The sequence below is a fragment of the Cupriavidus sp. L7L genome, assembly GCF_004353535.1.
GTDB classification, from domain to species: Bacteria; Pseudomonadota; Gammaproteobacteria; order Burkholderiales; family Burkholderiaceae; genus Cupriavidus; species Cupriavidus oxalaticus_A.
This window is the reverse complement of record NZ_SMNY01000009.1, coordinates 507,350-563,417: the sequence shown is the minus strand read 5'-3', so window position 1 is coordinate 563,417 and position 56,068 is coordinate 507,350. Positions and strand designations below refer to the sequence as shown.

The following is a 56,068-nucleotide window of genomic DNA, read 5'->3' as shown; positions in this document are numbered from 1 at the left end:
GCGGCCGCGCGCCGAGAAGCCGAACCACTCGCCGTTCGGGTCGCGGTAGTTGGCGGGAATGCGCGACTCCAGCACCTTGGACTTGACCGGCGCAAACACGCCGGCCTGCTGGGCCCGCCACAGGCGGCCGATATCGACGGTGATGAAGACGTCCGCCGGGCTGTTGGCGCCCTCATTGCGGATGCGCTCAAGCAGCGGATCTTCCTGGCCTTCGATGCGGTTGATCTTGATGCCGGTCTGCTTGGTGAAGTTGGCGTACAGCGCCTCGTCGGTCTGGTAGTGCCGTGCGGTATAGAGGTTCAGCACCTTTTCCTGCGCGGCGGCCGCCAGCGGCAGCGTCAGCAGGGCCAGCGCCGCGACACGCGGCAGCAAGGTTCGAATAGTGGTCTTCACGCGAATGGCTCCCCAGCATGGTTGGGCAGTCGCCAGCATCCGGGACACCCGGGACTGCCCGGTTATTGGATTCCGGACAGCCAAAAACAATATTGATTCTTGTTCAGCCGGTCAAATTACATTTTTGTCATGTTGGCGCCTGTTGAGAAATCAAAAATTGCGTGCCCGACGCACCATGTGGATGTGCTTGCACATCGCTTCAGCCGCGCCGCACCCACGCAACCTTGCCAGCCTTGATGCCGAGGGTGCGGCGCTGGGGGTTGTAGTCCATCGTGCCGGGAAATTGCTGCCCGTCGCGTTCGCCCAGCCGCCATGCACAGCCTTGCAGCAGGCCAACGGCCTCGGCCTCGCTCTTGCCCACCAGCGTGTCGTCGGCAACCTTGTCGGCGGCACAGCCGGCCGGGGTGCCCCGCGCACCTTGCGGGCCGGGCATAGGTGCCGGCTCGTTGGGCTGCGTCGCGCAACCGGCCAGCAAGGCCGCGCCCGCGGCCAGCCAGAGCAGTCGACGGGTATGTACTGTGGTTCGGATTGCAAGCATGTCGCTTCCTTTTTTGTTTCCGCTTGGATGTGGACGGTTCGACACATGCCCGCTGGCGGCGTTCCAATCGCAACCCATCAGCGCTGAAGCCGGCGCAATCAGCCTTTGGCGCGGTTGGCCAGCCTCTTCATCGCGTCGGCCGGCAACGGACCGTGGCACGTCCGTTCGCCGCCTGACTCGCTGACGACTAACCAGACCTGTTCGGGCTTGCCCTTGGGATGCAGCAGCCAGGCGGGGCCGCGCGCGTTGCTGCTTGGCGGCAGGTCTTCCAGCACGCCGGTGCTGGCGGACTGCAGCATGGCCGCGCATTCCGATGCGGGCACGCGCGTCGACTTCAGGAACTCCGCGTTGCCGAGCACTTCGGGCAACGCCGTGTCCGGCGCGCGCAGGAAGGAATCGACATCGAACTTGCTGGCGCCGCCGCCGACGCTGGCGCAAGCCGCCAGCGCCAGCGCGCCGGCACCCGCCAGGATCACTGCGCCGTAACGTCCGCGGGCAGCGACGATGCGAACGGCCATGGCTGAGTTGGCGATCATGGCGGGCCTCATTGCTTCATCACGTCGGCGCCCTTGGGCACCGTGAACCGGAATGCATCGGCCGCCAGCGGCGGGTTCTTCTGCATGTTCGTGAAGGTCAGCAAGGTGGTGTTGCCGAAGGCGTCGCGCAGTTCCATCGCTTCGAGGTTGCCGCCCTTGAAGCCAATGCCGATGCGCTCAAACTGCGTGTCCCTGGCCTTGGGCGTCAGTTCCAGCCATTCCACGCCATCGCGGGTCGGGCCGTTCTTGATGGCGAAGTTCTTTTCCAGGTCGTTGCTGCCGAACAGGATCGCGGCCGGACTGGAACCCAGCGCGGCATCGAGCTTGCGCTCGGTGACCTGGTTCAGGTCCTTGTCGTAGATGTACAGGGTCTGGCCATCGGCCTGCAGCAGTTGCTCGTAGGGCTTGGTATAGCGCCAGGTGAACTTGCCCGGGCGCGCAAACACGAAGGTGCCGCTGGAGTTGCCGGTCACCTTGACGTTGGCGCCCTGCCCTTTGACCTGGCGCTGCGTGAATTCGCCGCGCGCGCTCTTCACACCGGTGACGAAGCTCTGCAGCTGGTCGGTAGCTGCGGCATGGGCCGGCGCCTGGATGGCAAACATCGCCAGCGCGGCGCAGGCCGACACGAGGATGCGGTTGCGCATGATTTGGATCCTGGTTGTTATCGAATGCGTTGACCCTGTGCGGCGTCTGACAGGCAGTCCACTCCACGGTCAACGTGTCTTGTTAGAGCCAGCTGCTGGTGCAGGATTCCGCGCCGCCCCTGCTTCGCGGGTAACCGGATATTACGGCAGATGGTGCGCGAACTGCGCCGGCTCAGGCACGAAAACTCTCAATTTGCGGTAAAGGACCCAGTAAAGCGAATCTCGTATCAGGACGAAACGCTTCTTTACTTGGCGTGGAAGACAATGCAGTGCATGTACGTAGAGCACTCGCCACGCCGCCTCTTGCTCGCTGCTTCGCCGGGAGGCGGCCAAATCCACTGGGCCAGCAATATGACCAACGCCAAACCTGCTGCCGGGCGTCAGCCATTCCGGCACGACGCCAGGCGTCTCGACCGCGACGAGATGAAGAGGATCGCGACACGCCAGGTCAGGATTGAACTCGACGCCTGGCAGGAAAAGACCGCTGCCAAGCCCTTTAATCCCGCCATGGTAGTCACGGGCATTCTGGCCGGTGTAGCGTTCGTCTTTTCCGTGATGTCGTGGCTGAATGAGAGCACCCAGGACAAGATCGAAAAGGCCACCGGTCCGCTCGCCTCTCGGATCACCGAAATGGACCGCCGCCTCACGGGTCGCCTGGACGCAGTTGATTCGCGCATCGAGCGCCTGGAGGTGCGGGTCGAAAAGGGCTTTGAAGAATTCAACGAGAAGTTAGAGAACGTCAACGCCAAGGTCGACAACGTCAACGCCAAGGTCGACAACGTCAACGCCAAGGTCGATAACGTCAACGCCAAGGTCGATAACGTCAACGCCAAGGTCGACAACGTCAACGCGAAGCTCGACCTACTGCTTAAGCGCCGCTAGCACACTCAGGCTGGGCTATCCACGGCCAGCCTGAATGCCCGCCTCCGCTAGTCACTCATCATCCCGCGCAGCCGCGCCACCGCCCTGCACCAGGATGTCGCGATTGCCATTGCCCGACATGGCCGAAACCAGCCCCGCCTTCTCCATATCCTCCAGCAGCCGCGCGGCGCGGTTGTAGCCGATGCGCAGGTGGCGCTGCACTAGCGAGATCGACGCGCGGCGGTTCTTCAGCACCACTTCCACGGCCTGGTCATACAGCGGATCCGCCTCGCCACCGCCACCGCCGATACCAGCGCCGCCGCCAAAGCCATCGCCGCCACCATCGTCCGTCAGGCCGCCTTCGAGGATGCCTTCGATGTAGTTGGCTTCCCCGCCTTCCTTCAGCTTCTCCACCACGCGGTGGACTTCATCGTCCGAGACAAAGGCGCCATGCACGCGCACCGGCAAGCCGGTGCCCGGCGCCAGGTACAGCATGTCGCCCATGCCCAGCAGCGTCTCGGCGCCCTGCTGGTCGAGGATGGTGCGCGAATCGATCTTGCTGCTGACCTGGAAGGCAATGCGGGTCGGCACGTTGGCCTTGATCAGGCCGGTGATCACATCCACCGACGGGCGCTGCGTGGCCAGCACCAGGTGCAGGCCGGCGGCGCGCGCCTTCTGCGCGATGCGGGCGATCAGCTCTTCCACCTTCTTGCCGACCACCATCATCAGGTCGGCCAGCTCGTCGATGACGATGACGATGGTGGGCAGCTTGTCCAGCGGCTCCGGCGCGTCCGGGGTCAGGCTGAATGGATTCGGGATCTTCTCTTCCCTGGCCGCGGCCTCGTCGATCTTCTTGTTGTAGCCCGCCAGGTTGCGCACGCCCAGCTTGCTCATCAGCTTGTAGCGCCGCTCCATCTCGCCGACGGCCCAGTTCAGCGCGTTGCCGGCCTGGCGCATATCCGTCACCACCGGGCACAGCAGGTGCGGAATGCCTTCGTAGACGCTCATTTCGAGCATCTTGGGGTCGATCAGGATCAGCCGCACGCTCTCAGGCTTGGCCTTGTACAGCAGCGACAGGATCATCGCGTTGATGCCCACCGACTTGCCCGAGCCCGTGGTGCCCGCGACCATGCAGTGCGGCATCTTGGCCAGGTCGGCCACCATCGGCTTGCCGGCGATGTCCTTGCCCAGCGCCATGGTCAGGCTGGAAGCGCTCTCGTTGTAGACCTGCGAGCCCAGGATCTCCGACAGGCGCACGGTCTGGCGCTTCGGATTCGGCAGCTCCAGGCCCATGTAGTTCTTGCCGGGGATGGTCTCGACCACGCGGATCGACACCAGCGACAGCGAACGCGCCAGGTCGCGCGCCAGGTTGACCACCTGGCTGCCCTTGACGCCGGTGGCCGGCTCGATCTCGTAGCGCGTGATGACTGGCCCCGGGTAGGCCGCCACCACCTTGACCTCCACGCCAAAGTCCTTGAGCTTCTTCTCGATCAGCCGCGAGGTGAATTCCAGCGTCTCGGCGCTGACCGTTTCCTGGTGCGGCGGGATCGGGTCGAGCAGCGACAGCGGCGGCAGGTCCGAGTCCTGGATATCGGCAAACAGCGGCTGCTGCTTCTCGCGTTCCACGCGCTCATGCTTGGGCACGGCCTGCGGACGCACGATCTGCACCGGCGGCGCCTCTTCGATGCGCACGCGCTGCACCTCGACGGTTTCCTTGCGCTCGACCTTGGCGGCCTCGCCGATGATGCGGTCCTGCTTGCTCTCGCGGCGTGCCTTGAAGCCCAGGAACACGGTCTCGACGAAACCGCCGATACGCTCGGCCACCGACAGCCACGAGAAGTGGAAGAACAGCGACAGCCCGATCGCGAACAGCAGCAGCAGCAGCAGCGTCGCCCCGGTGAAGCCCAGCGCCACCTGCATCCAGCCGCCCAGCGTGTCGCCCAGCACCCCGCCCGGCGCGCGCGGCAGCGCGGCGCGCAGCGGGTACATGCGGATCGCCTCCAGCCCCATGCTGGACAGCAGCGTCAGCACGAAGCCGATCCAGCTCACCGTCACGCCCTGGCGATGCTGGCGGTCGTCCGCGCGCTCGGGCAGCTCGGCCGTCAGCGTGCGCCAGCCGCGCCAGCAGCGCCGCACCAGCAGCACCGCCCACCAGTAAGCCGAGAAGCCGAAGATAAAGAACAGCACGTCGGCCACCCAGGCCCCGACACGGCCGCCCAGGTTATGGATATCGGCGACCTGGTTCGCATGCGACCAGCCGGGGTCGGTCTTGCTGTAGCTGGCCAGCACGCACAGGAAACCCAGCGTGACGGCCAGCAGCAGGAACCAGCGTACCTCGCCCAGCAGTTTGCCGATGCGGGATGGCAAGGCCGATGGATCGGTGCGGGTGGTCGTGGTAGCTCGGGCCATGCCTGGATAGGACTCTTTTAGGGTGATTCCGGATGCGTTTGGCGCCGCCGTCGGCCTGAGTCAGCGGACTGACGAGGTAACTGACGAGGTGACTGACGGGCATCGTGGCGGCCATTTTAACGTGGGCGGCGGCTATCGCACCCATTGGAATTTGCAACAGTGGGCAATTGCGGCTCCTCTTATAATGTCGGTTTCGAGCAATGCCGGTGGGCATCATGCCGCACCGGCCACAGGAACGCATCATGGCAAAACACGCAAAAGTGCTGATTCTCGGTTCTGGTCCCGCCGGCTATACCGCCGCGGTCTACGCGGCCCGCGCCAACCTCCAGCCGGTGCTGATCACCGGACTGGCCCAGGGCGGACAGCTGATGACCACCACGGACGTCGAGAACTGGCCGGGCGATGCCAAGGGCGTCCAGGGTCCCGAGCTGATGCAGCGCCTGCTGGCGCATGCCGAAGAGTTCAAGACCGAAATCATCTTCGATCACATCCACACCGCGAAGCTGGTGGATGAAAACGGCAAGCCGGCCCGCCCCTTCACGCTGATCGGCGACGCCGGCGAATACACCTGCGACGCCCTCGTCATCGCCACCGGCGCCTCGGCCCAATACCTGGGCCTGCCGTCGGAAGAGTCCTTCATGGGCCGCGGCGTGTCGGCCTGCGCCACCTGCGACGGCTTCTTCTACAAGAACCAGGAAGTCGCCGTGGTCGGCGGCGGCAACACCGCCGTGGAAGAAGCGCTGTACCTGTCGCACATCGCCAGCAAGGTCACCGTGATCCACCGCCGCGACAGCTTCCGCGCCGAGCCGATCCTGGTCGACCGCCTGCTCCAGCGCGAAAAGGAAGGCCGCATCGAGATCCGCTACGACAACGTGCTGGACGAAGTGCTGGGCGACGATTCGGGCGTGACCGGCATCCGCATCCGCAACGCCAAGACCGGCCAGACCGAAGACCTGAAGCTGGCGGGCGTGTTCATCGCCATTGGCCACAAGCCCAATACCGACCTGTTCGCCGGCCAGCTGGAAATGAAGAACGGCTACCTGGTGACCAAGTCGGGACTGCAGGGCGACGCCACCGCCACCAGCGTGCCGGGCGTGTTCGCCGCCGGCGACGTGCAGGACCACGTCTACCGCCAGGCAATCACCAGCGCCGGCACCGGCTGCATGGCCGCGCTGGATGCGCAGCGTTTTGTCGAAGCCCTGAAGTAATCCCGCCTCTCCGAACCGGCCACCGCGGCCGGTTCACCCCTTCCCCGCAGCCTCCGTGGCTGCCCTGCCCCAGTCGATATAATCCCGGCGAGTACCCGGAGATTTTTCATGACGCAAGGCGCCCGCAAACCCGACCGACCGACCCAGCGCTTCGGCCTGAACGACCTGTCCAGCCTGCGCGACAACCTCAAGGCCGATGCCGAGCGGCGCGAAGCCGAGCGCCTGGCCGCCGAGCAGGCGGCGCAGCGCGCCCGCGAGGAAGCCGACGTGTTTCGCGCCAGCGTGGGCCAGGTCAGCCAATTGCGCGACCGCAACCGCGCCCACCACCCCGTCAGCAAACCCGCGCCGGTACCGGTGCAATCGCAGCGCAACGACCAGGCGGTGCTGCAGGCCTCGCTGTCCGACGAGTTCGATGTCGAAAGCCTGCTGGAGACCGACGAGACGCTGTCGTTCCGCCGGCCTGGCATCGGCATGGACGTGATTCGCAAGCTGCGCCGCGGCGAATGGGTGCCGCAGGACAAGGTCGACCTGCACGGCCTGCGCAGCGACGAGGCGCGCGAAGCGCTGGCCGAATTCCTGCGCCGCTCGGTGCGCAACGGCGTGCGCTGCGTGCGCGTGATCCACGGCAAGGGCCTGGGCTCGCCCGACAAGCTGCCGGTGCTCAAGGGCAAGGTGCGCAGCTGGCTGGTGCAGAAGGAGGAAGTGCTCGCCTTCGTGCAGGCGCGCGAGGCCGAAGGTGGCGCCGGCGCGCTGATGGTGCTGCTGCGCCAGCCGAAGCCCTGATGCGCCGGGCCTGACCAGCGCCACGGATGCATCTCCCGCTCGAATTGCTGATGGGGCGGCTGCCCCTGATCCTCCATATCATGGAGGTCATCGGCGTGCTCGCCTTCGCGGTATCGGGCGTGGTCGACGCGCGCAAGCAGCGGCTCGACGTGGTCGGCACCTTCGTGGTGGCGTTCGCAACGGCCTTTGGCGGCGGCACGCTGCGCGACGTGCTGCTGGACCGGCGCCCGTTCTACTGGGTCGAGCATGAAGGCTATGTGCTGCTGATCTTCGCGATGTCGTTTGGCGCGTCATTCGTGCTGCGCGTGGTCAGCCGCGTGGCGTCGGACCGGGCCTTGATCGTCGCCGACGCGATCGGGCTGGGGCTGTTCTCGGTCACCGGCACCTCGCTGGCGCTGGTGGGGCAGATGACGCCGACCGTGGCGGTAATGATGGGCATCATCTCGTCGGTGTTCGGCGGCGTGGTGCGCGACGTGCTGTGCAATGAAGTGCCGATGATCCTGCGCGACCGCTCGCCCTATGCGACCTGCTCCTTCGTCGGCTGCTGGATCTACATCGGCCTGACCTGGATGGAAGTGCAGCAGGAGGCGGCGCTGATGACCGGCGCGCTGGCGATCATCGCGATGCGGCTGGTGTCGGTGCGCTACGGCTGGAAGCTGCCGAGCTGAACAAGCCCCAAAAGAAGAAAGCCGCCCGGTTGGGCGGCTTTCTCGCATTTGCAGCCGGCGCTATCAGACCGCGGCTTCGTCCTGCTCGCCGGTACGAATGCGGATCACGCGTTCGATCTCGGTCACGAAGATCTTGCCGTCGCCGATCTTGCCGGTATGCGCGGCCTTGACGATGGCGTCAAGTACGGTGTCCAGCTGGTTCTCGGCCACCACCACCTCGATCTTGATCTTGGGGAGGAAGTCGACGACGTATTCGGCGCCTCGGTAGAGCTCGGTGTGCCCTTTCTGGCGGCCAAATCCCTTCACCTCGGTCACCGTCAGCCCGGTCACGCCGACGTCAGCCAGTGCCTCACGCACCTCGTCGAGCTTGAACGGTTTGATGATGGCGGTAATCTGCTTCATGACTGGCCCCTGGTTATGTTTGTTCACGCGCCTGGCGGCGCACCGCCGCGGACGCGGCGCTCTCCGGCTGGCATTTTAACAGCCATTGGCGCCATGCATTCCCCGCAATCCCGCGCCCGGCGCGGCCGGAACGTTCGACAGCGCGCATCGCAGGGCCGCGCGATGCCGCTTGTGCCTGTGGACAACCCTGTGGATAGCCCCCGGGAAATCCTGTGCAGAGCCTGTGCAAACCCTGTGCAAATCACCCGGTCACGCCGTGCTGAGGAAGCGGCGCCGATAGTCCGAAGGCGCCACTCCGACACGACGCAAAAAGGCGCGCCGCAGGTTGTTGGGATCGCCAAGCCGGCCAGGGCAGCCACGCGCTTGAGGGGATGGCGCGAACCTTCATCCGGCGCCTGCTTCCATAGCGTGGGGCCGCCCGCCACCAGCAGCGTGTCGATGTCGTCACTGGCGGTCTCCAGCGTCGCGTCCGGTTCGATGCGCATGCCGCTGGAGGCAGTGAGCATCCCAGGCGCCGGCGCGATGATCTCGAACTGGTACGCATCCGGTTGCCCGGCCTGGCGTGCAAATCCGCCAGCTCGGTATGCCTGCCCGCGCGCTGCAACGCCACCAGCCGGCTGCGCTGGTCACCTATCAGCGCAGCGTCGCCGCCGGCTTCGCGCACCCGGGAGGCAACCCGCTTCAGCAGGAAGCGCTCGCCGATCCACCCCTCCGCGGTTTCCACGGTGGTGTAGGCCAGCACCTCGTATGGTCGCGGCGGCTCGCCCCGCATCCAGATGTCGACGCCGCCGACGTGTTCCCGTGCGCCGCCCTGGCGGTGCCGCAGCAGCGGCTCGCCTTCGTGGCGCCGGATCGGCGCCTGGATGCAGGCCGCGAGACCCACGCAGCACAACAGCAGCAGGGCGGGAACCCTGGCCCGCTTCGTCAAGGTTGGCTTCATCTGATTTCCGCTGCTTCGAATGCAAACGGCGCGCAGTCTAGGCAGGAAATCCGGCGCTGCGTGGCCAGTGGCGGCGAGCGCTTGCCGCCTGACGGCGCTCCCGCAGGAAAATGGCCCGCACAGTGCGGGCCATTTCACTGCTCAGCGACACAGGGGCATCAGTCCGGCACCTTCTCCAGGTCCGCCAGCCACACCGCCGACTCCGAATCGCTCGGCGCGCGCCAGTCGCCGCGCGGCGACAGCGAACCGCCCGACCCCACCTTGGGCGCGTTCGGGATGCAGGAACGCTTGAACTGGCTGGTGCGGAAGAAGCGGTCGAGAAAGATCGCGAGGTTGCGCTTGATCTCCGCTAGCCCGTACTGGTTGCGCGCCACCTCGGGCCCGTACGGCCACACGCCGCGCTCGCGGTCGCCCCAGGCGTGCTGGGCCAGGAAGGCGATCTTGGACGGCGTGAAGCCGAAGCGCAGCGTGTAGTAGAGGTTGAAGTCCTGCAGCTCGTACGGCCCGATGGTGCTTTCGGTCTTCTGCTCCGGGCCATGGTTGCTGTCGCCGGGCACCAGCTCGGGGCTGATGTCGGTATCGAGCACTGCCAGCAGCACGTCCGCCCCACCCTCGCCGATCTGGCCGGTTTCGGCGACCCAGCGCACCAGGTGCGAGATCAGCGTCTTGGGCACGCTGGCGTTGACGTTGTAGTGCGACATGTGGTCGCCCACGCCATAGGTGCACCAGCCCAGCGCCAGCTCGCTCAGGTCGCCGGTGCCGATCACGATCGCGCCCTGGAAATTGGCCAGCCGGAACAGGTGGTTGGTGCGCTCGCCGGCCTGCACGTTCTCGAAGGTCACGTCATAGACCTTCTCGCCGGCGGCGTACGGATGGCCCAGGTCCTTCAGCATGGCCAGGCAGCTGGGACGGATATCGATCTCGGTGGCGCTGCAGCCCACCACCTGCATCAGCTTGCGCGCCTGGTCCAGCGTGCGGTCGCTGGTGGCGAAGCCGGGCATGGTGTAGGCGAGGATATTGGCGCGCGGCAGTCCCAGCCGGTCCATTGCCTTGGCGCAGACCAGCAGCGCGTGCGTCGAATCCAGCCCGCCCGAGACGCCGATCACCACCTTGCTGATCCTGCTGGCCGACAGCCGCTGCACCAGCGCCTGCACCTGGATGTTGTAGACCTCCATGCAGCGCTCGTCGCGCTGGCGCGGATCGGCCGGCACGTACGGGAAGCGCGCCACGTTGCGTGCCAGCGGCAGCGACTTCTCGCGCGGCAGGTCGAGCGCGAAGGTGACCACGCGGAACGCTTCCACCTCGGCCTTGTGCCGGCGCACCGAATGGCCGAAGGTGACCTGGTGCATGCGCTCGCGCGACAGGCGCTCGACATCGACGTCGGCGAACAGCAGGTGCGAGTCGTCGGAGAAACGCTCGGATTCGGCCAGCATTTCGCCGTTCTCGTAGATCAATGCCTGCCCGTCCCAGGCCAGGTCGGTGGACGACTCGCCCTTGCCGGCCGAGGTGTACAGGTACGCCGCCAGGCAGCGCGCCGACTGCTGCGACACCAGCTGGTGCCGGTAACCCGATTTGCCGATCACGATATTCGATGCCGACAGGTTCACCAGCACGGTTGCGCCCGCCATCGCGGCGAACGACGACGGCGGCACCGGCACCCACACGTCTTCGCAGATCTCGGCGTGGAAGCGGAAGAACGGCAGCCCTTCGATATCGAACAGCAGCCCGGCGCCGAACGGCACGTCCTGGCCCAGCAGCCGCACGCTGTCGACCGTGGCGCAGTCGGCCGCGCTGAACTGGCGCCCTTCATAGAATTCCCAGTAGTTGGGCAGGAACGACTTTGGCACCACGCCCTGCACACGGCCCGCGGCCACCACCACGGCGCAGTTGAACAGCTGGTGCTGCACGCGCAGCGGCATGCCCACCACCATCGCCAGCGGCAGCTTGCGCGAAGCTTCGACGATGGTGCCAAGCGCCGCCTCGCACGCATCGAGCAGCGTGCGCTGGTGGAACAGGTCGTCGCAGGTGTAGGCCGACAGGCCCAGCTCGGGGAACGCGGCCAGCACCGCGCCGCGCTGCGCAGCCTGCGTGGCCAGCGCCAGCGTCTCGCGCGCATTGAAAGCCGGATCGGCCACGCGGCAGACCGGCACGCCGACCGCCACGCGGGCAAAGCCGTGGGAATAGAGGTTGAAAAACGGAGTCTTCATTTCGGGCCCTGGGGTATGGCAGGCATGGGGCGGGTCATCCGCGCCTGAACCTGGGGGTGACGCATATCCGCCATTCTACGTCGCTACCCGGGGGCGCGCCGCCCGTGCCTTGCCGCAGCGCCTGCACGCCGTTTCCGGTAGACTCGAGCCGCGCCATGCGCCGTCGCGCGCGGCAATCCCGTCTCCACCCCTTCAGCTACAGCCCATGCAGTCGGATTCCGGCGACACGGCGGCAACAGGCAGCCGCGCAGACGACCAGAAGGTCCACCAAGCGGACACTTCGGACTACCAGACGCGCATCGTCTCCGACCTGGCCGAGATCGACCCGGCCGCCTGGGACGCGCTGCTGGCGCGCCAGCCCGAACCCACGCCGTTCCTGCGCCACGCTTTCCTGCATGCGTTGCATGCCAGCGGCAGCGCATGCGCCGAGACCGGCTGGCATCCGCGCTTCCTGACGTTGTGGGCGGGCGACCGGCTGGCCGCGGCAATGCCGCTCTATGCCAAGGCGCATTCGTACGGCGAGTACGTGTTCGACTGGGCCTGGGCCGATGCGTATGCCCGCCACAACATCGAGTACTACCCCAAGTGGCTGTCGGCGATCCCGTTCACGCCGGTGCGCGGCGCGCGGCTGCTCGCTGAAGATGCGCAGGCCCGCCGGCTGCTGCTGGAGGTGGCGCTCGCGCTGGCGGCGGAAAGCGGCATGTCGTCGCTGCATGTTCTTTTTCCCGACGAGGCCGAAGCCGGGCTGATGCAGCAGGCCGGCATGCTGATGCGGCACGGCGTGCAGTTCCACTGGACCAATGGCGGCGAAGGTGGCAGCAAGCCCTACGCCAGTTTCGACGACTTCCTCGCCACGCTGTCACAGAAGAAGCGCAAGAACATCCGCGCCGAACGGCGCCAGGTGGCGCAGGCCGGCATCACCTTCCGCCACCTGCGCGGCCACGAGATCGATGAAGAGGCCTGGCGCTTCTTCAACCGCTGCTACCGCCAGACCTATCGCGAGCACCATTCCACGCCCTACCTGAACCTGGACTTCTTCCGGCGCATCGGCGCGGCGATGCCGCAGCACCTGCTGCTGGTGGTGGCCGAGCGCGCGGGCCAGCCGATCGCCTCGTCGCTGCTGGTGTACGACGATGCGCCGCAGGTCAGCACGCTGTACGGCCGCTACTGGGGCGCGCTCGAATACCACCCCTGCCTGCACTTCGAGACCGCGTACTACCAGCCGCTGGAGTTCTGCATCGCCCACGGCATCCGCACCTTCGAAGGCGGCGCGCAGGGCGAGCACAAGATGGCGCGCGGCTTCCTGCCGGTGGCGACGCGCTCGGCGCACTGGCTGGCGCATCCCGACTTTGCCGATGCCGTGGAGCGCTTCCTCGCGCGCGAGCGCCACGGCATCGACGCTTACCTGGACGAACTGGGCGAACGCAATCCCTTCGCCCGTTCCTGAACCGCCGCGGCGCTCAGCGCCACATGCGCCGCAGCGTGTTGTCGCCCAGCATGTAGTGGTGGAACAGCGAAGCCATCGCATGCAGCCCGATGACGAGGTAGAACGCGGTCCCCAGCGTTTCGTGGATGGCCTTGACCGTGTCCTTCAGCGCGGGGTCCGCCGCCACCAGCGCGGGTACTTCGATCCCCAGCGAAGGCAGCGCCAGCAGGTGCCCGCCGGCATTCATCGCCAGCAGTCCCAGCAGCGGCTGCGCCAGGATGAACAGGTACAGCACCCAGTGCATGGCTTCTCCCGCCAGATGCATCCAGCGCGGGCCGGGTTCCGGCGCCGGTGCGCCGCGCACCAGCCGCCACAGCAGCCGCGGCACCGCCAGAACCAGCACCAGCGCCCCGGCCCATTCATGGATGTCCATGGCCAGCACGCGCTCCGGCGTGCCCTTGTCGAAGTTGCCCTTCAGTTCGATGGCCGCATACGCCAGCGCCACCAGCACGAACACCGCCCAATGGAAGCACACCGCGAGCCGGTCATAGCGGCGCGATGGCGACAACACTTCCGGCAGGCCCTGCATCGGCTTGATGCCCTGAGTAGCGCGGTTCATGGTGGGTTCTCCTTCCTGGTTGACACGGACCCAGCGTAGCGCAAGCGGCACGGACGGGTCCTAACCGCCATCAAGCAACGGGCAACAAAAAACCCCGCCGCGGCGGGGTTTCTTCAGCGACGGTTCAGCTTACTTCTTGTAGTTGGCCACGCCGTCGGTGATTTCCTTGTGGGCTTCCTCGATGCCGGCCCAGCCTTCGACCTTGACCCACTTGCCGGCTTCCAGTGCCTTGTAGTGCTCAAAGAAGTGCTTGATCTGGTCCAGCAGGTTTTGCGGCACGTCCGACAGGCCCTTCATGTAGGCGGTGGCGGGCGACAGCTTGTCCACCGGCACGGCGACCAGCTTGGCGTCCACGCCCGACTCGTCGGTCATCTTCAGCATGCCGAGTGCACGGCAGCGCACCACGGCGCCGGCCAGGATCGGGAACGGGGACAGCACCAGCACGTCCACCGGGTCGCCGTCGCCCGACAGGGTCTGCGGAATGTAGCCGTAGTTGGCCGGATAGCGCATGCCGGTGCCGATGAAGCGGTCCACGAACAGCAGGCCGGTTTCCTTGTCTGCCTCGTACTTCACCGGATCGCTCTGGGCCGAGATCTCGATGATGACGTTGAAATCGTTGGGGATGTCCTTGCCCGGGGTGACGAGGTTGAAGCTCATGCGGTTCTCCAGATGCCTGCGCTGTGTTGTCGGATGGCGGGCATTATAACGGCTCGCGCCTGACCGGTTGCTGACAAGCCAGGCCCGTTCTGACTTCCCTGCCCGCTGCAACGCGTTGCAGCGACGCCCGCGTGCGCGATAATGGCGCATTCTTCAGCCGACACTGAATAGCCGCAGCCTTCGTGCTGCCCCGGAGCCACCCATGCATGCCCAGCACTTTGTTGCCAACCGCCTGATCGCGCCGGACAACGGCCTGCGCATCAAGGTGTTCGACCCGTCCAACGGCGAGCCCTTCGCCGAGATCGCCCGCGGCAACGCCACCGACGTCAACGTTGCGGTCCACGCCGCGCGCCAGGCCGCCGAGGGCGCCTGGGGCCAGATGGCCCCGGCCGAGCGCGTGCGCCTGCTCAACCGCGTCGCCGTGGCGCTGATCGCGCATGAAGAGGAACTGGCCGCGCTGGAAGCGCGCGACACCGGCAAGCCGCTGCGCCAGGCCCGCGCGGACGCCCGCGCGGTGGCGCGCTACTTCGAGTTCTACGCCGGCGCGGTCGACAAGCTGCACGGCCAGACCATCCCCTACAACCCCGGCTACACCGTGCTGACGGTGCGCGAGCCGCACGGCGTGACCGGCCACATCATCCCGTGGAACTACCCGCTGCAGATCTTCGGCCGCAGCGTGGGCGCGGCGCTGGCTGCCGGCAATGCCTGCGTGGTCAAGCCGGCCGAGGACGCCTGCCTGTCGCTGCTGCGCGTGGCCGAGATCGCCGCCGAGGCCGGCCTGCCCGAAGGCGCACTCAATATCATCACCGGCTACGGCCACGAAGCCGGCGCCGCGCTGGCGCGCCATCCCGGCATCCACCACATCTCGTTCACCGGCTCGCCGCAGACCGGCAAGCTGGTGTCGCAGCTGGCCGCCGAGAACCACGTGCCGGTCACGCTGGAACTGGGCGGCAAGTCGCCGCAGATCGTGTTTGCCGATGCCGACATCGATACGCTGGTGCCGGTGGTGGTCAACGGCATCGTGCAGAACGCCGGCCAGACCTGCTCGGCCGGCAGCCGCCTGCTGGTGGAGCGCCCGGTCTATAACGCGCTGCTCGACCGCATTGCCTCGGTGTTCGAGTCGCTGCGCGTGGGCCCGGCCGAACTCGACCTCGAATGCGGCCCGCTGATCAGCCGCAAGCAGCAGCAGCGCGTGTGGGACTTCGTCTCCGACGCGCAGCACGCCGGCGTGGCGGTGATGGCGCAGGGCCAGATCGTGGCCGAGGCGCCCGAGGCCGGCTACTACCAGGTGCCGATGCTGTTCCGCGATGTGCCGCCCGCGCATCGGCTGGCACAGGAAGAAGTGTTCGGCCCGCTGCTGGCGGCCATGCCCTTCGACACCGAGGCCGAAGCCATCGCGCTGGCCAACGGCACGCCCTACGGCCTGGTCGCCGGCGTCTGGACCCGCGACGGCGGACGCCAGCTGCGCCTGGCGCACAAGCTGCGCGCGGGCCAGGTCTTTATCAACAACTACGGTGCCGGCGGCGGCGTTGAGCTGCCCTTCGGCGGCAGCGGCCAGTCCGGCTACGGCCGCGAAAAGGGCTTCGAGGCGCTGTACGGATTCACCACACTGAAAACCATTGCCATCCAACATGGGTAACATCAATTTCCTTTCCGTCGCGTTTGCCATCTTCTTTTTCTGGATGGCGTGGCACGTGCGGAACAAGCGCGCCACCAATCCCTCCGGCATGCCGCGGCTGCAGGTGTTCAAGCGCAAGTGGGGCGATGTGGTGGGCGACCGCGTGCACTGGTGCCTGTATGTGGCGCTGCCGTTTTTGCTGGCGGTGATGATGGTCGCGAATGCGTTGCGCGGGCGGGGGCCGTTTTCGCATTGATATCGCCGCACTGAACGATTCCCCGCACCGATCACCGAAAATCACAACACAAGGAGACAAGCGATGAGACTGGCCAACAAGGTAGCGATCGTCACCGGCGGCGGTTCCGGCTTCGGCGAAGGCATCGCCCATACCTTCGCGCGCGAGGGCGCCAGCGTGCTGGTGGCCGACCTGCGCGAAGACGGCGCCGAGCGCGTGGCCGCGGCGATCCGCGAGGCCGGCGGCCAGGCGCGCGCGGTGCGCGCCGACGTCTCGCGCGGCGACGATACCGAGGCCATGCGCGAGGCCGCGCTGGCCGCCTTCGGCGACGTGCATATCGTCGTCAACAACGCCGGCACCACCCATCGCAACAAGCCCATCCTCGACGTCACCGAGGATGAGTTCGACCGCGTCTATGCGGTCAACGTCAAAAGCATCTACTGGTCGGCGCGCGCCTTCATCCCGCACTTCCGCCAGCGCGGCGGCGGCGTGTTCGTCAATATCGCCTCCACCGCCGGCATCCGCCCGCGGCCTGGGCTGGTCTGGTACAACGGCAGCAAGGGCGCGGTCATCACCGCCAGCAAGGCCATGGCGGCCGAGCTGGGCAAGGACAATATCCGCGTCAACTGCGTCAACCCGGTGATCGGCGCCACCGCGCTGCTTGAAGAATTCATGGGCATGCCCGACACGCCCGAGAACCGCGCGAAGTTCCTCGCCACCATCCCGATGGGGCGCATGTCGACGCCGCAGGACGTGGCCAATGCCTGCCTCTACCTGGCTTCCGACGAAGCCGCCTTCATCACCGGCACCTGCATCGAAGTCGACGGCGGGCGCTGCGTCTGAGCCCTGCTTCACCGGCATTTCCTTGTCGTAACACCGCTGTACCGCGTCGCAAGAACGCAAACATCCTCAGGAGACGGCATGACAACGACCGCAGTAACCCCCGGCGTCGGCGACGCCGCCTTTGAAGATGCCACCTACCGCAAGGTGAGCTGGCGCCTGGTGCCTTTCCTGCTGCTGTGCTACGTGGTGGCCTACCTGGACCGGGTCAACGTCGGCTTCGCCAAGCTGCAGATGCTCAACGACCTGAAGTTCAGCGAGACGATCTACGGGCTGGGCGCAGGCATCTTCTTCATCGGCTACTTCCTGTTCGAAGTGCCCAGCAACGTGATCCTGCACAAGGTGGGTGCGCGCATCTGGATCGCGCGCATCATGATCACCTGGGGCGCGATCTCGGCGGCGATGATGTTCGTCACCACGCCGACCATGTTCTACGTGCTGCGCTTCCTGCTTGGCATTGCCGAGGCCGGCTTCTTCCCCGGCATCATCCTGTACCTGACCTACTGGTACCCGGCCAACCGGCGCGGGCGCACCACCACCTTCTTCATGACCGCGATCGCGCTGTCGGGCGTGATCGGCGGCCCGCTGTCGGGGTGGATCATGCAGTCGTTCGACGGCCACAACGGCTGGTCGGGCTGGCAGTGGATGTTCCTGCTGGAAGGCGTGCCGTCGATCCTGGTGGGGCTGTGGGTGCTGGCCTACCTGGATGACCGCATCGCGCACGCCAAGTGGCTGACAGGCGAGGAAAAGGCGCTGCTCGAGCGCAACATCGCCGCTGAAGACGCGCACAAGGAAGACCCGCCGATCCGCACCGTGATGTTCAGCCCGCGCGTCTGGCTGATGAGCGCGATCTACTTCTGCTTCGTCATGGGCCTGTACGGCGTCAGCTTCTGGCTGCCGACCATCATTAAGCAGACTGGCGTGAAGAGCGCGCTCGACATCGGCCTGCTGACCGCGATCCCGTATGGCTGCGCGGTGATCGGCATGGTGCTGGTGGCGCACAGCGCCGACCGCAGCGGCGAACGGCGCTGGCATATCGCAATCCCGGCGCTGCTCGGCGCATTCGGCCTGCTGCTGTCGGTGCATTGGGCCACCGATACCACGCTGGCCATGTTCGCGCTGACGCTGGCCACCATCGGCATCCTGACCACGTTGCCGCTGTTCTGGAGCCTGCCCACGTCGTTCCTGGCCGGCACCGGCGCGGCCGCGGGCATTGCGCTGATCAACTCGCTGGGCAACCTCGCCGGCTTTCTCAGCCCGTATGCGGTGGGCTGGCTCAAGGACCTGACCAGGAGCACGGACTCCGGCATGTACCTGCTGGCCGCGTGCCTGGTGGTAGGCGCGGCGCTGACGCTGTCGGTCCCGGCCCGGCTGGTGAGCCGCAGGTAAGCAAGCGCGTCGCGGGTAGCCTGCAACGGCGCTTTCCGGCAAGGAAAGCGCCGTTTTTTCATGGGATCTGCGCAAGTGCCTGGCGCGGCGCTCGTGCGGCGACAATGCGCCATCCGCTGACGCCGATGTAGGACCACACCCGGCAGTGTGGTCCCGGCTTTCGCCCTAGCATGGAAAGGAAGACACCCGGAGTGATCCACACGGGGTCCTCCGGGCATGTGAATCCTGAAGATTGCCAAGGAGGCCACGATGCCGCACCTGCCCCCGTTTGCCCCTACCCAGTCACTGAAGCGCGTCGAAGCGCGGCTCGCACGCCGCACTCGCGTCAAGCGCCTTGTGATCGCGCTAAGCGCCGGCGTGGTCGCGCTGCTGGCCCTTGTCCCGGCGGCCAGCCATGCCCAGGCACCCGTGGTCGAAGCCACGCCCGCATCCGCCACGCCCGCGCCAGCTCCGGCAGCTACTGCTCCGGCAGCGACCGCCCCTGCCCCGGCTGGTGCCATCGCGCCAACGCCGGGCGTGAGCCCGCCCGCAACGCAGCCGCCCACCAGCATGCCGCCGCCAGTGGCCCAGCCTGCGCCGCCGGCACCGGCACCGGGTACTGCAGCCCCGCCGCCAACGGCCTCGCCGGCACCGGCACCGGGCGGCGCCGCACCTGCCGTGCCCGCTCCGCCGCCGACCGCGGCCCAGCCACGCCCACCGCTGACCACGCCGCCGCCTCCGCCGCCACGGGACGCCATGGTGCAGCGTACCGCGGGACCGGTGACCTATATCTGCGGCGGCGTCGCCGAGGACGAGCAGGTCGCGCTGCAACGGCTGGCACGCAACTTCAACATGAGCCTGCTGTTTACCCAGGGCGATCGCGGCGAGTACCTGTCCGATGTCGACGTGAAGCTGATGCGCGGCAACAAGGAAGTGGCGAGCTTTGTCGCCGACGGGCCGCGCTGCCTGCTGAAGGCGCCGAGCGGCACGTACAGCGTGCGGGCGACTTACCAGGGCCGGACCAAGACGGCCACAGTGAGCACCGGCGGGCGCAACAACCAGATGCGCTGGTAGGTTTCAGGGTGGCAGCGCCGCGACGCGGCGTTGTTGGAGGAGAGAAAAAGCGCGGCGTCTTGCGATGCCGCGCTTTTTGTTTTGGCGGGTTGCTTTTTGCCGAATGCCTTACGCAAACTGACGGTGGTCTCCCTCTCCCGCAAGCGGGAGAGGGGACCAAACACTCAGGCGGGCGGCCCCTCGCCCAGCATCTGCGCCACTGATGCCGCCGTCCCCGCCGCGCGCGCGCCCAGCAGGCGCTGCAGCGTGGCCAGCAGGTGGTCTTCGTTATACGGCTTGCCGAGGTAGACGTTGACGCCGATCTCCTCCGCATAGCGGCGATGCTTGTCCGCCGTGCGCGAGGTGATCATCACCAGCGGCATGTGCGCGGTGCGCGCGTCGGAGCGCACGTTGCGGGTCAGGTCGAAGCCGTCCATGTTCGGCATCTCGATGTCCACCAGCATCGCATCCGGCATCACGTCCTGCAGCTGCTTGAGCGCATCCACGCCGTCGCGCGCCAGCACCACCTGGTAGCCGGCGCGGCCGAGCAGACGCTGGGTCGCCTTGCGCACGGTCAGCGAATCGTCAACCACCATCACCGTGGGCTGCAGCGCCAGGCCCCGCACCGGCGCGGCGCTGCCGTCGCCGGCCAGTTCGGCGACCGCGCCCAGCGGCCCGGCCACCGGTTGCGCCAACTGCGGCGCCAACTGCGGCGCCAACTCCGGCGCGGACTCCGCGGGAACCACCTGCTGCGGCGCGGGCTGGCCGCGCTCGCGCAGCAGCCGCTGCGCCAGCACCACCGGGTTGTAGATCAGCACGATCTCGCCGTCGCCGAGCGTGGTCGCGCCGGCAATGCCTTCCAGCCGCGCCAGCTGCGGCCCGATGTGCTTGACCACCACTTCGCGGTTGCCGACCACCTCGTCCACGTGCACGGCGACACGTTCGGCGCCGCTGCGCACCAGCACCACCGGCGAGTACTTGCGGCCGGCTGCCACGCCGTTGCCCTCTTCCAGCAGCGCGCCGAAATAGAAGAACGGCACCTCGGCGCCGGCCACGGCGAAGCGTCCCTGGTTGTAGGCCTCCACCAGCGCCGGCGCGCGCAGCTGCTGCACCTGGTCGATCATGCCGCTGGGTACGGCATAGCGCCGCGCGCCCAGCGAGAACACCAGCACCTGCGTGATGGCCGTGGTCAGCGGCAGGTGCACGGTAAAGGTGGTGCCCTGCCCGGCCTTCGAGGCCAGCGTGATGCGGCCGCCCAGCGCCACGGTCTCGGCGCGCACCACGTCCATGCCGACGCCGCGCCCGGCGAGCTCGGAAACCGTGTCCGCCGTGGAAAAGCCGGGGGTGAAGATCATCTCGGTCAGGCGTGCCTCGCCGGCGTCGTCGTCCGGCGCGAGCAGGCGGCGCTCGACCGCGCGCGCGCGGATGCGCGCCAGGTCCAGCCCGTTGCCGTCGTCGACGAAGTGCAGCACCACTTCGTTGCCTTCCTGCTGCACCTCGAGCGTCAGCGCGCCCGTGGCGGGCTTGCCGGCGGCGCGGCGTTGCGGCGCGGGCTCGATCCCGTGCACCACCGCGTTGCGGATCAGGTGTTCGATCGGGCCGGCCATGCGGTCCAGCACGGAGCGGTCGATCTCCACCGTGCCGCCCTTGATCAGCAGCCGCACTTCCTTGCCGGTCTCCGCGGCGGCCTGGCGCGCCACGCGGTACAGGCGCTCGGCCAGCGCGTCGAACTGCACCATGCGCGCCTGCATCAGGCTGCGCTGCAGCCCGCGCGTCAGCCGCGCCTGTGCGGCCAGGTCGCCGGCGGCGCGGTCGAAGCCGCGCTGCAGGTTCTGCTCGACGGTGGCCACGTCGTTGACCGATTCGGCCATCATCCGCGTCAGTTCCTGGAAGCGGGTGAAGCGGTCGAACTCGAGCGGGTCGAACTCCTGCTTGTGCTGCGCGTCGGCGATGCGCGACGCCATCTGCGATTCGGCCTGGATCTCGATCTCGCGCAACTGGCCGCGCAGGCGCGCCACGTTGTCGTTGAGTTCGCCCAGGTAGGTGCGCATCGCGTCGAGTTCGCTGTCGAGCCGCGCGCGCGTCGCGCCGACTTCACCGGCCTCGTTGATCAGCGTATCGAGCGCGCGCGCCTGCACGCGCACCAGCGCACGCTGCGGCTCGGCGGCCGGCGTGAGTCCGGTGGGCGGCATCGGCACCATCACGTCCGCGGGCCCGGGCATGACCGGCAGCATGGAGCCCGCACCGGCAACGTCGGCGGCAGGATCCAGGGCCGCTTCAGGGTGCGCTTCGGCAGCGGGTTCTGCCTCATCCTGCGGCGACACGCTGAGGCCGTTGATCACATCGGGGTCGTCGGCGGGCAGCAGGCGTCCGGCCTGCAGCGCTTCGGCGTGCGCGAGGATGCGGTCGTACCAGGCGTAGAGGCGCGCGAACAGCTGCGGCCCGGCGCCCTGCCCGGCCTGCGCGCGCAGGCTGGCATCGAGCAGCGTCTCCATCTCGTGCGCGGCCTGGCCCAGCGCCATCGCGCCCGCCATGCGCGCACTGCCCTTGAGCGTATGCAACGCGCGCAGCACCAGTCCGCCGTGGCGCGTGTCCGCCGGCGCCGCTTCCCAGGTGCGCACCAGCTTGCCGAGTTCGGGGAGCGTGCCCTGGGCTTCCTCGAGGAATATCTGGACCAGCGCCTGGTCAGGCGCGGCGTCAGACGCGCGGGCCGCAGCGTCGCCGGCCGCCACCGCGACCGGCGGCCGGTGCGAAGTCGGCAGCGCGATCACCACGGCATCATGCTGCGCAGGCGGCGCGGGCTGGGCCGGCGCAGGCGCGGGCTCAGCCACCAGCGGCACTTCGTCGTCCCCGTGCGGCGGCTGGCCATAAAGCTGCGCCATGTCATCCACCGGCGCGGACGCTGCGGGCACGGCCACGCGCGGGCGCAGCAAGGCGCGTTCGCCGAATTCCACCAGGCTGCGGCGCAGGCCGGCGTCGGCTTGCGGCCACACGCCGGCGGCAAACTGGTGCAGCATGCCGCGCAGCCGTTCAACCGCCTGCTCCAGCAGGCGGAAGTCGCCCGGATGCATCGCCACCGGGTGCGAGCCCAGCTGCAGCAGCAGTCCTTCCAGCGCTTCGGCGATCTCGCGCACCGGCTCCAGCCCCACGGTCGAGGCACTGCCCTGCAGCGTGTGCGCCACGCGCAGCGCCAGTTCGCTCGGGCACGGATGGTCCTCGTGGCGCCATTCGGAAACATCGGTGGCGAACTGGCGCAGCAGGTCGTCGGCCTCTTGCAGGTAGACGTTGTAGAGCGCCAGGCCGATGCGCACCGGGCCGATGACCTTGTAGTTGTCCTCGTCGCTAGACAAGCCGCCGGCCAGGCGGAACGGAATGACGTTGTCGTCGTCGGCGGGCGTGTCCTGCGGTGCCGCCGCGCCCGGCTGGCTGTCGTCCGCGGACGCTGCGCGCGGAGCTTCTTCGGGGATGGAGGGCTCGGCTGGCACCGCCTCGTCGGCCGTCGCCAGGCCGCCGTCGCGCACCGCCTCGGCGGTCGCCACCAGCGGCGCGATGTCGTGCGCCGCAGCTGCATCGCGGTGCAGCTGTGCCACCCACACCGAGAGCTCGGCGTGCGCGCGGCGCAGCAGCGACAGCAGCGCCGGCGCCGGCGCGCGCGCCTCGGCGATCCACAGGTTCATCACCTGCTCCACCGCCCAGGCGGCTTCGCCGTAGCGATGCAGCCCGACCATGCGGCTCGAGCCCTTGAGCGTATGGAAGGCGCGCCGCACGCGGCTGAGCGTGTCGGCATCGCCCAAGGCATCGACACCTGCGTTGAGGTCGCCGGCAATACCGCCCAGTACCTCGTCGGCTTCGTTCAGGAAGATGTCGAGCAGCTCGGCATCGACCGCCGCGCTGTCGCCGGCGGCGGGCAGGGCCGGCTCTGCGGCAGCGGCAGGCAGGGGCGCGGGTTCGGGTTCGCCCGCGGCATCTGCCAGCGCCAGCATCAGGCGGCCGGCGGCATCGTCGCTGCCAGCCAGCCAGGCATTGCATTGGGTGGTGGCATCGGCGGCGCGGCGCCGCAGCGGCGCATTGTCGTCGATCGCGGCCTGGTCTGCCAGTGCCTGCAGCGCGGCACGCAGCCGCTGCACCTGCGGTGCGTCGGGCATGGGGCCGGCGTGCAGCGCTTCGGCCGCGGCGTCGCGCGCGGCAGCGAGCGGATGCTGGAAAGCGCGCCCGTCATCGGCGGCTGCGACTTCGGCGGGGATGTCTTGACGGCGGGCGCGGCCGAATTCAAGCGCATCGGCAAAGGCATGGACGGTGCCCAGCTCTGCCGCCACGGCGGCGAGCAGTTCGGTGCGCAAGGCGGCATCGGAAGCGTGGGGGGCATCGCCAACCGCGGCCAGCCGCTCATTGACAGCCTGCACCGCAGCCATGGCCCTGCCCGCGTCGCCGGCCAGCGCGGCCGCTAGCGCCGGCGACGCCTGCAGCCGCTCCAGCGTGTTGCCCAGCGTCGCGAACGCCTGGCGCGCATCGCGCAGGTGGCCGGCGCCGTCGGCACGCGCGGCGTTGCGGTCATAGCTGTCCAGCCACGATTCGCCGCTGTCGAGGTTCGCGCGCAGCTGCGCCACGGCCTCGCCGCGCAGCGCCTGCGCGCGCGCATCGTCGACCATGCTGGCCAGCCAAGCCGGCGCGCCCACGGCGGGATCCGACAGCGACTGGTGCAGGCAGTCGGCCAGTGCCTCGCACTGCGCGGCAAAGCGCGCCGCGGCGGGATGGGCGGATTGTCCGTGCACGCGCCACGGCAAGGCGAGCGCACGCGCCAGGAACAACGCGATGCCGGTGGCGCCCAGCGCTGCGGCACGGCTACGCTCCCAGTTCGGCCCCGCGGCCGACACCGCCGCCTGCGACAGGCAGCGCTGCAGCGGCGGCTGTCCCAGCGGCTGCGCGGCTTCGGCGAGCGCCGCCAGCGCGGTTTCCCAGCCGGCCTGGTCGCCGGCAGCGGCCTGCTCCAGCCCCGCGGCGGCCTGCTGCAGGTTGCGCGTATCGATCGGGTCGAGCCAGCCGTAGTAGCGCAGCCGGAAGTCGGCATCGGCCACCGCGTGCGCGGCGTCGAGCCGGAAGGCCGCCAGCGTACGGGCGATGACGCTGCGCGCGGCAGCCGCGCCATCGGCCTGGACCGCGTCTGCGGCAGCCGTTTTCGCCAGCCCCGTGCACACCAGCAGGAACACGGCATCGTTCAGCAGCGCCTGCGGCACGCGCACATGCCCTTGCTGGTACTGGCGCAGCAGCAGGTTGGCACGCCCGGCAAAGCGCTTGGCCAGCAGGTCGGACGGCAGCAGTCCATATGCAAGCGCGCGGAACACCAGCCCCAGCACATGCCACACGTCGCGGTCCGGGTGGTCGGCGGCGCGGCGCGGCTCCTGCTCGTTGGCGCGCACTTCATCCAGCGCCGCATGCAGTGGCAGCCAGGCCTCGCGCAGCAGGGCCGGGTCCTGGCACGCGGCGGGCAGGCGCATGGCCTTCAGCAGCGTGGCCTCGAACTGCTGGCGCGCGCGCGTGATGGCGGCGGGGCTGCGCGCCGGCAGCAGCATGCCGGGCAGCATCTGCAGCTCGTCGAGCCACAGGTCGGCCGGATGCACGCGCTCCTCGCGCAGTTGCGCCAGCACGCCGGCGTAGGGCTGGAACAGCCGCAGCGGGGCCTCGTCGTCGCCGGCCATCAGGTCGTCGACATATTCGGCCAGTGCCTGCACGCCGGCGCGGAACACCGCCAGCGCCTGCGCATCGGCGGCAAGCTGGCCGGCATCGATGGCCTCGAGCAGGCGCCGCAGCGCCTGGCAGTACGGATCGGTGCCGCGCAGTCCGACGATATGCACCGCGCCGGCGGCCTGGTGCAGGTGCTGGCCGGCGAGCCGCAGCGAGGTGGTATCGCGCGCGCCCAGCGCCTCGGGCGCCTGGCGGATTTCATCGACGTAGTGGCCCAGCTCCGCGGCCGCGTCTTCGAGCGCGCCGCGCAGGCTCGGCGCGAGCCACGCCAACCCGGACAGGTCGCGCGCCGCGCCGCCGGCGTCGGCCGGCGCGGCAGTGGTGGCCGATGCGGGCAGCGGCGCCGCTTCCGGTTCGGGCATGGCGGGCGCCGGCAGCGATGCGTTGGCATCGGCCGCTTCGCTCGGGAGGGGAAAATTCATGGACATGACGGCTTCCAGTGCGGCGCCGCCAGGGCGGCCGCGGGCGGCCCGCCGCGGCGGCAGGCAGGCGCTGGGTTGGCTTGTTGGCAGGCGTGGCGGCAGTTGCCGCGCTGCGCGGAAGCAGTCGCAGGCGTCATCCGGCCACTCAGGCGATCTTGAAGCGCGACACCGAGTTGCGCAGTTCCTCGGACAGCAGCGTCAGCTGGCGCACGGATTGCGCGGTCTGGCGCGTGCCGCTGGTGGTCTGCTCGGTAACCTGCAGGATGCGTTCGATATGGCGCGCCACCGTGGTGGCAAGGTCGGCCTCGTGCGAGGTGGACTGCGAGATCTGCTCGATCAGCTCCGCCAGCTGGCGCGACACGCGGCCGATCTCGACCAGCGCCGCGCCGGCGTTGTCCGACAGGCGCGCGCCTTCGACCACGCCCTGCGTGCTGCGCTCCATGGCGTGCACGGCGTCCTGGGTATCGGTCTGGATGGTGCGGATCAGCGCCCCGATCTGCTTGGTGGCCTCGCCGGAGCGTTCGGCCAGCCGCTGCACTTCCTCGGCCACCACCGAGAAGCCGCGCCCGGCTTCGCCGGCCGAGGCGGCCTGGATGGCGGCGTTCAGTGCCAGCACGTTGGTCTGCTCGGTAATGTCGGAAATCAGCTCGACGATTTCACCGATCTCCTGCGACGATTCGCCCAGGCGCTTGATCCGCTTGGAGGTTTCCTGAATCTGCTCGCGGATGTCGTTCATGCCGGTGATGGCGTTCTGCACCGCCTGCTGGCCCTGCTCGGCCGCGGTCAGCGAGGCGCGCGCCACATTGGCCGACTCGGCCGCGCCGCGCGACACCTGCGTGATGCGGTCGGCCATCTCCACCACCGATTCGCCGGTCTGGCGGATCTGGCGCGACTGCTCCTCGGTGGTCGACAGCAGCTGGGTCGAGGTGGCCTGCACCTGCCCCGACGCCTGCGTCACCTCGCCCGCGGTCTGCTGCACCCGGCCGACCAGCTCGCGCAGCTCTTCCACGGTGTAGTTGACCGAGTCGGCGATGGCACCGGTGATGTCCTCGGTCACCGTGGCCTGCCGCGTCAGGTCGCCGTCGGCGATATCCTGCAGCTCGTTCATCAGCTGCAGAATGGCCTTCTGGGTGTTGTCGTTGTTGCGCTTTTCATCGAGGCGGCGCGCTTCGGCCTCGCGTTCGCGCGCCTCGGCTTCGAGGGCGCGCATGCGCGAATCGCGCAGGTACAGCGCGGCCAGGCCGACCAGGCACAGCAGCGTCAGCAGCGCCGACACCACGGTCGCGCCCAGCGTCACCGGGCGCATGCGCGCCGACTCGGCATAGGCGCGCTGCAAGGCCGACAGCTCGCCGCGCAGCGCCTCGTTGTCGTTGAAGATCTGCTGCTGCGCGCGCTTGGCGGCGATCAGGCCGGGCAGGTTCTGCAGGATGGTCTGGGTGGTCTTCTGCACCGCGTCGAAACGCTGCGACAGCTGCTTCAGGTAGCCGCGCGTCTCTTCGTCGGTGGCCGCGTTGAGACGCAGCGCTTCGCTGCCGTTCATCAGCCCGTCGAGCGTCTCGCGGAAGGTGTTGGTGTCCTTGCCGAGCAGGAACGCGGTCTCGGGGTTGACGCCTTCGCCGGCCAGGAACTCGTTCAGGTTCTTGCCCAGGCGCTGCGTCAGCATCACCAGCTGCGCGGACGCCGCCACCTCGCGCGCATTGGCGCCGGACTGCAGCTTGATCGCGGCCACCTGCTCGGCGGCTTCCAGCAGTTCAGGGTTCGACGCGTTGAAGACCTGCAGGGTCTGGCCGATCGTCGTCAGAACAGGCCGCTGGGCCAGCACGTCGGCCGCGCTCTTCTCCGAGCGCTTCCACGACGTCATCGCGGTTTCCAGCAGCGGCGCGGCATCGCCCGTGGTGGCGCGCACGTGTTTCTCGTCGCTGCCGTCCTGCAGCGCCTTCAGGTCCTTCGCCAGCGTCTCCTTGGACTCGCGCAGCTGCGTAAAGGCCTGCGCATTGCCCAGCAGCGCCACCGGCACCGCCTTGCCCAGGCGCTGCGAGTGCATCAGCATGTCGCCGGCGATCTCGATCTGCGCCGCGGCATTGTTGGCGATGCGGTTATCCAGGTACACCGAGCCCAGCAGCGCCACCAGCGACACCACCACGCCCACGGTCAGCACCCGCTGCTGCGACGAGAACGGCATGCGGCCCATCCACGCCGACACGTGCTCCAGCGGCGTGGCGCCAAGCCCGGCGGGTGCGGCCGACGCGGCAGGTGTGGCAGGCGCGGCAGGTTCCGCGGGCGCGGCTTCCCGGCCGCCGGCATAGGCCATGTCCGGCCCGCCGCCAAGGGCGGCGGCGGCGTCGGCTGCCGGCGTACGCCGGCCCAGGCTGAATTTCTTGAAACCCATGGCACCCTCTTCCGTTCTATTCGTTGTTGTGCCCGGCGGCTCGTGCCGGGTGCGCCAGGCCGGGGCCAGCGCTTGTTTCTTGCTTGCTCGCCGCGCTGCGCGCCTCAGGCCGCGCTGCGGCCCACCTGCAGGAACGCCGGCGCGTCCAGCAGCGCGCGCACGTTGAGCACCTGCCAGTCGCGCCCGTCGCGGTCGGCAAAGCGCTGGCCCTCCCAGGCCGGCGCTTCATCCGATCCCTGCGCCAGTCCCTGCGCCGCCTCCTCGTGCGGCAGCCCCAGTTCCGTGGCATGGCGCAAGCCGGCCACGCGCGTGGCCAGGATCGCGCAGGCGCGCTCCACCTGGCGCGACAGCACCACCAGCTTGCTGCCGGGCTGCACCGGCGTGGGCGAGCCGCCGCAGAACAGGCTGAAATCGATCACGCCAAGCAGGCTGCCGCGCGCATTGACCAGGCCGCTGTACCACGGCTGCGTCAGCGGCACGCGGCTGGGCGGGCGCATGTCGAGCACCTCGCCGGTCTCCGCCAGCGGCAGCAGCCAGTGGCGCGCGCCGATCTGCAGCGCCAGGTAGCTGTCTGCGGCGGGCAGGGTGCGCGCCTCGCGCAGGCGCCGGGCCAGCATGGCCTGGTAGTCCTGCAGGCGGGTGTGGCGGGCGCGTAGGTCTTGGCGTGGCGCGTTCATGTGGCGGTCCCCGGTACTGGTGGTGGCATCCCGTACGGCCGGCGCTGGCGGCTCAGTGCGCCAGCGCGGCGATCTTGCCCAGCAGTTCCTCGCCGTCGACCGGCTTGACGATGTAGTCCGACGCGCCCTGGCGCATGCCCCAGATGCGGTCGGTGTCCAGGCCCTTGCTGGTGCACATGATCACGGGGATGTCCTTGAAGCGGTCGTCGCGCTTGATCGCGCGGGTCGCCTGGTAGCCGTTCTGGCCGGGCATCACCACGTCCATGAGGATCAGGTCGAAGCTTTCCGATTCCAGGCGCGCGAAGGCCTGGTCGCTGTTGCCGGCGACCGAGACCTTGAAGCCGCGCTTGCCGAGCAGGTCGGACATGAACAGCGCTTCGGTCGGGGAATCGTCGACGATCAGGATCTTGTTGATGGCAGTCATGAGGTTTCCTTCGGTTCGTTCACGCCGTCAGCATGCCGGCAAGGCCTTTTCCGCCACGTCGGCGCGGACCGGCAGGCAGGCCTGCACGGCCTGCAGCAGCGCTTCGCGGGTGAACGGCTTGGCTAGATGGTCATGCGCCCCCACCAGCCGGCCGCGCGAGCGGTCGAACACGCCGTCGCGCGACGACAGCATGATCACGGGGATGGCGTGGAAGCGCGGGCTTTTCTTGATCAGGGAGCAGGTCTGGTACCCGTCCAGCCGGGGCATCAGGATGTCGCAGAAGACCAGGTCCGGATGCAGCTCGCCGACCTTGGCCAGCGCCTCGAAGCCATCCTCGGCCAGCATGACCTGGTATCCCGCCTGCGACAGGAAGATTTCCGCCGTGCGGCGGATGGTGCTGGAATCGTCGATGACCAGCACCTTGCGGCGCGCGTGCGCCTGGGTGTCCGGCATTGGTACGCCAGGCGCCGCAATGCTGGCGCCGGCGGCATTGACCCGCTGGTTTTCTTCTGTATGAGCGACCCGCATGTTGTTCCCGCGACCGGCCACGCCCTGCGGCGCGCCGGCAAGCACTAGAGAACACCCGTGCGGAGCAGCGCGACCCATGCGCGCCCCGACGGACCCCCGAAAAAATAATTCTGCTTCCCTTCAAGGCCGGGCCAGACCCGGCAGTGGCGGTGCGTGGAACCCGCACCTGCCTGCCGTCTTCCCCACCAATGGCGGATGGACGGCCACATAATTTGCAACAGAGTGTGACAAGACGCCGGTGGGCCGTCAATCCGGGGCGGCGGGCCCTTGACGGCGTTCTGTCGTATCGGCGCGACGCGCGCTGCCAGTGTGGCGGCTTTCTATGAAGCTTCGATGGCGCGCAAGCTGGCGTCGTGCCCGATGGCGGCCAGCGTCAGATGGCCACCATCTCGAAATCTTCCTTGCGCGCGCCGCATTCCGGGCAGGTCCAGTTGATGGGCACGTCTTCCCACCGGGTTCCCGGGGCGATGCCGTCTTCCGGCGCGCCTGCGGCTTCGTCGTAGATCCAGCCGCAGATCAGGCACATCCAAGTCTTGTATTCCATAACAGGCTCTGGCCACTCTCCATTAAAATCCAGCGCAGATGGTACCGAAACCGTGCCGCCCGCGCCAGCCGGCGACCGCCAGAATCGTGCCAGTTCCGCCGTGTTCGCGCATGTTAGCGCCGGATTGGCAGTCAATTGCCGTGACATTCCACGGTATTGCCTGCATGTCGACGAGACGCCGGCCGCGCCGCCACGTTCCCAGCAGTCCTTGATCCCACTCAACGCCATGTCCCGTAACCAGCAGCTCTTCGACCGCGCCCAGCAGACCATTCCTGGCGGCGTCAACTCCCCCGTGCGTGCCTTCCGCTCGGTGGGCGGCACGCCGCGCTTCATCACGCGCGCCGAAGGAGCCTATATGTGGGATGCCGATGGCCAGCGCTATATCGACTACATCGGCTCCTGGGGTCCGATGATCGTCGGCCACGCCCACCCCGAGGTGGTGCGCGCGGTGCAGGAGACCGCGGCCCACAGCTTCTCGTTCGGCGCCCCGACCGAGGCCGAGATCGCCATGGCCGAGGAAATCTGCAAGCTGGTGCCGTCGATCGAGCAGGTGCGGCTGGTGTCTTCCGGCACCGAGGCGACCATGAGCGCGCTGCGGCTGGCGCGCGGGTTTACCGGCCGCGACCTGATCATCAAGTTCGAGGGCTGCTACCACGGCCATGCCGACAGCCTGCTGGTCAAGGCCGGCTCGGGCCTGCTGACCTTTGCCGACACCACGCAGAACGCCCCCTCCTCGGCTGGCGTGCCGGCCGACGTCACGCGCCACACCATGGTGCTGGAGTACAACAACGTCGAGCAACTGGAGCAGGCCTTCGCCAAGCACGCCGGCGAGATCGCCGCGGTGATCGTCGAGCCGGTGGCCGGCAACATGAACCTGGTGCGCGCCAGCGACGCCTTCCTGAAGGCTATGCGCGAACTGTGCAGCCGCGACGGCGCGGTGCTGATCTTCGACGAAGTGATGACCGGCTTCCGCGTGGCGCTGGGCGGCGCCCAGGCCCACTACGGCATCCGCCCGGACATGACCTGCCTGGGCAAGGTGATCGGCGGCGGCATGCCGGCGGCAGCCTTTGGCGGGCGGCGCGACATCATGGCCAAGCTAGCGCCGCTCGGCGGCGTCTACCAGGCCGGCACGCTGTCGGGCAACCCGCTGGCGGTGGCCGCCGGCCTGACCACGCTGAAGCTGATCCAGGCGCCCGGCTTCTATGACAAGCTGGCCGCGCAGACCCGCAAGCTGGCCGACGGCCTGGCCGAAGCCGCGCAGGCAGCCGGCGTGCCGTTCGCAGCGGACGCCATCGGCGGCATGTTCGGCCTGTATTTCCGCGAAGGCGTGCCCGGCAGCTTCGCCGAGGTGACCAAGAGCGACACCGCGCGCTTCAATCGCTTCTTCCATGCCATGCTGGACAACGGCGTCTACCTGGCGCCGTCGGCGTTCGAGGCCGGCTTTGTCTCGGCGCAGCACGACGACGCCATCCTGGGCGCCACCTTCGATGCCGCGCGCAAGGCGTTCGCGGCGGCCTGAGGCCATGCCGGCGGGCGACGTGCCGGGGCGTCGCCTGGGCCGTCGCCTGGGCCGTCGCCTGGCAGATGGGCGGTGCGCTACACTTGGGACTCGCCAGGCCATGCCTGCCATGCCTAACCTGCGGAGTCCCACGATGCGCGCCTCTTTCTCCCTGTCCTCGCAACTGCGCTCGCCGCTGTCCGTGCTGCGCTGGCTGCTGCTGGCGGCCACGGCCAGCCTGCTGACCGCCTGCGGCTACAACGACTTCCAGGCCAAGGACGAGGCGGTCAAGGCGGCCTGGGGCGAGGTCATCAACCAGTACCAGCGCCGTGCCGACCTGATCCCCAACCTGGTCAACACCGTCAAGGGCTACGCCACGCACGAGCGCGAGACGCTCGAAGCGGTGACCAAGGCGCGCGCCGCCGCGACCAGCATCCAGGTCTCGCCCGAGACCCTGAACGACCCGGAAGCGTTCAAGCGCTTCCAGCAGGCGCAGGGCGAACTGTCCAGCGCGCTGTCGCGCCTGCTAGCGGTGTCCGAGAACTACCCGCAACTGAAGGCCGACGCCTCCTTCCGCGACCTGCAGTCGCAGCTGGAAGGCACCGAGAACCGCATCACCGTGGCGCGCCAGCGCTACATCGCCGCGGTGCAGGACTTCAATATCCTGGCGCGCAGCTTCCCCACCAACCTGACCGCGATGATCTTCAAGTACCCGGTCAAGCCGTCGTTCACGGTGGACAACGAGAAGGCCATCTCGACGCCGCCGGCAGTCAAGTTCTGAGGCGGCGGCCATGGGCCTGACCACCGGCCGCTCGCAGCAGCCGTCCTCCTGGCGCACCGGCCTGGCCGCGCTGCTGCTGTGGCTGGCGGCATGGCCGTGCGCGCCGGCGCTGGCGGCCGACGGCTTCGTGCCGGTGCCGCCGCTGACCCAGCGCGTCACCGACCTGACCGGCACGCTCAGCTCGCAGCAGCGCACCGCGCTGGAAAACGTACTCGCCGAATACGAGCAGCAGCGCGGCAGCCAGATCTTCGTGCTGATGGTACCGACCACCGAGCCCGAGCCCATCGACGCCTACAGCATCCGCGTGGCCGACGCCTGGCGCGCCGGGCGCAAGGGCATCGACGACGGCGTGATCGTGCTGATCGCCAAGGACAACCCGCCCGGGCTGCGCAAGATGCGGCTCGAGGTCGGCCGCGGCGTGCAGGGGTCGCTGACCGATGCCATGTCCAAGCGCATCCTGCAGGACGTGATGGCGCCGCATTTCCGCCAGAACGATTTCTATGGCGGGCTGGCGGCCGGCATCTCCGCCATCCAGGCCACCATCGACAAGGAAGGCCTGGCCGGGCCGCAGCCGCGCAAGGCGCAGCAATCCTCGGCGCTGGCCGACTGGCTGCCGGTGCTGTTCCCGCTGGCGATCATCCTGTTTTTCTTTATCGGCGCCATGCGGCGCTCGCGCGGGCCGCAGATCGTCACCACCCGGCGTGGCCGTGACGTGATCGCCGGCGGCCTGGGCGGGCTGGGCGGCTACGGCATGGGGCAGGACTGGGGACGACGCGGCGGTGGCTTCGGAGGAGGTTTCGGCGGCGGCGGGGGCGGTGGTGATGGTGGCGGCTTCAGCGGCGGAGGCGGCGGCGGCTTCGATGGCGGCGGCGCGTCCGGCAACTGGTGAACAAGGAGCGACGAGCATGCCCCATCTCCGACGTGCCCTGCACCATTTCGCCACCACCGCCGGCACCGCGCGCAAGCACTTCCCGGCCGAGGCCCAGCAGCAGCTCCATGCGGCCGTGCATGCCGGCGAGTCACGCCATCGCGGCGAAATCCGCGTGGTCATCGAGGCCAGCCTGCCGCTGGGCCACGCCTGGGCCGGCGTGACCCCGCGCGAGCGCGCCCGCTTCCTGTTTGGCGCGCTTGAAGTCTGGAATACCGCCGACCATACCGGCGTGCTGCTCTATATCAACCTGGCCGACCACGCCGTCGAGCTGCTGGCCGACCGCGGCATCGACGCCAGCGTCGGGCCGGCAATCTGGCGCGAACTGTGCGATGAACTGGCGCACGGGCTGAAGCAGGACCTGTCGGTGGCGCCGGTGCTGGTGACGGTGGCGCGCATCCATGAGCTGCTGGCCAGCCATTTCCCGTCGGATGGGGGGCACAACCCCAATGAGCTGGACGACCGGCCGATCGTGATTTAGCGGATTCCCCTGCGCAAGCGTTCACGGGTGAAACATCCTTTTGCCCGATATGGCGACCCGGGCCATGCCATTACGCTTGGTGGACAAGCAAGCATCACGGCGGGGCGAAGATTCCGCTGGATAGACGGGGGAAACCATGTCAGAAATCCTGGCGGCAAACGATCGGCCCAACGCGGCAGCCAAGTTGAACCTTCGGGAAGTACTGCTGGAGGTGATACTCAGATGTTCCACCGCCCTCATGCTGTGCCTATTCGCCTATTCGGCGATACGGCAGTGGCTGGCCGATCCATCACGCGTCACTCTGCTGTTGCTGGTGATTGCAAGCTGCCTGACGATCGGCCTGTCCCTCTTCGTCCGGGTGCCAAAAAAGCGAGACTGGAATCCGATCGCCGTCCTGTGCTCGTTGGGGGCTTCTTACTATTTCCTTGGCATCAAGCTGGCACCTGGGCAACACCTGGCGCCGGAAATAGTGGGCGCGTGCCTGCAGCTTGTCGGGATTTCATGGCAGATCTACGCCAAGCTGACGCTGCGCTTCTCGTTCGGGATACTGCCTGCCAACCGCGGGATCGTATCGCACGGGGCTTACCGGTTCGTGCGGCATCCGATCTACCTTGGCTACCTCATCGCTGATGTGGGCTTCCTGCTCACAAACTTCGGCCTGCAGAATTTGTTAGTCTACACCGGCCTGTATGCGCTTCAGGCTGTGCGGATCAACCGGGAAGAGGCGCTACTGTCCAACGATCCCGAATATCGGCAGTATCGCGAGAAAGTCCGGTTTCGCGCCGTTCCAGGCATTTACTGATCAGTGTGTTCACCCGCGAAGGTTTCAGCGAACACCCGCAGCCACCGGCGCGCGCCGCGCGCCCATCAGGTACCACACCGCCGCCAGCACCTGCAGCGCCACCAGCCCGCCCCACGCCGTCATGTGCGCCGCCTTCGGATAGTGGCCGCCGCTGGACGGCCACAGGTCCAGCACGAACCCTACCCCGACCTGGCACGCAAAGGTCGACAAAAACACCGTCAGCGTCAGTGCCGTGGTGGCCCTACCGATCAGCGCGTCGGGGAAGCTGCGCGCCAGCACCGCATAGGTCAGGATGCCGCTTGAGCCGAACACGCCGTAGGCCGCCCACAGCAGCACCGGCGGCAGCGGCACCTGCGCCATCAGCAGCGCCTGCACCACGATAAAACCGGTCATGCCGATGCCGGCAAAGGCATAGAGGCTGACGCCGATGCGCTCCAGGTGGCGCGCCGCCCAGCCCGAGCCGACGCAGCCCGCCATCATCGCAAAGCCGATCACCGAAACCAGCCGCGCACTGGTGCCCGGATCGAAACCCGGCACATCGCGCAGGAAGGCACCGACCCACAGCGTCTGCACCGCCAGGAACACGCCCTGGTTCAGCAGCGTCAGCGGCACCACGCGCCAGAAGCGCTCGCTGGCCAGGATCTGGCGCGTGCCGCGCAGCTGCTCGCGCAGGCTTTCCTTGCCGGCGCGTGGCTTGTCGGGCACGCCGAACCACAGCAGCGCCGCCATCGCCAGCGACACGACCGCCAGCCCGGCGCTGACCATGCGCCAGTCCGTCAGCGACAGCAGCCACGACAGCGGAGTGCCGACCAGCACCGCGCCGAACCCGCCGATCGCCATCACCACGCCGTTGAGCAACGGCATGCGCGACAGCGGGAACCACATCGACAGCGCCTGGATGGCGGCGCCAAGGCACACCGATACGCCCACGCCAATCAGCAGCCGGCCGGTGGCCAGCCCCGCCATGCCCGGCGCCAGCGCGAACACCAGCGAGCCGGCAACGGCCACCAGCAGCATCGTCGCCTCGGTGCGGCGCGGGCCGAAACGGTCCAGCAGGATGCCGGCGGGCAGCTGGGCACAGGCAAAGCCAAGGAAATAGAAGCTGGTGAGCAAACCCAGGTCGCCGGCATTGAGCCCCAGTTCGCGCGTCAGGTGCGGCGCGAAGCCCAGGTTGACCCCGCGGAACACATAGGACACCAGGAAGCCCAGCGAGAACACGGCCAGCACGCGCCAGCGCGCGTGGGCTTGTTCCGTTGGCGCCGGGACGGAAGACAAAGCGGATGAAGTGGTAGTCGTCATGGCCCGCATTGTCGTCCCCATTCCGGTGCAAGGCCAACGAAACATACCCGCGGCGATTGTGAGTAGAATTTGACGGCCATGTCCAGATCCCCCGGCAAACCCGCCCATCGCCCCGTCCACCTGCCCCCACTGCAAGCGCTGCGTGCGCTGGAGGCGGCCACGCGCCACCGCAGCTTCTCGCGCGCGGCCGAAGAGCTGGCGCTGACGCACAGCGCCATCAGCCACCATATCCGCGGGCTGGAAGCCAGCCTGGGCACCAAGCTGTTCCAGCGCAGCGGCAGCCAGATGACGCCGACCAGCGCGGGCGCGCGGCTGGCCGAACAGGTGCGCGCCGCGCTCGACAGCATCGAAAGCGCGCTGCGCGAGGCCGGCAACAGCGCCGCGCCGCCGGTGGTCCGGCTGCAGGTCAGCGTGATGGAGGACCTGGCCAATGCCTGGCTGATCCGGCGGCTGCCCAGCCTGCATGCACAGGTGCCGTCGCTGGACCTGCATTTGCGGCTGCACGCCGAGATCAGCCCGCCCGACCCGTACAGCGTCGACGTCGGCATCTGGCACCAGCGCGTGGACCTGCCCGGCTTCGAGTGCCACAACCTGATCGAGGACCACGTCATCGCCGTAGCCAGCCCGGCGCTGCTGGCGCGCTACCCCGGCTTCACGCTGGCCGACGTGCCGCGCCTGCCGATGCTGCGCTTTGCGCTGCGCCCATGGCGCGACTGGCTGGAAGCTGCCGGCCTGCCGGGTGACGAGCCCGAGCGCGGCCCGATCTTCCAGGATGCGGGGCTGATGCTGCAGTCGGCCGTGGCCGGACTGGGCCTTGCCACCGCGCGCGCGCAGCTGGCGCATGACTACTTGTCCAGCGGCCAACTGGTGCAGATCGGCTCGACCCGGATCCCATCCAGCCTGCACTACTGGGTCACCTGGCGCGAAGGCAACCCGCGGGAAAAGGCGATCCATGCCTTCCACGCCTGGCTTCAGGAGCAGGTGCGCGGCGATGCCATGCAAACGCATGCCACCGTCGGCGGGCAACGCCAGCAGTTTCAATCATGAAATTGTTTCGTACGTCGAAGTTGACAATACGAATCATTTTCGATAACACCAGGCAATTCAAAGGCTGGCCGGCGATCGCGGCGCCGGGCGCGGTGTTTCTGAACGCGACCTTCGACTCCCGCGAAAACCGCCTGAGTTTCATCAATGCAACCGATTTGTCAGCCGTGCCAGCGCGCAGGAATCTCCCGCGCCACCCATCCAAAAAGATGAGGCCGGGCCTTCGGCGTCATCCGCAAAACCATGCAAATGCTTGTCATCGGCCGTCCCAAGAGTCCTCCAGCACGGCTACGCCCGGCTGTAAAGCGCTAAAAGGTTGAGCCAGGCGAAGCCTGGCACACCGGTTCCGCTTAAAAAGGCTTCATCCCGTTGTAAAGGAAATGCAACTCCGGCGATCGGGCCGCCGCGTGCATCATCGGAGCCATGGCGCCCGAACCTCCAAAATGCCGCCTCCCCTCTTTCGGATGGCCGCGAATCCCTCCAGGTAGACCTTTCGGCACTCCATTTCGTAAAACTGTGACGTATACCTGACGTCGACAACTTCACTCATGCTGCATTGCACCATGAACCAGGCCGGGGATGTATCAGGATCGGAACGTTTTCTCACGCCACGGCGGCGGCCGGAACTCCCACTTTTTACGTTTCTCTTTTCGAATCAATGACTTGTGCCGCACTGGCACGTTCGTCGCACTTATGTCCCCGCGAACAGAAGCCCGACACAGGGGAAGTCTGAAACGGAAGCGGCAAACATACTGGCATGCGTTCGCCGAAGGTCAGTTTCAGAACGATCCTCGTATCCCAGGACGGGGCGTCGGGCTGGTGCTGTAAGCGTTGGGCCACGGGGCAGGAACTGGCCCGCACCGGCGGGTCGTTGCAGAGGCCGCCGACAAGATTAGAGGGAGGTCTTTCAGGACACGGGCCGCGCGCTTGCGCGTGGCCCGTGCAACCTGGAAGAACCCTGCCAGCCCGGACCACCGGGCGGCGAAAACGGGATCGCGGACGCACGGCTTGCCGGCGCGTCTGGAAAGAATGGGGTGCTGACCGGCCTGCCATGCAGGCGCTGCGAGACACCGCTGCCGTGACCGATGCCATCGACATCGGCGCGGCAGCGGCGGACTACGCGGCGCATCGGCGGGACGGCAAGAACAGAATTCGGGGAGGACGCCGGTTCGAGGCATCGATGATGCAGCGACGGCGCAGGCCTTATGGCCACCGAATCCGGTGCGTGGCAACCGCCGCCGCCGGTTTCGTCTGATAAGAAGAAATCCGGGGAAATCGTATGAGCGCGTATGCCAACCGCCCGCTGCTGTACCTGTCGCAGCATCACGACGCCATGCTCTGCAGGGTCCTGTCGCAACGGGGCTGGAAGCTCAGTTTCGCGTCGAACCTGCAGGAGTTGCACGCGCTCGCCCACACCTCCCAGCCGGCCGCCGCGCTGCTCGACGTGCACAGCGGCTTCAGCGATGCCGAGCTGGAATCGTTCGAACCGTGGCTGGCCCAACCGCAATTCGGCTGGATCGGCATCGTCGCCAGCCGCGAGGCGCTGAGCGAAGCGGCACGGCGCCTGCTCGGGCTCTACTTCGTCGACTACTACACCTCCCCGTTCGAGTCCGCCGACCTGGCCCACTCGCTCGGCCATGCGCAGGGCATGGCGCAGATGCGGCCCGCCGTGCAGCGCGCGGCGGCCAGCTCGCGCCCGGACGGCATGATCGGGACCTGTTCCGCCATGCAAACGCTGTTCCGCGGCATCGAGAAGGTCTCGCGCTGGGACACCCCGGTACTGATCTCGGGCGAGTCCGGCACCGGCAAGGAACTCGCCGCGCAGGCCATCCACCATGCCAGCGAACGCGCGCAAAAGCCCTTCGTTGCCGTCAACTGTGCCGCCATCCCGCCCACGCTGCTGATGTCGGAACTGTTCGGCTACGAGCGCGGCGCCTTCACTGGCGCCACCAAGCGCAAGCCGGGGCGCATCGAGATGGCACAGGGCGGCACGCTGTTCCTCGATGAAATCGGCGACATGCCGCTGGAAAGCCAGACCAGCCTGCTGCGCTTCCTGGAGACCGGACGCATCGAGCGCCTCGGCGGCACCGAATCCATCGAAGTCGACGTGCGCATCATCTCCGCAACCCACGTCGACCTCGACGCCGCCATCGCCGCCGAACGCTTCCGCGGCGACCTCTACCATCGCCTGTGCGTGCTGCGCGTACGCCAGCCGCCGCTGCGCGAACGCGGCAGCGACATCATGCTGATCGCCGAGCACGTGCTCGACGGCGTGCGCAAGCAATCGCCGGCCCGCATCCGCGGCTTCTCGCCGACCGCGCTGCGCGCGATCCAGCAGCACAACTGGCCCGGCAACGTGCGCGAGCTGATCAACCGCATCCGGCATGCGGCGGCGATGTGCGAGGACGGCGTGATCCAGCCGGCGGACCTGGAACTGGCGACGCCTGTGGAAGAACGGCCGAAGACGCTGGCAGCGATCCGCGAGGAAGCGGAGCAGCATGCGATCGTCGAGGCGCTGCAGCGTAATCATGAGCGGCTGATCGATGTGGCGGCGGAACTGGGAATTTCGCGGGTGACGTTGTTCCGGCTGATGCGGGATTACAAGCTGCAGGTGAAGAAGGGGGATATGGGGATGGTGTGTGTGCAGGGTTGAACGGTTTTGCGCGGAGGAATCGACCTATGTCCCCGGATGCCTATCTCGAAATGGCCGACACGGAAGCCAGTCACTGGTGGTTCCGCGGACGGCGCGATATCCTCTCCACGATCCTCACCGGCATGGAGCTGCCACATAAGGCATCCATTCTGGAGATCGGCGCCGGCACCGGCGGCAATCTGGCCATGCTGGCGCGATTTGGCAACGTCAGCGCGGTGGAAATGGACGGCACCGCCCTGCGGCTGGCCCGCGCCAAGAGCCATGGCGCCTTTGACATACGCAGCGGCCGGTGTCCCGACGACATGCCGTTCGCGGATCACAGCTTTGACCTGGTCTGCCTGCTCGACTGCCTGGAACACATAGCGGACGACGCCGGTTCGCTCGTCTGTGCCGGGCGACTGCTGAAGCCCGGCGGTGCCGTGCTGTTGACCGTCCCCGCCTACCAGTGGCTATGGAGCCGTCACGACGAATTCCTGCATCACCAGCGGCGCTACAGCCGGCATTCGCTGCAAGCGCTGGTGGCGCGATGTGGCCTACGACTGGATAGGATTTCCTACTTCAACACGTTGTTGTCCCCGCTGGCGATGGCGGCCCGAGTATCCGACCGCTTGCGTGGCAGCGACAAGGCAATTGGTGCAGGACTGCCGTCCCCGCCGGTCAACGGGATACTGCACGCGCTGTTCCGCACCGAACGCCACTGGCTCGCACGTGGCACGCTGCCCTTCGGCATCTCGCTAATGGCAATCGTGCGCGCATCGTGAAGGCAAGCGCCAGCGGGAATGAACTGCGCAAGGTCGCGCGTTTCCTGCTATCGGGTGCGAGTTCTACAGGCGTCCATGTCGCCGTGACGGCAACGCTAGTCAGCGCGGCACAGGTCTCCCCCGTCACAGCAAACTGCGTCGCATTCCTCTGCGCAACTGCCTGCTCGTGCCTGCTCAATACGCTGTGGAGCTTTTCGTCACGCCTGCACAGCCGCACGCTCACCCGCTTTGCCACGGTCTCTCTGCTCGGCCTGGGGTTGACTACGGGAATCTCATGGACGGCCCAGTCGCTGGGTGCCAACTATTGGGCCGGCCTCGCCGGCGTCGTGCTGACGGTGCCGGCCTTTACTTACCTGGCACACCGGTGCTGGACCTATCGCGAGTAGGGCAGCCCCTGCACCAACTCACCCTTACCGGTGATTCGCGGCTTGTCCGCGCTCCAGCCGGATCACGCGGCGACCGCCAGCGATCAGCCGATCCTGACGAGGTTCGTGGTAACGGCGCCGTACCAGATAGATCGGCCGGCCTTTGGCTTCATCGTAGATGCGGCCGATATATTCACCGACTACACCTAGCCCGATCAGCTGGATGCCGCCGAGGAACAGCACGATCGAAAGCAGCGATGCATAGCCGGGCACATCCACGCCTAGCATCAACGTCCGCACCACGATGAATGTGCCGTAGCAGAACGCACTGAAGGCGATCAGCAGCCCGATATAGGTCCAGCTGCGCAATGGCAGCGTGCTGAAGCTGGTGATGCCTTCGAGCGCAAGGTTCCACAAGCGCCATCCCGAGAATTTCGAGCGGCCAGCGCTGCGCGGCTCGCGCTCGTAGCGGACGATGGCGGTCTTGTAGCCGACCCACGCGAACAGGCCTTTCATAAAGCGATGCCGCTCCGGCAACTGCTTCAGCGCATTGATCACCACACGGTCCATCAGGCGGAAGTCGCCGACATTGACCGGCAGCTTCAGGTCGGAAAGACGGTTATGGATGCGGTAGTATGCCGCCGCCGTGATCCGTTTGAGCCAGGTATCGCAGGCCCGGCGGCTGCGCTGCGCCAGCACGACCTCGGCGCCCTCTCGCCAGCGCGCCACGAGCTCGGGGATCAACGCGGGCGGGTCCTGCAGGTCGACATCGATCGGAATGATGGCGTCGCCCATCGCCTCGTCAAGCCCAGCGGTCAGGGCCGCTTCCTTTCCGAAATTTCGCGTCAGGTCGACCACGCGGACGCGTTCGTCGCGACGCGCATGCTCGAGCAGTTGCTCGAGCGTATCGTCGGAGCTGCCGTCGTTCACCATCACGATCTCGAAGCGAATCCGGTCGATGGATTCGAGGATCGGTATCACGCAGTTGAAGAAGTTCGCGATGCTCTCGGACTCGTTGTAGCAAGGCACAACCAGTGACAACAGCCTGATATCGTATGGGCCCGGCATGATTTCCTCCCCCGTGGCGGCATCTTTGGTCGCCTTGCATTCTTGATCCCGGCCTGACGCACCTTGTGTCGTTGCCATTCAACCTCTCCAGTGACGATGACATCGCCACCGCGGCCGGCAACTTAACCCAAAGCGTATCCCGACCCGCTCCCCCTCCACGCCCGGCGCAACCAAAGATAGAGACTCACGAGCAGTGCCGCGGACGCCAGCGTAGCGATACGCAGCTTCGTCGAATTCGGACAGCGCCAGACCTTGAGCAACGCCCATAGGCCGCGACATAGCCAATCAGCATGGCCGCGCCGTAGGCCACGACTCGTTCAAGGCCCAGCCGATTTCGCACCATCACGGATCCCGGTATCGCTTCCGGGCTATGGTCCATGCGCATCGTTCCCCGTTCCTGCTGTTATATGACGCACCGGCGACAGTGGTGCATCGATGGTTTCGCTACATTCTGGTCAGCGGCACACCGATATACAAGCTGCGCAAACGCCCGCGGCAGCCCAACGCAAACAGGCCCGCGCGAACGTTTCCGAACTGAATCACCGGCAGATTCGACGTGAGTCCCGGTCGCTATCGGCTTTTCGCGGTGCTGCCCCGCATAGTGGCGAAGCGGCGACAATGTGCCGCGTTTCCCCACTGAAACGTTGGCCATGGTGCAGCCTTTAGCTAGATCCACTGCCATCGCAATGCCAATGCCGCCGGATTGCCCGTCCACCTCCGCCGAAGGCATCATTTGCAGCGACGCCGGACTCATACTTTTGGCGAGGAAATCGCCGCTAGCGTCAGCAATGCATCGTGCAGCGGCGCGCAGCCGAAGAATTAAGCACGATTCGCACGGGAAACGAAGGCCCCGGCGCGGCGTGAGCGAGCGCGCCGGCACGCAATCCACACGGTGAGATTGCCGCGCAAACTCAGCGTTTCCGCCGCGATGGCGCGCAATTTGCGACAGGCTAGCGACTCTTTCACCGCCGTAGTGCCGGGCAGTGTCTTGCCTGGCTGGATCGCGGCACCCTTCCCGGCATGTCACACCGCTATCGCGAGACGCCATGAAAATCACCACGACTTGTGCCGTGACCACGAGCGGCGACAGCTTTCTGCGCAGAGCCGCGACACGGCAGGAGTTCTGGCTGTTGCTGTTCGGCCTGAGCCTGTTCTCCATGGTTGCCTTGATCGGCGTGCGGCTGCTGGCAGACGCCGACACGCTGTGGCACATCGCAGCCGGTAACTGGATCCTCGCCAATCACGCAGTACCTACGACAGACCCGTTTTCCTTTTCATTCCGGGGCCAGAAGTGGATCCCTCATGAATGGCTGGCCGAAGTCGTCCTTGCCATATCTTATGCATGGCTGGGCTGGTCCGGCCCCGTTCTGGTTACCGCGCTGGCAACCAGCCTCGCACTGGTCGTCTTGCTGGCGTTCCTGCTGCGCTATATCGAACCCCTGCATGCATTCACCGGCACGGTGCTAGCGTACTTGACGCTTATCCAGCACCTCCTGGCGCGACCGCACACATTGGCTTGGCCGCTGATAGTGATCTGGATTGCCGGCATCGTCCTGGCGCGCGAACGAGGCAAGCACCCGAGCCTCTGGCTAGTTGCAGTTATGCTGGCCTGGGCCAACATGCATGCGAGCTTTCTGCTCGGCATCGTGCTGGGCGTTGCGCTGGCACTCGAAGCGGTCCTGACGGCAGGCAATCCGGTTCGTACCGCGAAGGCTTGGGCACCGTTCCTCGCGCTCACCGTGACGGCCGGCCTGATGACTCCGAACGGCATCGACGGCGTACTCTTCCCTTTTCATGTTGCCGGCATGTCCTACACGCTCAGCATCATCAGAGAATGGCAGCCGCCGGTCATCGGCCTGCTCCAGCCGATCGTTGTGTGGCTTGGCGTTGTGCTGTTCGGTGCGCTCTACTTCGGGTTCCGGTTGCCGGCAACGCGGATAGCGATGTTTTTCGGGCTTGTCTATCTTGCCCTGTCAGCGGCGCGCTACGCAGAGCTTGTGGGACTGCTTGCGCCACTGCTGCTGATGCCTGCTGTCGGACCCCAGCTGCGCGCGGCCATTCGTCCGGAGGTGAAGGCCAGACTATCGCTGCGCTGCCTTCAGATCATCACCCTGCTGGCCACGGTCCTGTTCCTTGCCAGCGCCATCTTCCTCGGCAAGGGCATCCAGCGGGACCGAGATCTTACCCTGCCCAAGGACGCGGTACGGGCAGCCCTGGCGGCGGGCGCTTCGGGACCGGTATTCAACAGCTACAACTTTGGCGGCTACCTGATCTTCTCCGGCATCGCGCCGGTCATTGACGGCCGCGCGGACCTCTACGGGGATAAGTTCGTCCGCCGGTACATGGAAGCCTATTCCGGCAAGGCCGAGGCGCTGCAGGCATTGCTCCAGGAATATAAGATCCGCTGGGCCATCCTGGAGCCGACAAGCCCAGCAGTGCACGTGATCCGCGATCTCCCGGGCTGGCGCAAAGTCCATGAGGATGCGGTAGCAGTAGCCTACGTACTGCATCCTTAGCGCTGCAGCCGGCGCCTGACTTGCTGCTTGCTGCGGCCGGCAGCCGCCTGCGCGGCGCTGCCGGCCTTTGTGCTGCAGTGGCGAAGCCATCGGGACGGTCAGTCAGCGGCACGGCGATGCGGCCGCTCTCACGACGGTTTTCTGACGGCTGCGATCGCACTACACGCGCTATCCAGCCTCCTTTCCCGATGACTTCCAATGAACGAAAGTAGCCAACGCTACTCGGCGCGCATGCGCGCCGCCATGCGCCCCAGCTCGACGTAAAATTAGCAGGCCATGGTGAGCAACGAACCGGTCTCCCTGCGCCCCCCAGAGGCAGTTCACCCCCCCTACAGCACGACGAAGCGCCTGAGCAAGCCTGTGTTCGCGTCTGCAGCACTTCCCGGCACTCAACGTTTCCAGCTTGAATCATGCGGTCCTAAACGCCCGCAACCCGCCTGCACGCTTGGTTTACGGCGCACCTCGCCGGAATAGCACCGATTCCGACGGCGGCCTGCGGCGGCAAGACGTTTCTATCCGGAAACGCTGGCCCGCACGGCGCCGCCCTCGTCCATCTGTCTGGCGGTCCACGGCGAGTGTTCCGATAGGCGGCCCGACCTCCTCCGACTGCGCGAGTGCCACGCAGCAGCACAGGCGCTGCACTTCATGCTTTTGGACGAAGTCAGCGCGGCTTGTACAGCAAGGCAAGCGCAAAGCCAATCGGTCGATCTAGTCCTTTCGTTGCAACGTCACGCAAGCGATCTTGCGCCTGCGTTTCCGGCTGGCAACGAATCCCGTCCAAGAACGGGGCCCCAGGCCCGTAGCGGCCTTGCTTGCCTTGCATCGCTACCCGGAAAACCTTGTGGCACAACGGTTTCGCGTGGCCTGGCCCGCCGCTTGCCTATGTCCTGGCACCGGCAACGCCATCAGGACGAATGCCGAGATGTCGGAGCAACAGGCCGGCATCAGAACCAAAACTATATGGGGAACTTTGTCATGCCTGCCGCCCGCCATTTCGCGCTGACGCACCGGAACGCCTGTCACGCCGCTTCCGCCTGCAAGGGCGACGGCGTGCCGTTCCGTTGCATGGTCCGCGCAGGCCGTGCGCATTACGTAGCGCGCTGCATGCAAGCTGCCGCCGAACGCCGGTTGGAGGCGCGCAGCCCGCAGGGCATGCGCGGCGGCCCGGGCCGCTGGCCCTTCCATTCATGTTCCATCTGCGCGCCGCCGTGCTGTCACGTTTCCCGGCATTGAAATCCCGTGCCAGTGCTTTCCTTTGCGAAGTTCCGCAGTCCTGTAGTGCTTGTTCCCAATCAAAGGAGTTAATCATGCAAGACCTGACCACTATGTTCAAGCAATTTATCCGTGACGAAGAAGGCGTGACCGCCATTGAATATGGCTTGATTGCCGCACTCATTGCTGTTGTCATCATCGCTTCCGTCCAGCTCATCGGCAATGAACTGAATGCGACGTTCGACTTCATTGGCAAGACGCTCCAAAACGCCAATACCTAGTGACCTGGATGCAAGGGGCGTGCACAGTTGACAGCCCCTGTGGAGCTCACACAAAGCCCATCCGCACAACATTCCGCAACCAGTGACACCGGAGACGCCAATGTCGAAGTTCCTCGCCATATCAAAGGATCTGCTGCAAGACGACAAAGGCGTCTCCTCTATCGAATACGCGCTGCTCGGCATGCTGATTGCGGTGGCCATCATCGGCTCCATGTTCAAGCTCAGCGGAGCAGTGAAAGAGATGTACGAGTTGATCGCATCCAGCATGCCCTGAGCCTAGTCACCGCCAACAACTTCAGCCGATCGCCATGCAAGCCGCCACCACTCTCGCCTCCCTCGTAGGCCCCGTCACGATCGGCATCGTGCTGACCGCGGCCGCCATCGATCTGGACCGGCGCCGCATTCCCAACTGGCTGACCTTCGGCGCCTGGATCGCCGCACTGCCAGTGCAGATGGCCATCCACGGTGTCGCGGCGGGCTCGCTGGCGTGGCTGTATGGCTGGCTGGTGGGCCTGGCCCTGTTTCTGCCCTTTTACCTGCTGCGCGGCATGGCCGCCGGCGATGTCAAGCTGCTGGCAGCCGTGGGCGCCTGGCTTGGTGCCATCATGGTTGTGAAGGTTGCGCTTGCGACCTGCGTGATAGGTGGCGTGTGGGCGCTGGTGCAGCTTCTCGTCACCAGGCAGACGCATGTGGCCCTGTCGCGAATGGGCTACATGCTCAGCGTGGCAGTTCAACGCCGCGCGAAGCCTGTGCAGTCTGAAGTCAAAGCATCCACTGGCTCAATACCCTACGGCGTCGCCATTGCCGCCGGCACGCTTGCCATGCTCTTTGCCAGCACCTGATAACCAACACGATAACACCGCCAGCAGCGAGCACCTTGAAGCGCAAGTACACGCAAATCAGCAAACGGGGGAAGGCAATGAATGAGTACAACGACACGGGTCACGCCACGCGGCACCTCGAACCCGTCGCGACAGTCAGGAATACCCAGCCCGACCAAGGCACGGTGCCTCTGTCCCCCTGGCACGTCCTGCCGCGCACCATCGCCGACACCGGCCTGGGGGTGGCACTACTGCTGAGTCTGCTGATGAAGACCGCCTACCAGCACCGCACCGTCACGCTGGCGGTGCTGACCGACACGCTGAAGCTGCCAGGCACCGTGGTCAATGAGGTCGCCGCCGTTGCGGTACGCGAGCGACTGCTGGAAATCGCCCACCGCGGCGCCAGCGACCTGGACGTTCGCTTCCGGCTGACGGACGCCGGCTATGCCCGCGCCGCCGAAGCCTCGGCGCGCTGCAGCTACGTCGGCGCTGCGCCGGTCACGCTGGACGCATATGTCCAGGCGGTGAAGCGCCACTCAGTCGGCCAGGCATCGGTGACCAAGGCCGATGTCACCGCGGCCTTCCACGACCTAGTGATCCCGGTCCATCTGCTGGATGCCATCGGCATGTCGCTGAATACCTGTCGCGCCCTGATGATCTACGGGCCCGCCGGCAGCGGCAAGACCTACCTGGCGCAGCGCCTTGGAATGCTGCTGCCGGGCGCGGTGCCGGTGCCGTATGCCATCACCGTGGCCGGCGAGATCATCCAGGTATTCGACCCGCTGGTCCATGTGCCCTGCGATGACAGCGAAGGCTCGCTGGCACGCCGTTCGCTGGACCGCCGCTGGATCCTTTGCCACCGCCCGGTGGTGCTGTCCGGCGGCGAACTGACGCTGTCCATGCTGGACCTGCGCCACGACCCCGTCGCCGGCTTCTACCAGGCGCCGCCGCACATGAAGGCGAACAACGGCATCTACATCATCGACGACCTGGGCCGCCAACTGGTTGGCGTCACCGACCTGCTGAACCGCTGGATCGTGCCGCTGGACCGCAACATCGACATGTTCACGCTGCAGACAGGCGTGCGCTTCACGGTGCCGTTTGACGTCTGGCCGGTGTTCTCGAGCAACCTTGAACCGGGGGAGCTCGGCGACGATGCCTTCCTGCGCCGGCTCGGCAGCAAGCTCTACGTGGGTGCGCTGTCGGTGGACGACTATCGCGAGGTGTACCAGCGCACTGCCGCCGAATACGGACTGGCCAGCGGCGACGCCGTGTTCGACTTTCTTGTCGACAGCCTGCACTACGCCAGCGATACGCCGCTGCTCGCTTGCATCCCGCGCGACCTGCTGCGCCTGGTGGCCTCCGGCGTGCACTACCACGGCGCCGCGCCCCAAGTCACCGAGGAAGGCTTGGTGGCGGCCTGGCAAGGCTACTACGGGCTGCGCACCTCGCCCGAAGGAATGCCACAGGCCGGCGGCGCCCGCCGCTGGTCAGACAACCACCGCGCCGCGAGCTGATCGGTAGCAGCCAACGCGGAAACCATTGGGGATATTGGGGAGAGTCATCATGAAAAACATGCGCGCAATCCTGATGCTGCTGATTGCCCTGGTCGCCGGCGTGGCGGCAGTGGTGTCGGCGTCGCGATGGCTGGTGCAGCAGTCATCAAGCTCGGTCAGGCAGGTGGTGGTAGCCGGCAGCGACCTGAACCTGGGGCAACCGCTCAACGGCAGCCAGCTACAGCTGGTCAGTTGGCCGGTGGGCAGCGTTCCGCCCGGCGCGTTCCAGGATGTGAAGGCTCTGGAGGGCCGGGTGGTCCGCACTAGCCTCCAGCGCGGCGAGCCGGTTATCGATGCCAAGCTGGCGCCGATCGGCACCAAGGGCGGGCTGTCCGCGGTCATCAACGACGGCAAGCGCGCGATCACAGTTCGTGTCAACGACGTGGTGGGTGTTGCCGGCTTCGCGCTGCCAGGCAATTACGTCGACGTGATCGTCAACACGAATGAAGAGGCGCGAAACGCGCAGAACAGCAACATCTCCAAGATCGTGCTGGAGAAGATCCTGGTGCTGGCGGTAGCGCAACAGGTCAGCCGTGACGACACCCAGCCCAAGGTGGTGAATGCCGTCACACTCGAAGTGACGCCCGAGCAGGCCGAGAAGCTCGACGTGGCCCGCAGCGTCGGCACGCTGTCGCTGGTACTGCGCAACCAGATGGACGTCGCGGACATCAACACCGGCGGCGCCACCAAAGGCACGCTGCTGGGCAAGACGCCCGAAGCGCCGCCCGCCAAGGTCGTGACCCAGACGGCCACGCGCACCGTGGTGAAGACCCGCACGGTTGCAGTACAGCCCGCGCGCGGCAACTGCATCGGTGTGCTGGCAGGCATGCAGGGCGGCATCGAGTGCTTCTGACCGCGTCTCGCACGACGTCCAACGAATTCTGATCTGCATCACAGCTTCTCCGGGGGGAGATTCAAAATGAACCAGAAAAGATCCGACGCCGCAGGCGGCACCCGCGTCCTGGTGCTTGCCGCCATCCTTTCCACCCCGCTGGCCGCGGCGGCACAGGCCGCGATGGAGGCGGGCATCGTAACCAAGACCACTGCGCCAGCCGCGGCCAAAGCGCCTGCGGCACCAATGCAGATGACCATCAGCATGACACCTGGCGCCCCGACCACGGTGGCGCAGGGCACGGCGCAGGGACCCGCGCCGGCCGCCGACGCGCGAGGCCCTAACTGCACCGGCGCGATCCGCGGCGAATCCAGCGTGATGGTGCCGGTCGGCAAGTCGCAGCTGATCTCGCTGCAGGAGCCGGTGCGCAACCGCACGCTGGGCAATCCCAATGTCGTTCAGGCGACCATGGTGTCGCCCCAGACGCTCTACGTGCTGGGCCGCAGCGTGGGCACCACGAACATGATCGTGCAAGGCCGCAGCGGCGCCTGCACCATCATCAACGTCGTGGTCAATGCCGATGCCGGCGGCCTGCAGACGTCGCTGGGCCAGCTCTTGCCGGGCGAGCCTGGCATCCGCGTGATGACCGCAGCCGATAACCTCGTGCTGACCGGCAGCGTCACCAATGCGCAGTCCGCCCAGGCGGCCATGGACATCGCCCAGGCGTATGCGAACGCCGCACATGGTAGCGACGGCAAGAACGGGGACAAGAAAGGCGGTGTGCTGAACATGCTGTCCGTCGACAGCCCGCAGCAGGTGATGCTGGAAGTCAAGGTCGCCGAGGTATCCAAGACGCTGCTCAACCAGCTAGGTTCCGCGGTCAACCTGCAGGGCGGCTTTGGCTCCTGGACGGGTGGTGTCGTGACGTCGCTGCTGACCGGCGCTTCGGGGGCAATCTTCGGCAGCAAGGCCAACAACTTGCCGTTCGAGTTCGCCGTCGACGCGCAGAAGAACGACAGCCTGGTCAAGATCCTGGCCGAGCCCAATCTGGTCACCATCAGCGGCCAGGAAGCCAGCTTCCTCGCCGGCGGCAAGATCTACATCCCGGTGGCGCAGGCCAATGTGCTGAACGGGGCCGGCACCGTCACGCTGCAGGAAGAAGAGTTCGGCGTGGGGCTGAAGTTCACGCCCACCGTGCTGGCAAACGGCCGCATCCACCTCAAGGTGTCGCCTGAAGTGTCCGAGCTGTCGCCTACGGGCGCCACCGTCCGCGGCGGCACGCTGGCAGGTCAGACCATCCTGCCGGTCATCACCACGCGCCGCGCCTCCACTACCGTGCAGATGCGCGATGGCGAGAGCTTTGCCATCGGCGGGCTGCTGACCGACAGCGCGCGCGGCTCGCTCAAGGCGCTGCCGGGTGCGGGCGAGGTGCCGGTGCTGGGCACGCTGTTCCGCAGCACGCAGTACCAGCAGGACCTGACCGAACTGGTGTTCGTCATCACGCCGCGCCTGGTCAAGCCGATGCAGACGAACAACTATCCGCTGCCGACCGACAGTTTCTCCACGCCTAACCCGCTGTCGCTGTACTTCATGGGCAATATGGAAGGTCAGGGCAAGCCTGCGCCACAGCCCGCACCGGTCCCGTCGCAGCCCGCCGCGCCGGCCCCCGCGCCTGTCACGCCGCCGTCGGCGCCACGCAGCGAAGGCACTGCCACATCGCTCTCGATGGTGCCGACCGGCCGCCCGCTTGATCCGCCGGCAACTGCGGGGTCGCCAGAAGCGCAGGCAACTCCGACCTCGATGCCCCGCACCGCAGACGCTCCGCAACCGGCCGGTCCAGTTGTCCGCAATATCGCCGCCGCACCACCTGCCGAGGACACCGCCGCGCGCATCGCCCGCATCGAAGCCACCGCCGCGCGCCTGGCACAGGCACGAGCTGCAGGCACCGCCACGCGCACCGCCGCAGGCGGCAACTGAACCGCCGCGCCAACAGGAGAACGATCATGAGCAAGAAACCCAACCTTTCGCGCGGCGTCACCACGCTGGTGCTCGGCAGCCTGGCCTGCCTCACGCTGTCGGCCTGCATGACCTCGACGCCGGTGTGGGACGGCCAGCGCGGTGTGGCGCTCGCCACAGTCACGCAGATGCAGATCATCAATCCTGATGCGCCTGCGGGGCTGCCCACTGTCACGGGTGCCGACGGCAAGACCGCGGTGGCTGCGATGAGGAACTTCGACCGCTCGCTGGCCAACGGCAAGCAAGGCGGCACGCCCTCCATGACAATCGACTTCGGCGCCGGCGGCTACGGCGGCATAGGCATGGGCGGCGGTTCGCGCTGACCGTGGTTGCAATTCTTCCCAAAGAAGCTGTCCATGCCACCGCCCTCCCCCACTCCCTCGCGACCACCTGAACCCGGCAATTGGAGTCCAGACTGCAAACAGGTGGCCACAAAATCGGAGACAACACCATGCTGAAGATCCTGATCGCATCCGAAGACGCCGAACGCCTGGCCGATATCAACCGGCTCAGCGCCTTGGCCGGGAACTTCCAGGCCCTATCGCTGCAGGAAAGCCTGTCGCGCTTGCCATTTCAGGCCGGCCGCCTGCGCATGGCCGACTTGCTGATCCTGGAGCTGCCCGCCATCGGGCCCGCCCAGATGCAGGCAATCGAGGCCCTGCGCCAGCAGCACTCCGACCTGCCCTGCATCCTGATCACGCAGGCACCGGGCTCCGACGTACTGATCAAGGCCATGCGCGCCGGCATCCGCGACGTGCTGTCATGGCCGCTGGACAAGGGGCAGCTGGCCGAGGCGCTGAAGCGCGTGGAAGCCACCCACGTGCCGCGCGTGCATGAGACCGCGCGGGTGATTTCGGTGATCTCGTGCAAGGGCGGCGCAGGCACCAGCTTCGTCGCTGCCAACCTGGGCGATGTGCTGGCCAGGCACCAGGCCAAACGTGTCCTGGTGGTTGACCTGAATCGGCATTTTGGCGACCTGACCCACATCGTCAGTGACAAGGCCCCACCATCGACCCTGCCCGACATCTGCGGCCAGATCGATCGCATGGACGCCGCCTTCCTCGATGCCTGCCTGGTGCACGTGGACAACGGCTTCGACCTGCTCGCCGGCGCCACGGATCCCGTCAAGGCCACCCAGATCCAGAAGGACAAGTTGGAGTGGATCTTGTCGGTGATGCAGCCCAACTACGACTTCGTCATCTTCGATATTGGCCAGAGCATCGATCCCTTGTCGATCAGCGTGCTGGACCATAGCGACCGTATTTGCGTGGTGACCGAGCCCACCGTTGCGTTCGGGCGTCCAGGGCGGCGCCTGCTCGATATCCTGCGCGCGCTGCACTACCCCGCCGACAAAGTCCAGCTGGTGCTGAACCGCACCGGGCGCAAGAACGAAGTGCCGCGCGCGACGCTGGAGGAGATCTACGGCATGAAGGTAGCAATTGCCCTGCCCGACGACCCCTCCGCAGTAGACGAGGCCGTGAGCCATGGCGAGCCCGTTGCCAAGCTGAGCCGGCGCAGCGCCATCGCGCGGGCCTTGCAGGCCTTGGCCACGCAACTGTCGGCGACACCGGAGGCCGAGCGCCGTAGCCGACCCGATCCCGTTTCTCCGCTGCGCCGGCTGATGCTACGCGCGAAGAGCACCTGATTGCGGCCGGCCTGGTCCCGGCCAACAGATTCCGAAGCGAAGGAGCCCATCATGTCAATCCGCGAGCAGCTGGCAAGTGCCGGCCCAGCATTCACCGCCAACGGCCACGCCGCAATCCGGTTTGCGGTATCGCCCTCTTCCACGTCGGCTGGCTACCATGCCCTCAAGCGCGATGTACACGAGACCGTGTTGGACCGGGTCGAGTTGGAGCGCCTGGCACGCTACCCGCAAGAGCAGGTGCGGCAAGAGATCTCCGCGCTGGTCAACCTCATTGTCGACGAGCAGAAGGTACTACTCAACGACAACGAGCGCCGCCAGCTAACGGTGGAAATCTACGACGAGATGTTCGGCTTCGGCCCCCTGGAGCCCTTGCTGAAGGACCCCTCAGTGTCGGACATCCTGGTCAACACGGCGCGCCAGACCTATGTGGAGCGGCGCGGCAAGCTGGAGCTCACTGACGTCGTGTTCTACGACGACGCCCACCTGATGAAGGTGATCGAGAAGATTGTCTCGCGCGTCGGCCGACGCATCGACGAGACCAACCCGATGGTGGATGCACGCCTGCCCGACGGCTCGCGGGTCAACGCGATCATCCCACCCTCGGCCATCGACGGGCCGCTGCTATCGATCCGGCGCTTCGCGGTGAATCCGCTGCAGGTGTCCGACCTGGTAGATCTCCGCAGCCTGACGCCGCCGATGGCGCAGCTGCTGCAGGCACTATCCGCTGCGAAGGTCAATGTGTTGGTGTCGGGCGGCACGGGAAGCGGCAAGACCACGCTGCTAAACATCCTCTCGGGCTTTATTCCCGAGGATGAGCGCGTAGTCACCATCGAAGACGCGGCCGAACTGCAGCTGCGTCAGCCCCATGTGCTGCGGCTGGAAACGCGGCCGCCCAATATTGAAGGCAAGGGCGAGATTACGCAACGCGCGCTGGTGCGCAATGCGCTGCGGATGCGCCCGGATCGCATCATCCTGGGCGAAGTGCGCGGCGGCGAGGCGCTGGACATGCTCAACGCCATGAACACCGGCCATGAGGGCTCGCTGACTACCATCCACGCCAACACGCCGCGCGACGCACTGACGCGCCTCGAGAACATGGTAAGCATGGCGGGTCTTACCATGCCGGCCAAGGCCATGCGCCAGCAGATTTCCTCGGCCATCACGGTCATCGTGCAAGCGGCGCGCATGACCGACGGGCGGCGCAAGATCGTCAGCATCCAGGAGATCACCGGCATGGAGGGCGACATCATCAACATGCAGGAGATCTTCACGTTCCAGCGCACCGGCGTGGACAAGGACGGTACGGTCCGCGGGCATTTCCGCGCCACCGGCGTGTACCCAAAGTTTGCGGAGCGGCTGCGCGTGTTTGGCGTTGGGCTGCCGGACGAGACCTATAACCCGGCCAGCCGCTATGAGGTCTGAGCCCCAGCCGGCCGGACCCGAGAACAACACCTTGGTGGGGAGACGCTCATGAGCATGATCTTCTATGCCTTCGGCATCCTGCTGTTCGTGGCCGTGGTGCTTTGTGTCGAAGGCATCTACCTGTGGTGGAACAACACGCATGGCCCGGGCGCCAAGCGCATCGAGGCGCGGCTGCGAGCGTTATCCGCTGGTGGACAAGTCAGCGCCGAGCAACTGTCGATCCTGAAAAAGCGGCTGCTGGCCGGTTCGCCGCGCATGCAGCGCTGGCTGATGAGCGTGCCCCGCATCGGCGCACTCGACCGCTGGCTGGAACAGTCCGGCAGCAGCTGGTCGGTAGGGCAACTGCTGGGTTACTGCGTGATCGTAGCACTATGCACGGTGGCGCTGATCCCGCTGGTGCCGATGCCGGTGCCACTGATGCTGGCTGGCGCGGCGCTGGCCGCGCTCCTGCCGGTGCTGCACGTGGTGCGCCAGCGCGGCAAGCGGCTCAAGCAGATGGAGGCGCAACTGCCCGATGCCGTCGACATGATCAGCCGTGCGCTACGCGCTGGCCACTCGTTCAGCGGGGCGCTCGGCATGGTCGGGCAGGAAATGAAGGCGCCGATTGGGCCGGAGTTTCGCACGACCTTCGAGGAAATTAACTACGGCGTGGCGCTGGACGAGGCCATGACCAACCTTGCCATTCGCGTCCCGGTGGGCGATCTGCGCTATTTCGTCATTGCAGTGTTGATCCAGCGCGAAAGTGGCGGCAACCTGGCGGAAATCCTCGACACCATTGGCACTATGGTTCGCGAACGGCTCAAGCTGTTCGACAAGATCCGCGTGCTGTCGGCGGAAGGAAAGATGTCGGCGTGGGTCCTGGGCCTGCTGCCCTTCTGCACCGCTGGGATGATCATGGTGGTCAATCCGGGATTTATGGCTGTGTTATGGAAAGACCCGATCGGCTTGAAGATGATCGGCGGTGCGCTGGTGTCGATGATCTTCGGTGTGCTGTGGATGCGCAAGATCATCCGCATCCACGTATGAGACTTCAATAGCCAGGACATAAGAAAGCGCAGGGCCTCAACATGCACGGCTTGGACAGCCATCCTGACGGGAGTCCATCATGCAAGGCATTATCCAGGGATTTCAGGCAGATCAGTTAGTCGTGCTCGCGCTGATCTTCGTGGCGGCGTTCGGGACGGTGTTCGGCTTGCTCTACGTATTCTCGCCGAACCGCATGCGCGGTCGGGCGGAGCAGCTTGCCGGCCAGGCGGGCCAATTCGACGCGGATCCGGGCAGGCAGCAGGCCTTGATCGAGAAGCTGGTGCAATGGGCGCAGCCCGTGTCGCGCCTGTCGCTGCCCAAGGATGGCTGGGAGAACTCGCAACTGCGCGTGCGTTTTATGAACGCCGGCTGGCGCAACACCAGCGCCGCACCGTTGTACTTTGCCGCCAAGACGGTGCTGGCTGTCGCGCTGCCGATGATCGGGTTGATAGCAGTCAGTGGCCAGCCGAGGTTTCAAAACCAGCACGTCATGTTCTCGCTACTCGCAGTGCTGGCCGCAATCGGCTACTACCTGCCGAATGCCGTACTGGCGCGCAAGGTAGCGCAACGCCAGCGCACGGTCTTCGAAGAGTTCCCCGACGTCATAGACCTGCTGACCGTCTGCGTCGAAGCCGGCCTCGGGCTCGATGCCGCCCTGATGCGCGTGGCCGATGAGCTCGCGCTGCGCTGTCCGGTGCTGGCCGATGAACTCCAACTGATGCTGCTGGAGTTGCGCTCGGGCTTCTCCAAGGAAAAGGCGCTGTCCAACCTGTCGCTGCGCACCGGCGTGGAAGATGTGGACAAGTTCGCATCGATGCTGATCCAGGCCGACCGCTTCGGCACCAGCCTGGGCGAGTCCCTGCGCGTATTGTCCGACATGCTGCGCACCAAGCGCCGCATGCGGGCCGAGGAACAGGCAGCCAAGATCGC

At 66.9% G+C, this 56,068-nt stretch carries 51 protein-coding genes (2 of these 51 cut by a window edge); 33 read left to right on the top strand and 18 right to left on the bottom strand.

Annotation, left to right across the window (positions count from 1 at the left end; translation table 11 throughout):
• From E1J61_RS10500 to lolA, 4 genes are all read right to left on the bottom strand, one after another.
• A protein-coding gene (locus E1J61_RS10500; protein ID WP_133093984.1) for a Fe(3+) ABC transporter substrate-binding protein crosses the window boundary here: on the bottom strand, window positions 1-393 show its 5' end (the start). It extends 645 nt beyond the left edge of the window; only the first 393 of its 1,038 coding nucleotides appear in the window; it begins with the start codon at window positions 391-393; its stop codon lies beyond the left edge, outside the window.
• 199 nt (window positions 394-592) lie between these two features.
• Entirely contained in the window at window positions 593-931 is a 339-nt protein-coding gene (locus E1J61_RS10495) for a hypothetical protein (protein WP_133093983.1), read from the bottom strand.
• Between the two features lie 98 nt (window positions 932-1,029).
• Entirely contained in the window at window positions 1,030-1,467 is a 438-nt protein-coding gene (locus tag E1J61_RS10490; protein WP_243736828.1) for a hypothetical protein, read from the bottom strand.
• Between the two features lie 8 nt (window positions 1,468-1,475).
• Complete coding sequence (lolA, locus tag E1J61_RS10485) at window positions 1,476-2,111, bottom strand: outer membrane lipoprotein chaperone LolA (RefSeq protein WP_133093982.1); 636 nt, start codon at window positions 2,109-2,111, stop codon at window positions 1,476-1,478.
• 150 nt (window positions 2,112-2,261) lie between these two features.
• On the opposite strand from lolA, the gene E1J61_RS10480 reads away from it, so the two are divergent.
• On the top strand, window positions 2,262-2,993 hold the full coding sequence (locus E1J61_RS10480; RefSeq protein ID WP_133093981.1) for a hypothetical protein: 732 nt from the start codon (window positions 2,262-2,264) through the stop codon (window positions 2,991-2,993).
• A gap of 51 nt (window positions 2,994-3,044) precedes the next feature.
• Here E1J61_RS10480 and E1J61_RS10475 read toward each other — a convergent pair whose 3' ends face one another.
• On the bottom strand, window positions 3,045-5,381 hold the full coding sequence (locus tag E1J61_RS10475) for a DNA translocase FtsK (RefSeq protein ID WP_133093980.1): 2,337 nt from the start codon (window positions 5,379-5,381) through the stop codon (window positions 3,045-3,047).
• Between the two features lie 242 nt (window positions 5,382-5,623).
• On the opposite strand from E1J61_RS10475, the gene trxB reads away from it, so the two are divergent.
• From trxB to E1J61_RS10460, 3 genes are all read left to right on the top strand, one after another.
• Complete coding sequence (gene trxB / locus E1J61_RS10470; protein ID WP_133093979.1) at window positions 5,624-6,589, top strand: thioredoxin-disulfide reductase; 966 nt, start codon at window positions 5,624-5,626, stop codon at window positions 6,587-6,589.
• 108 nt (window positions 6,590-6,697) lie between these two features.
• A complete protein-coding gene (locus tag E1J61_RS10465) occupies window positions 6,698-7,372 on the top strand; it encodes a Smr/MutS family protein (protein ID WP_133093978.1) in 675 nt (224 codons plus the stop codon).
• A 26-nt stretch (window positions 7,373-7,398) separates the two neighbouring features.
• Window positions 7,399-8,040, top strand: coding sequence for a trimeric intracellular cation channel family protein (locus E1J61_RS10460; RefSeq protein ID WP_133093977.1), 642 nt, complete (start codon window positions 7,399-7,401; stop codon window positions 8,038-8,040).
• A gap of 63 nt (window positions 8,041-8,103) precedes the next feature.
• Here the strand turns inward: E1J61_RS10460 and glnK are convergent, their stop codons facing one another.
• The 3 genes from glnK to E1J61_RS10440 form a co-directional block, all read right to left on the bottom strand.
• On the bottom strand, window positions 8,104-8,442 hold the full coding sequence (gene glnK, locus E1J61_RS10455; RefSeq protein ID WP_006162803.1) for a P-II family nitrogen regulator: 339 nt from the start codon (window positions 8,440-8,442) through the stop codon (window positions 8,104-8,106).
• A gap of 241 nt (window positions 8,443-8,683) precedes the next feature.
• Window positions 8,684-9,382, bottom strand: coding sequence for a hypothetical protein (locus tag E1J61_RS37795; RefSeq protein ID WP_195431648.1), 699 nt, complete (start codon window positions 9,380-9,382; stop codon window positions 8,684-8,686).
• 158 nt (window positions 9,383-9,540) lie between these two features.
• Window positions 9,541-11,589 carry an NAD(+) synthase gene (locus tag E1J61_RS10440; protein ID WP_133093976.1) on the bottom strand — a complete coding sequence of 683 codons (2,049 nt, stop codon included), beginning with the start codon at window positions 11,587-11,589 and terminating at the stop codon, window positions 9,541-9,543.
• A gap of 205 nt (window positions 11,590-11,794) precedes the next feature.
• Between E1J61_RS10440 and E1J61_RS10435 the strand changes: the two genes are divergently transcribed.
• Window positions 11,795-13,036 (top strand): GNAT family N-acetyltransferase, encoded by a 1,242-nt coding sequence (locus E1J61_RS10435; protein ID WP_133093975.1) that lies wholly within the window; start codon window positions 11,795-11,797, stop codon window positions 13,034-13,036.
• Window positions 13,037-13,049: 13 nt separating this feature from the next.
• On the opposite strand, the gene E1J61_RS10430 is transcribed toward E1J61_RS10435, so the two are convergent.
• Window positions 13,050-13,634 carry a cytochrome b gene (locus E1J61_RS10430; protein WP_371703533.1) on the bottom strand — a complete coding sequence of 195 codons (585 nt, stop codon included), beginning with the start codon at window positions 13,632-13,634 and terminating at the stop codon, window positions 13,050-13,052.
• Between the two features lie 129 nt (window positions 13,635-13,763).
• The gene (gene ppa / locus E1J61_RS10425; protein ID WP_029045751.1) at window positions 13,764-14,291 is read right to left on the bottom strand and encodes an inorganic diphosphatase; all 528 of its coding nucleotides are present in this window, start codon (window positions 14,289-14,291) and stop codon (window positions 13,764-13,766) included.
• A 202-nt stretch (window positions 14,292-14,493) separates the two neighbouring features.
• Here ppa and E1J61_RS10420 point away from each other — a divergent pair, with 202 nt between their 5' ends.
• The 5 genes from E1J61_RS10420 to E1J61_RS10400 all read left to right on the top strand — a co-directional run bounded on the left by E1J61_RS10420 (window position 14,494) and on the right by E1J61_RS10400 (window position 19,426).
• Window positions 14,494-15,930, top strand: a complete 1,437-nt coding sequence (locus E1J61_RS10420) for an aldehyde dehydrogenase family protein (RefSeq protein WP_133093974.1) — start codon at window positions 14,494-14,496, stop codon at window positions 15,928-15,930.
• Window positions 15,923-16,165: a hypothetical protein gene (locus tag E1J61_RS10415; RefSeq protein WP_133093973.1), complete on the top strand. Its 243-nt coding sequence runs from the start codon at window positions 15,923-15,925 to the stop codon at window positions 16,163-16,165. Before E1J61_RS10420 ends, E1J61_RS10415 begins: the two co-directional genes overlap by 8 nt.
• 63 nt (window positions 16,166-16,228) lie before the next feature.
• The gene (locus E1J61_RS10410; RefSeq protein ID WP_133093972.1) at window positions 16,229-16,987 is read left to right on the top strand and encodes an SDR family oxidoreductase; all 759 of its coding nucleotides are present in this window, start codon (window positions 16,229-16,231) and stop codon (window positions 16,985-16,987) included.
• Between the two features lie 78 nt (window positions 16,988-17,065).
• Window positions 17,066-18,373: an MFS transporter gene (locus E1J61_RS10405; RefSeq protein ID WP_133093971.1), complete on the top strand. Its 1,308-nt coding sequence runs from the start codon at window positions 17,066-17,068 to the stop codon at window positions 18,371-18,373.
• A 249-nt stretch (window positions 18,374-18,622) separates the two neighbouring features.
• Window positions 18,623-19,426 carry a hypothetical protein gene (locus E1J61_RS10400; protein WP_133093970.1) on the top strand — a complete coding sequence of 268 codons (804 nt, stop codon included), beginning with the start codon at window positions 18,623-18,625 and terminating at the stop codon, window positions 19,424-19,426.
• A gap of 164 nt (window positions 19,427-19,590) precedes the next feature.
• On the opposite strand, the gene E1J61_RS10395 is transcribed toward E1J61_RS10400, so the two are convergent.
• The 6 genes from E1J61_RS10395 to E1J61_RS10370 all read right to left on the bottom strand — a co-directional run bounded on the left by E1J61_RS10395 (window position 19,591) and on the right by E1J61_RS10370 (window position 30,131).
• Window positions 19,591-25,575: an Hpt domain-containing protein gene (locus tag E1J61_RS10395; protein ID WP_133093969.1), complete on the bottom strand. Its 5,985-nt coding sequence runs from the start codon at window positions 25,573-25,575 to the stop codon at window positions 19,591-19,593.
• Between the two features lie 139 nt (window positions 25,576-25,714).
• Entirely contained in the window at window positions 25,715-27,958 is a 2,244-nt protein-coding gene (locus E1J61_RS10390) for a methyl-accepting chemotaxis protein (protein ID WP_133093968.1), read from the bottom strand.
• 104 nt (window positions 27,959-28,062) lie between these two features.
• Window positions 28,063-28,635, bottom strand: a complete 573-nt coding sequence (locus tag E1J61_RS10385) for a chemotaxis protein CheW (RefSeq protein WP_133093967.1) — start codon at window positions 28,633-28,635, stop codon at window positions 28,063-28,065.
• Between the two features lie 52 nt (window positions 28,636-28,687).
• The gene (locus tag E1J61_RS10380) at window positions 28,688-29,059 is read right to left on the bottom strand and encodes a PleD family two-component system response regulator (RefSeq protein WP_029045760.1); all 372 of its coding nucleotides are present in this window, start codon (window positions 29,057-29,059) and stop codon (window positions 28,688-28,690) included.
• Between the two features lie 27 nt (window positions 29,060-29,086).
• Window positions 29,087-29,587 (bottom strand): response regulator, encoded by a 501-nt coding sequence (locus tag E1J61_RS10375; protein ID WP_133093966.1) that lies wholly within the window; start codon window positions 29,585-29,587, stop codon window positions 29,087-29,089.
• Between the two features lie 373 nt (window positions 29,588-29,960).
• Window positions 29,961-30,131: a rubredoxin gene (locus E1J61_RS10370; RefSeq protein WP_010813017.1), complete on the bottom strand. Its 171-nt coding sequence runs from the start codon at window positions 30,129-30,131 to the stop codon at window positions 29,961-29,963.
• Between the two features lie 226 nt (window positions 30,132-30,357).
• Between E1J61_RS10370 and hemL the strand changes: the two genes are divergently transcribed.
• The 5 genes from hemL (at window position 30,358) to E1J61_RS10345 (ending at window position 34,621) form a co-directional block, all read left to right on the top strand.
• On the top strand, window positions 30,358-31,650 hold the full coding sequence (gene hemL / locus E1J61_RS10365) for a glutamate-1-semialdehyde 2,1-aminomutase (RefSeq protein WP_133093965.1): 1,293 nt from the start codon (window positions 30,358-30,360) through the stop codon (window positions 31,648-31,650).
• Between the two features lie 133 nt (window positions 31,651-31,783).
• Window positions 31,784-32,410 (top strand): LemA family protein, encoded by a 627-nt coding sequence (locus E1J61_RS10360; RefSeq protein WP_133093964.1) that lies wholly within the window; start codon window positions 31,784-31,786, stop codon window positions 32,408-32,410.
• A 10-nt stretch (window positions 32,411-32,420) separates the two neighbouring features.
• Complete coding sequence (locus tag E1J61_RS10355; RefSeq protein ID WP_133093963.1) at window positions 32,421-33,299, top strand: YgcG family protein; 879 nt, start codon at window positions 32,421-32,423, stop codon at window positions 33,297-33,299.
• A 16-nt stretch (window positions 33,300-33,315) separates the two neighbouring features.
• The gene (locus tag E1J61_RS10350; RefSeq protein WP_133093962.1) at window positions 33,316-33,819 is read left to right on the top strand and encodes a TPM domain-containing protein; all 504 of its coding nucleotides are present in this window, start codon (window positions 33,316-33,318) and stop codon (window positions 33,817-33,819) included.
• A gap of 136 nt (window positions 33,820-33,955) precedes the next feature.
• Window positions 33,956-34,621 carry an isoprenylcysteine carboxylmethyltransferase family protein gene (locus tag E1J61_RS10345; RefSeq protein WP_133093961.1) on the top strand — a complete coding sequence of 222 codons (666 nt, stop codon included), beginning with the start codon at window positions 33,956-33,958 and terminating at the stop codon, window positions 34,619-34,621.
• A 24-nt stretch (window positions 34,622-34,645) separates the two neighbouring features.
• Here the strand turns inward: E1J61_RS10345 and E1J61_RS10340 are convergent, their stop codons facing one another.
• Window positions 34,646-35,920 (bottom strand): nitrate/nitrite transporter, encoded by a 1,275-nt coding sequence (locus E1J61_RS10340; RefSeq protein ID WP_133093960.1) that lies wholly within the window; start codon window positions 35,918-35,920, stop codon window positions 34,646-34,648.
• A gap of 78 nt (window positions 35,921-35,998) precedes the next feature.
• Here E1J61_RS10340 and E1J61_RS10335 point away from each other — a divergent pair, with 78 nt between their 5' ends.
• The 6 genes from E1J61_RS10335 (at window position 35,999) to E1J61_RS10315 (ending at window position 40,764) form a co-directional block, all read left to right on the top strand.
• The gene (locus E1J61_RS10335) at window positions 35,999-36,967 is read left to right on the top strand and encodes a LysR substrate-binding domain-containing protein (protein WP_133093959.1); all 969 of its coding nucleotides are present in this window, start codon (window positions 35,999-36,001) and stop codon (window positions 36,965-36,967) included.
• Window positions 36,964-37,284: a hypothetical protein gene (locus E1J61_RS10330; protein WP_133093958.1), complete on the top strand. Its 321-nt coding sequence runs from the start codon at window positions 36,964-36,966 to the stop codon at window positions 37,282-37,284. The genes E1J61_RS10335 and E1J61_RS10330 overlap by 4 nt, the downstream gene beginning before the upstream one ends.
• A gap of 758 nt (window positions 37,285-38,042) precedes the next feature.
• Window positions 38,043-38,219, top strand: a complete 177-nt coding sequence (locus tag E1J61_RS37365; protein ID WP_165971451.1) for a hypothetical protein — start codon at window positions 38,043-38,045, stop codon at window positions 38,217-38,219.
• Window positions 38,220-38,243: 24 nt separating this feature from the next.
• Window positions 38,244-39,617, top strand: coding sequence for a sigma-54 dependent transcriptional regulator (locus tag E1J61_RS10325; protein ID WP_133093957.1), 1,374 nt, complete (start codon window positions 38,244-38,246; stop codon window positions 39,615-39,617).
• A gap of 26 nt (window positions 39,618-39,643) precedes the next feature.
• Complete coding sequence (locus E1J61_RS10320) at window positions 39,644-40,378, top strand: bifunctional 2-polyprenyl-6-hydroxyphenol methylase/3-demethylubiquinol 3-O-methyltransferase UbiG (protein ID WP_133093956.1); 735 nt, start codon at window positions 39,644-39,646, stop codon at window positions 40,376-40,378.
• On the top strand, window positions 40,375-40,764 hold the full coding sequence (locus tag E1J61_RS10315; RefSeq protein WP_133093955.1) for a GtrA family protein: 390 nt from the start codon (window positions 40,375-40,377) through the stop codon (window positions 40,762-40,764). The genes E1J61_RS10320 and E1J61_RS10315 overlap by 4 nt, the downstream gene beginning before the upstream one ends.
• A 24-nt stretch (window positions 40,765-40,788) precedes the next feature.
• On the opposite strand, the gene E1J61_RS10310 is transcribed toward E1J61_RS10315, so the two are convergent.
• Window positions 40,789-41,811 (bottom strand): glycosyltransferase family 2 protein, encoded by a 1,023-nt coding sequence (locus E1J61_RS10310; RefSeq protein ID WP_133094227.1) that lies wholly within the window; start codon window positions 41,809-41,811, stop codon window positions 40,789-40,791.
• 1,046 nt (window positions 41,812-42,857) lie between these two features.
• On the opposite strand from E1J61_RS10310, the gene E1J61_RS10305 reads away from it, so the two are divergent.
• From E1J61_RS10305 to E1J61_RS10250, 12 genes are all read left to right on the top strand, one after another.
• Window positions 42,858-44,327 (top strand): hypothetical protein, encoded by a 1,470-nt coding sequence (locus E1J61_RS10305; RefSeq protein ID WP_133093954.1) that lies wholly within the window; start codon window positions 42,858-42,860, stop codon window positions 44,325-44,327.
• 1,307 nt (window positions 44,328-45,634) lie between these two features.
• Window positions 45,635-45,820 (top strand): Flp family type IVb pilin, encoded by a 186-nt coding sequence (locus E1J61_RS10300; protein ID WP_133093953.1) that lies wholly within the window; start codon window positions 45,635-45,637, stop codon window positions 45,818-45,820.
• Window positions 45,821-45,920: 100 nt separating this feature from the next.
• Complete coding sequence (locus tag E1J61_RS10295) at window positions 45,921-46,094, top strand: Flp family type IVb pilin (protein WP_133093952.1); 174 nt, start codon at window positions 45,921-45,923, stop codon at window positions 46,092-46,094.
• Window positions 46,095-46,128: 34 nt separating this feature from the next.
• Window positions 46,129-46,662 carry a prepilin peptidase gene (locus E1J61_RS10290; protein ID WP_133093951.1) on the top strand — a complete coding sequence of 178 codons (534 nt, stop codon included), beginning with the start codon at window positions 46,129-46,131 and terminating at the stop codon, window positions 46,660-46,662.
• A gap of 77 nt (window positions 46,663-46,739) precedes the next feature.
• Window positions 46,740-48,158, top strand: a complete 1,419-nt coding sequence (locus E1J61_RS10285) for an ATP-binding protein (RefSeq protein ID WP_133093950.1) — start codon at window positions 46,740-46,742, stop codon at window positions 48,156-48,158.
• 49 nt (window positions 48,159-48,207) lie between these two features.
• Entirely contained in the window at window positions 48,208-49,050 is an 843-nt protein-coding gene (gene cpaB / locus E1J61_RS10280) for a Flp pilus assembly protein CpaB (protein WP_133093949.1), read from the top strand.
• A 66-nt stretch (window positions 49,051-49,116) separates the two neighbouring features.
• A complete protein-coding gene (locus E1J61_RS10275; protein ID WP_133093948.1) occupies window positions 49,117-51,006 on the top strand; it encodes a type II and III secretion system protein family protein in 1,890 nt (629 codons plus the stop codon).
• Between the two features lie 26 nt (window positions 51,007-51,032).
• The gene (locus tag E1J61_RS10270) at window positions 51,033-51,368 is read left to right on the top strand and encodes a hypothetical protein (protein ID WP_133093947.1); all 336 of its coding nucleotides are present in this window, start codon (window positions 51,033-51,035) and stop codon (window positions 51,366-51,368) included.
• A gap of 128 nt (window positions 51,369-51,496) precedes the next feature.
• Window positions 51,497-52,690, top strand: a complete 1,194-nt coding sequence (locus E1J61_RS10265) for an AAA family ATPase (protein WP_133093946.1) — start codon at window positions 51,497-51,499, stop codon at window positions 52,688-52,690.
• Between the two features lie 51 nt (window positions 52,691-52,741).
• Window positions 52,742-54,112, top strand: coding sequence for a CpaF family protein (locus tag E1J61_RS10260; RefSeq protein ID WP_133093945.1), 1,371 nt, complete (start codon window positions 52,742-52,744; stop codon window positions 54,110-54,112).
• A 48-nt stretch (window positions 54,113-54,160) separates the two neighbouring features.
• Window positions 54,161-55,138 carry a type II secretion system F family protein gene (locus E1J61_RS10255; RefSeq protein ID WP_133093944.1) on the top strand — a complete coding sequence of 326 codons (978 nt, stop codon included), beginning with the start codon at window positions 54,161-54,163 and terminating at the stop codon, window positions 55,136-55,138.
• A gap of 79 nt (window positions 55,139-55,217) precedes the next feature.
• A protein-coding gene (locus tag E1J61_RS10250; RefSeq protein ID WP_133093943.1) for a type II secretion system F family protein crosses the window boundary here: on the top strand, window positions 55,218-56,068 show its 5' portion. It continues 124 nt past the right edge of the window; only the first 851 of its 975 coding nucleotides appear in the window; it begins with the start codon at window positions 55,218-55,220; its stop codon lies beyond the right edge, outside the window.

What these genes read in the sequence shown, in the direction of transcription:
- E1J61_RS10495 (WP_133093983.1), bottom strand. Translation starts at nt 931, where the DNA reads ATGCTTGCAATCCGAACCACAGTACATACCCGTCGACTGCTCTGGCTG.
- E1J61_RS10490 (WP_243736828.1), bottom strand. Translation starts at nt 1,467, where the DNA reads ATGATCGCCAACTCAGCCATGGCCGTTCGCATCGTCGCTGCCCGCGGA.
- lolA (WP_133093982.1), bottom strand. Translation starts at nt 2,111, where the DNA reads ATGCGCAACCGCATCCTCGTGTCGGCCTGCGCCGCGCTGGCGATGTTT.
- E1J61_RS10480 (WP_133093981.1), top strand. Translation starts at nt 2,262, where the DNA reads ATGGTGCGCGAACTGCGCCGGCTCAGGCACGAAAACTCTCAATTTGCG.
- E1J61_RS10475 (WP_133093980.1), bottom strand. Translation starts at nt 5,381, where the DNA reads ATGGCCCGAGCTACCACGACCACCCGCACCGATCCATCGGCCTTGCCA.
- trxB (WP_133093979.1), top strand. Translation starts at nt 5,624, where the DNA reads ATGGCAAAACACGCAAAAGTGCTGATTCTCGGTTCTGGTCCCGCCGGC.
- E1J61_RS10465 (WP_133093978.1), top strand. Translation starts at nt 6,698, where the DNA reads ATGACGCAAGGCGCCCGCAAACCCGACCGACCGACCCAGCGCTTCGGC.
- E1J61_RS10460 (WP_133093977.1), top strand. Translation starts at nt 7,399, where the DNA reads ATGCATCTCCCGCTCGAATTGCTGATGGGGCGGCTGCCCCTGATCCTC.
- glnK (WP_006162803.1), bottom strand. Translation starts at nt 8,442, where the DNA reads ATGAAGCAGATTACCGCCATCATCAAACCGTTCAAGCTCGACGAGGTG.
- E1J61_RS37795 (WP_195431648.1), bottom strand. Translation starts at nt 9,382, where the DNA reads ATGAAGCCAACCTTGACGAAGCGGGCCAGGGTTCCCGCCCTGCTGCTG.
- E1J61_RS10440 (WP_133093976.1), bottom strand. Translation starts at nt 11,589, where the DNA reads ATGAAGACTCCGTTTTTCAACCTCTATTCCCACGGCTTTGCCCGCGTG.
- E1J61_RS10435 (WP_133093975.1), top strand. Translation starts at nt 11,795, where the DNA reads ATGCAGTCGGATTCCGGCGACACGGCGGCAACAGGCAGCCGCGCAGAC.
- E1J61_RS10430 (WP_371703533.1), bottom strand. Translation starts at nt 13,634, where the DNA reads ATGAACCGCGCTACTCAGGGCATCAAGCCGATGCAGGGCCTGCCGGAA.
- ppa (WP_029045751.1), bottom strand. Translation starts at nt 14,291, where the DNA reads ATGAGCTTCAACCTCGTCACCCCGGGCAAGGACATCCCCAACGATTTC.
- E1J61_RS10420 (WP_133093974.1), top strand. Translation starts at nt 14,494, where the DNA reads ATGCATGCCCAGCACTTTGTTGCCAACCGCCTGATCGCGCCGGACAAC.
- E1J61_RS10415 (WP_133093973.1), top strand. Translation starts at nt 15,923, where the DNA reads ATGGGTAACATCAATTTCCTTTCCGTCGCGTTTGCCATCTTCTTTTTC.
- E1J61_RS10410 (WP_133093972.1), top strand. Translation starts at nt 16,229, where the DNA reads ATGAGACTGGCCAACAAGGTAGCGATCGTCACCGGCGGCGGTTCCGGC.
- E1J61_RS10405 (WP_133093971.1), top strand. Translation starts at nt 17,066, where the DNA reads ATGACAACGACCGCAGTAACCCCCGGCGTCGGCGACGCCGCCTTTGAA.
- E1J61_RS10400 (WP_133093970.1), top strand. Translation starts at nt 18,623, where the DNA reads ATGCCGCACCTGCCCCCGTTTGCCCCTACCCAGTCACTGAAGCGCGTC.
- E1J61_RS10395 (WP_133093969.1), bottom strand. Translation starts at nt 25,575, where the DNA reads ATGTCCATGAATTTTCCCCTCCCGAGCGAAGCGGCCGATGCCAACGCA.
- E1J61_RS10390 (WP_133093968.1), bottom strand. Translation starts at nt 27,958, where the DNA reads ATGGGTTTCAAGAAATTCAGCCTGGGCCGGCGTACGCCGGCAGCCGAC.
- E1J61_RS10385 (WP_133093967.1), bottom strand. Translation starts at nt 28,635, where the DNA reads ATGAACGCGCCACGCCAAGACCTACGCGCCCGCCACACCCGCCTGCAG.
- E1J61_RS10380 (WP_029045760.1), bottom strand. Translation starts at nt 29,059, where the DNA reads ATGACTGCCATCAACAAGATCCTGATCGTCGACGATTCCCCGACCGAA.
- E1J61_RS10375 (WP_133093966.1), bottom strand. Translation starts at nt 29,587, where the DNA reads ATGCGGGTCGCTCATACAGAAGAAAACCAGCGGGTCAATGCCGCCGGC.
- E1J61_RS10370 (WP_010813017.1), bottom strand. Translation starts at nt 30,131, where the DNA reads ATGGAATACAAGACTTGGATGTGCCTGATCTGCGGCTGGATCTACGAC.
- hemL (WP_133093965.1), top strand. Translation starts at nt 30,358, where the DNA reads ATGTCCCGTAACCAGCAGCTCTTCGACCGCGCCCAGCAGACCATTCCT.
- E1J61_RS10360 (WP_133093964.1), top strand. Translation starts at nt 31,784, where the DNA reads ATGCGCGCCTCTTTCTCCCTGTCCTCGCAACTGCGCTCGCCGCTGTCC.
- E1J61_RS10355 (WP_133093963.1), top strand. Translation starts at nt 32,421, where the DNA reads ATGGGCCTGACCACCGGCCGCTCGCAGCAGCCGTCCTCCTGGCGCACC.
- E1J61_RS10350 (WP_133093962.1), top strand. Translation starts at nt 33,316, where the DNA reads ATGCCCCATCTCCGACGTGCCCTGCACCATTTCGCCACCACCGCCGGC.
- E1J61_RS10345 (WP_133093961.1), top strand. Translation starts at nt 33,956, where the DNA reads ATGTCAGAAATCCTGGCGGCAAACGATCGGCCCAACGCGGCAGCCAAG.
- E1J61_RS10340 (WP_133093960.1), bottom strand. Translation starts at nt 35,920, where the DNA reads ATGACGACTACCACTTCATCCGCTTTGTCTTCCGTCCCGGCGCCAACG.
- E1J61_RS10335 (WP_133093959.1), top strand. Translation starts at nt 35,999, where the DNA reads ATGTCCAGATCCCCCGGCAAACCCGCCCATCGCCCCGTCCACCTGCCC.
- E1J61_RS10330 (WP_133093958.1), top strand. Translation starts at nt 36,964, where the DNA reads ATGAAATTGTTTCGTACGTCGAAGTTGACAATACGAATCATTTTCGAT.
- E1J61_RS10325 (WP_133093957.1), top strand. Translation starts at nt 38,244, where the DNA reads ATGAGCGCGTATGCCAACCGCCCGCTGCTGTACCTGTCGCAGCATCAC.
- E1J61_RS10320 (WP_133093956.1), top strand. Translation starts at nt 39,644, where the DNA reads ATGTCCCCGGATGCCTATCTCGAAATGGCCGACACGGAAGCCAGTCAC.
- E1J61_RS10310 (WP_133094227.1), bottom strand. Translation starts at nt 41,811, where the DNA reads ATGCCGGGCCCATACGATATCAGGCTGTTGTCACTGGTTGTGCCTTGC.
- E1J61_RS10305 (WP_133093954.1), top strand. Translation starts at nt 42,858, where the DNA reads ATGAAAATCACCACGACTTGTGCCGTGACCACGAGCGGCGACAGCTTT.
- E1J61_RS10300 (WP_133093953.1), top strand. Translation starts at nt 45,635, where the DNA reads ATGCAAGACCTGACCACTATGTTCAAGCAATTTATCCGTGACGAAGAA.
- E1J61_RS10295 (WP_133093952.1), top strand. Translation starts at nt 45,921, where the DNA reads ATGTCGAAGTTCCTCGCCATATCAAAGGATCTGCTGCAAGACGACAAA.
- E1J61_RS10290 (WP_133093951.1), top strand. Translation starts at nt 46,129, where the DNA reads ATGCAAGCCGCCACCACTCTCGCCTCCCTCGTAGGCCCCGTCACGATC.
- E1J61_RS10285 (WP_133093950.1), top strand. Translation starts at nt 46,740, where the DNA reads ATGAATGAGTACAACGACACGGGTCACGCCACGCGGCACCTCGAACCC.
- cpaB (WP_133093949.1), top strand. Translation starts at nt 48,208, where the DNA reads ATGAAAAACATGCGCGCAATCCTGATGCTGCTGATTGCCCTGGTCGCC.
- E1J61_RS10275 (WP_133093948.1), top strand. Translation starts at nt 49,117, where the DNA reads ATGAACCAGAAAAGATCCGACGCCGCAGGCGGCACCCGCGTCCTGGTG.
- E1J61_RS10270 (WP_133093947.1), top strand. Translation starts at nt 51,033, where the DNA reads ATGAGCAAGAAACCCAACCTTTCGCGCGGCGTCACCACGCTGGTGCTC.
- E1J61_RS10265 (WP_133093946.1), top strand. Translation starts at nt 51,497, where the DNA reads ATGCTGAAGATCCTGATCGCATCCGAAGACGCCGAACGCCTGGCCGAT.
- E1J61_RS10260 (WP_133093945.1), top strand. Translation starts at nt 52,742, where the DNA reads ATGTCAATCCGCGAGCAGCTGGCAAGTGCCGGCCCAGCATTCACCGCC.
- E1J61_RS10255 (WP_133093944.1), top strand. Translation starts at nt 54,161, where the DNA reads ATGAGCATGATCTTCTATGCCTTCGGCATCCTGCTGTTCGTGGCCGTG.